This is a genomic window from Rothia sp. P100 (genome assembly GCF_023712425.1).
Taxonomy (GTDB): Bacteria; Actinomycetota; Actinomycetes; order Actinomycetales; family Micrococcaceae; genus Rothia; species Rothia endophytica.
In genome coordinates this window covers 747,777-804,718 of record NZ_JAMAYG010000001.1, presented here as the reverse complement: position 1 = coordinate 804,718, position 56,942 = coordinate 747,777, and the positions used below count along the sequence as shown (strand labels likewise).

Here is a 56,942-nt window from a genome sequence, read left to right as displayed (position 1 = left end):
TACGTGCAGGCTGATACGTAGCACCATCAGCACCGTCACCGTCTGCACACTCTGGCCGGTGGGCAGAGTCTTAGGCTCCCGCTTACTGCGCATTTATCTCCCCAAGGTAATAGTCAGCACCAGTCTACTCAGGGGGGCAAGCTACTTCCCGGCCGCGCACATCGTCCAAACGGTTGATAAAAAGCTCAACCCTTACCCCGATGTGCAACCTACCCCCTGCCCGGTTGAATGGTAATAGATTAGAAAACCGTGACGCGAAAGGCGGAACAATGTTCGTAGGCTGGCGAGACATCCTCTTTGCTAAAGGCAGGTTCACCCTCATCGGGGCTACCGTAGCCCTCATCACCCTGCTGCTGGTCATGCTGACCGGGCTGACCGGCGGGCTAGGTAACCAGAACACCGACGCTCTTGAAAAACTCCCTGCTGACACCCTGGTTTTTGCGCCCTCCAACGAGGGTGGCGACGCGTCCTTCACCGACTCACAAATCACCGCCGGGTTGCTGAATCAGTGGCAGAGCGCAGAGGGCATGACCTCTGCTGAGCCCTTGGGCGTGAGCATCGGCAGGCTTGAAGCCGGTTCAGCGGTGTCCATGACCCTTTTCTCGCTACCAGAAGGTTCACCAACCGTGGGCGAGGTTTCGCCCCTGCGCGAAGGCTCCCTGCCTGCTGACGGCGAAATCTTGCTCCCCGCCACCACCGCCCAGGACGCCGGGGCACAGGTGGGCGATACTGTCACTTTCAGCGGCACCGACCTGGTGGTCTCCGGTATCGCTGAAGACACCTTCTACTCCCACACCCTGACCGGCTGGGCAACCACCGCCACCTGGCAGAACCTCACCCACCAGCGCACCCTAGAGGGCGATGAAGCAGTTGTGGGCACCGTGATGCTGGCAGAAGGCAACGCCGACGTTGAAGCACTTGCCTCAGAAACCGGAACTCAGGCGATCACACCCCGCGAATCCTTTAACGCTCTGCCCGCTTACACCTCAGAACGAGGCTCCCTGGTCACCATGCAGGGCTTCCTCTATGGCATCTCAGCTCTGGTGATTATCTCCTTCCTGACCGTCTGGACGATCCAGCGCACCCGTGACATCGCCGTTATGCGCGCCCTCGGCGCTTCTCAAGGCTTCCTCACCAAAGACGCTTTGGCGCAGACCGCCGTCATCCTAGCAGTGGGTGTGGCTTTCGGCGCTCTCACCGGCTTCGGGCTAGGTGCCTTGGCAGCGAACGCCGTGCCCTTCCAGCTCACCGCCCTAACTGTCCTGGCACCCGCAGCAGGTATCTGGGCACTAGGCATGGCAGGCTCCCTCTTCGCCCTGCGAAAGGTAGCCAAGGTAGACCCCATGATCGCCCTGGGCGGCAACTAACCCCGCGCTCTGACCCGATGACCCCGCTTCACGAAAGGCCAACCACCATGACTGCGACCCTTATCGCTCCCACCCAGACTGTTACTCCCACCGACAGCGTGCTAGAACTGCGCGACATCGTCCTGGAATACCCAGACGGAGTGGACGCTGACGGCAACCCCACCGTCATGCGTGCTCTAGACAGAGTAAGCCTGACCGCCCACCGCGGCACGCTGACTGCCGTGACCGGAGCCTCCGGCTCCGGTAAATCCTCCCTGCTCTCGGTAGCAGCCGGGCTGATTACCCCCACCAGCGGCGCTCGCATTATTCAGGGCAACCGCACCGAAAATTACAGTGACCGCCAACTTGCCGAGCTTCGCCGCACCACCGTCGGCTTCATCTTCCAGCAACCCAATCTACTGGCCTCCCTCACCGCCGCTGAACAGCTCGAGCTGGTGGCGCGCATTAGCGGCGCTCGCGGTGCTGACCTCAAAGTAGCCCGCCAGCGAGCAACCGAGCTTCTTGACCTGGTGGGGCTCGGTGCTGAGAAGGGCCGTAAGATGCATCAGCTCTCAGGCGGTCAGCGTCAGCGCGTCAATATTGCCCGCGCCCTCATGAATACCCCCGCCCTGCTCCTTGCCGATGAACCCACCAGCGCCCTGGACGCCGAGCGCTCCGCATCTATCGTGGAACTGCTGGCACAGATCACCCGCGAATTCAACACCGCCACCCTGCTTATTACCCACGACGGGGACCAGTTGGCTCACGCTGACCGAACGGTATACATGACCGATGGGTGCCTCACAGACGCCTAGAGATAGCTCACGTGTCAGCCTCCCGATAGGGTGAGCAAGGTAGAATGAGTTGCAGTCAAAGAAACCATAACAAGGACTTTTTTGTGATTAACTTTCACCGCAACGAACGTGCCGCCTCCCTGCCCGCCCGCCTCTCTCGCTCTTGGCTTTTGGTCAGCGCAGCAGCAACCGAAGAGGTGATTGCTCAAGCCCTTGAATCTGAGGCTGACTCAGTGCTTATCGACCTCGAAGATGGCTGCCCTGAAGATCAAAAGGACGCGGCTCGCGAGCGCGTAGTCGCCGTGCTCAATGGGGGAGCTGCTAGCGCTTGGGTTCGTATTAACGGTATTGAGAGTGATCACTGGGCTAAGGACCTTGAAGCCTTGAACAATGCCGCCGGCCTCAAAGGTGTCATGCTGGCTATGACAGAGCACCCCGACCACGTGACACGCACTGCCATGATGCTACCTGCCGGTACCCCCGTTATTGCTCTCATTGAAACCGCCCTGGGTATGGTGAACGTCGTGCGCATCGCCAAGGCACCGGGCACCTTCCGCCTGGCTTTCGGTCAGGGTGACTACCGCCGTGATACCGGTGTTTCAGATGACCCCATCGCTCTGGCTTTTGCCCGCTCCCAGATGGTACTGGCATCCCGCGTGGGTGGCCTCGCTGGCCCCATTGATGGCCCTTCGGTCGGTAAGTACGGGTCAGCCCTCATCAAGGATTGTGCGGTAACCACCAGCCACGGCATGACCGGTAAGCTGACCCTTGACCCGGCCCAGACCGAAACCATCAACCTGGGCCTAGCACCCAGCGCCGATGAAATCGCTTGGGCACGGGAACTGCTGCAAAAGAGCGAGGGGGACTCCGTGCCTAAGGACGGCTCCTACCTGCCCCGCCTGGCACGTGCCCGCAAGGTATCCTCCCTGGCCAAGACCTACGGCCTGTGGCGTAGCTAAATTGTTGGTTAGACACTGAAAGGGGCATGGGTGAAAGATTATTTTCGATTCGAGAGCAGGAGGACACCTTCGGGTGGCTTTTCCCGCGGTTTTATAGCCCTCTTTGCTTTCCTGCTGATTCCCTCACTGGCCCTGTGGTTCTTCTACCGCTGGCTCTTTGCCTCAGACACTATGTTCCTGGTGCCCATTTTTCTAGCGGTGATGACCGCCTGGATCTGGGCCTACCTCATTGGCTACGGCTCCGAGGTTCACCTAGACGAGGACTAAGTGGGTTAAAGATAAGACCCGTTCCGCAGTAGCGGAACGGGTCTTATGTTCTGGAGCCCCCAGTCGGATTTGAACCGACGACCTTTTCTTTACGAGGGAAATGCTCTACCCCTGAGCTATGGAGGCCTGTTGGTGCTGAACGTCAGCGCGAACGAAAGAAAACTTTACCAGAGCCCACGCGGGTTCACCACCTGCTGACCCTGCACTGGTTACCAAGCTAACGGCGTCCACCACCTAGAGGGAAAAGTGAGGGGCACTACAATGGTGGGTATGACTACTTCACAGCGTTCCGGGCTTAACCCTCGCCCGGTCTTCTCTCAACTTCCCCAGTACGCAGCGGGTAAACCCCCGGTACCGGTGGAAGGGCTAACCCAGTTTAAGCTTTCGTCTAACGAGAACCCTTTTGGGCCGGTGGAGCCGGTGGCCCGGGTGCTCGCTGAATTTAACACCGTGCACCGCTACCCCGACCCGCTCTCTACTGCCCTGCGCACCCGCTTGGGCGAGCACCTGGGGGTGAACGCTGATGACATCGTAACCGGTGCCGGCAGCCTGGGTGCCCTGAACCAGATCCTGGCAACATTCGCCGGGAGCCACGAGGACGGCGTTCAGGACGAGGTCATCTACGCCTGGCGTTCCTTCGAGGCATACCCCATCTGTGTGGGTTTAGCAGGTGCCAAGAGCGTGCAGGTGCCTAATCTGCCCAACGGTGCCCACGACCTGGACGCCATGGCGGCGGCGGTTACCCATCAGACCCGCGTCATCCTGGTCTGCACCCCCAACAACCCTACGGGCCCGGCAGTGACTGAGAATCAAGTCCGGGATTTCCTGGCCAAAGTGCCCAGCGACGTGTTGGTCGTTATTGATGAGGCCTACTTTGAGTTCTGCGCAGCCAGCGAAATTCCCGAGGGGCAGGAGCCCCCGGTCAATGGCCTGGACGTTCTCCCTGACTATGAAAACGTCATTATTTTGCGCACCTTCTCTAAGGCGCAGGGACTCGCAGGGCTGCGGGTTGGCTACTCCATCTCTCACCCCGCTATCACCCAGTACCTGCGTGTGGGTGCCACTCCTTTTGCGGTGACCTCTATTGCTGAGCAGGCTGCCGTTGCTTCCATCAATCACAACGACTCCGTCATGCAGCGGGTAGCCCACCTGGTGGAGCAACGTGAAAAGGTGGTTACCCAACTAACTAACCTGGGCTACTGGGTGCCCGAGACCCGCGCTAACTTCGTCTGGTTGCCTCTGGGTGAACACTCGGCTGCCTTTGCTGAGCTGGCTGAACGCAACGCCCTGTCGGTGCGCGCGTTTGCCGGTGAGGGTGTGCGTGTCTCTATTGGCGAAGATGAGGCCAATGACCGTTTTCTAGCGCTTGCGGAGCAGTTCGAACACCGCACCAGCGCACCCTAACCTCCTTTACTTCGGGCCCGCGCCAGCTGAGACTTTGCCCATTATTTGCATATTTTCACTAAAAATTGCAAAAACTGGGCAGAATGACGGTGGCGCGGGCGTAGTCTTAATAGGTACACCACCCCGGTTATCACGCGGAGATTCCATGCCACAAGCAAACACCCCTGCCACCCCCTGGGGTATACCTGACCTCGTACAACTCATGGATGAGACCGGCACCGTCAGAACCCACCCCACGTTCAGCCCCTATGCTGATGAACTGACTAACACCGACCTCAAAGAGATGTACCGGACCATGGCGCTCACCCGCCGGTTCGACGACGACATGACGGCCTTACAGCGCCAAGGTCAGCTGGCGCTCTGGGTGCCTTCCCGTGGGCAGGAAGCCGCTCAGGTGGCGTCCGCCCGGGCTTTAGCACCTAACGACCACATCTTCCCCTCCTACCGCGATCATGGCGCTCTGCTGGAACGCGGCATCGAACCCTCCGAAATTACTCCGCTCTTCCGCGGGAGCGCAACGCTGGGCTGGGACCCAAAAAAGCACAACGTGCACCCCTACACTCTGGTGCTGGCAGCTCAGGTGCTGCACGCGACCGGTTACGCCATGGGTCTGAACATGGACGCTCAGATTGAGGCGGAGACAGGCGAAAAGCAGACCGGTCAGGGCCAGGCGACAGACCCCAACCAGGACGCCGTGAAGCCGGCCGTGGCGGTCTACTTCGGTGACGGTTCATCCACCGAGGGCGATGTGCATGAGGCTATGGTCTTTGCCGCCAGCTATAACGCCCCGGTTCTATTCTTTGTGCAAAACAATGGCTGGGCTATCTCGGTTCCCTTTGAAACCCAGTCCCGAGTGCCTCTGGCTACCCGTGCAGCTGGCTACGGTTTTGAAGGTCTGCGCGTGGACGGCAACGACGTTCTCTCGGTCTACGCTGCTACTCGTTACGCCATGGATAAGCTACGTGCGGGGGAGGGCCCAGTTATGATCGAGGCTCAAACCTATCGCTTGGGTCCCCACACTACCGCCGATGACCCCACCAAGTACCGCCCGCAAGACCATGAGGCGACCTACACCCCCCTTGACCCTCTTCCCAGGTTAGAAGCCTACCTGCGGTCACGCGGGGTCGAAGAGAGCTTCTTTGAAGAGATCGAAACAGAGGCCAAACAGGGTGGGCAAACTGTGCGCGACTACGTGCTGAACAGCAAACCCGAAGACTTTGAGACCTACCTTGACCGGGTTTACGCTGAACCCCACCAGCAAGTAGAGGACGACCGCGCCTTCTACCGTGCCTACACTGCAGGCTTTGAAGAGGAATAAGACCGTGACTGAACAGACTCAAGAAACCCTTACCCTCGCCAAGTCCATTACCCGTGCTATGCACGATGAAATGACCACCAACCGCAAGGTGCTCATCCTGGGTGAAGACATCGGCAAGTTGGGCGGGGTCTACCGCGTCACCGAGGGGCTCCAGGCAACCTTTGGCGAGAACCGTGTGCTGGATACCCCCCTGGGCGAAGCAGGCATCATCGGTACCTCTATCGGTATGGCCCTGCGCGGCTACCGACCGGTGGCAGAAATCCAGTTTGACGGCTTTGTCTTCCCCGGCTTCAACCAGATCACCAGTCAGCTGGCCAAAATGCACGGTCGCACCCTGGGTCATTACACCGTCCCTGTCACCGTGCGCATTCCCTATGGGGGCATGATTGGCTCTATCGAGCACCACTCCGAGTCACCCGAAGCCCTCTTCACCCACACCCCGGGCCTACGCGTGGTGACCCCCTCTAACCCGCACGATGCTTATTGGATGCTACGCAAGTCCATTGCCCACCCAGACCCGGTAATCTACTTCGAACCTAAGCGCCGCTACTGGTCCAAGGGAGAAGTAGACTTCACCGACACCGGCTTTGACCCTTTCAAAGCCCAGGTGGTGCGCGAAGGCACTGACCTCACCCTGGTTGCCTATGGGCCCCTAGTTCCGGTTGCGCTAGCCGCAGCTAAGGCAGCAGAAGAGGACGGCCGCAGCATCGAGGTCATTGACCTGCGCTCCCTATCACCCCTGGACTTCCCCACCATCATTGCCTCGGTAGAGAAAACCGGGCGCCTGGTGGTAACCCACGAAGCTCCGGTCTTTGGTGGCATCGGCTCCGATATCGCATCGACCATTTCAGAGCGTTGCTTCTTCCACCTGGAAGCACCCGTGCTACGAGTGGGTGGTTTCCACATGCCCTACCCGGTCTCCCGAGTCGAAGAAGAATACGTGCCCGGCATTGACCGTATGCTCGATGCCGTTGACCGCTCCTTTGCCTACTAGAAACGAAAGGTTAAACCGTGTCCCAGATTTTTAACCTCCCCGATGTAGGCGAAGGCCTCACGGAAGCAGAAATCCTCAGCTGGAAGGTCGCAGTCGGCGATACAGTGGCGGTCAATGATGTCCTCGTTGAGATTGAGACCGCCAAATCAGTGGTTGAGCTGCCCTCACCCTATGCCGGTAGGGTAGAGAAACTCATGGCAGAAGAAGGGCAGACCGTAGAGGTAGAGAGCCCCATTATCGCTATCTCGGCGGGGGGCGCAGCCCCTGAGCAGAACGCTAGCCCGGCTACCACTGAACCTGCTTCTTGCGACGCTAAGGACGCTGGCGCACAGCAGGCGGCACTGGTGGGCTCTGGCCCCAAGGCTGACTCGGTTAAGCGTCGTGCTCGCAAGCGCCCTGAGCCCGTCTCTGCTGAGCCCGCGGCGTCCTTCCCGCTACCGTCTAAACATGTTGCTTCCCATGCCCTGGCTAAACCGCCGGTTCGTAAGGCGGCCCAAGACATGGGCATCAATTTGCACGATGTTCCACCCACCGGTGCGCAAGGACAGGTCACCAAGAAAGACCTTCTCAGCTACGCCGCACATATGGCTCTGCCGCAGGCCACTCAGCCCGGGGAAAGCCCCAGCAGTTTCTGGCAGGCAACAGAGATCAGCGATGATCGAATTGAGCGTATCCCCGTCAAGGGTGTGCGTAAGGCGACCGCTGCTGCCATGGTGAAGTCTTCCTTCAGTGCACCGCACGTTTCTATTTTCGTAGATGTGGACGCTTCACGCACCATGGAGTTCGTCAAGAGACTCAAGAAGTCACCCCAGTTTGAAGGCATCAGGGTAACTCCGCTGCTCATCTTGGCCAAAGCCGTCATCTGGGCTGCTGCCCGCAACCCCCAGGTCAACGCGACCTGGACGGACAGCGAAATTCAGATCAAGCACTTCATGAACCTGGGCATCGCTGCAGCTACCCCTCGCGGTCTGATGGTGCCCAACATCAAAAATGCCCACGAACTTAACCTGCGGGAGTTGGCTATAGCACTCAACGATCTCACCGCACGCGCCCGCGAGGGCAAAACTCAGCCGGCAGAGATGTCTAACGGCACCATGACCATCACCAATATTGGTTCCCTGGGCATTGATACCGGAACACCGATTATTAACCCGGGTGAAGCTGCCATTATTGCCTTCGGCACCATTAAAGAGAAGCCCTGGGTAGTGAGCGGAGAGGTCATCCCGCGTTGGGTTACCACTCTGGGGGGGTCCTTCGACCACCGTATTCTGGACGGAGATCTCTCTGCCCGGTTCCTGGCCGATGTTGCTTCTATTCTGGAAGAACCGGCCCTGCTCCTAGACATGTAGGGAATGAAGCCTGAGGTTCGGGGCAAATCGGCCCAAAAAAGACCCAGTTTGCGTAAAGCAGACTGGGTCTTTCGGTGCCACCTATGAGCTCAAGTAAGGCGTTACAGGAACAAGCCTGTAAAGCCTTGCTCAAGGGCAAGAGGCGGTACCATGCCAAGGTGTGAAGAGTGTTAAGAATCCCGCATCATCTCCCTAGAAATGCGGGACGTAGGATCAAACCTTTCATCAATCCTCACAAGATACCTGGTTGGGTTCTTGGGTGGGTAACGCTCCGGGTCAGTCCCCCAACGTCGCCGGTGCTTTGAGTCCCCCGACTCAATACCACCCATGAACCACTTTCATCATATCCCACTTATTGAATCTCTATTTGTCCTCATATGTGCTGACAAAAGTTTCCTTTACAAGTTTAGACGCCCCGAAAACCCGCGGAAAATCAAGGTTATAGGAAAAACAGGTGCGTTGCTTTTAAGAATTTTCTGAGGGGTAAAGTGATGAAATTTTATTTATGCGGAAACCAAAAAGGTGTGTCTAGAACCGTTCGATGTCACCTGTTTGGGAAATCTCGATTGCGCTTGGTTCATCGTCCTCAGAGTTACCATCGTGCACTAGCATGACGGCGCACGGGTCATCACTGGGGAAGGCCCGAATGGTAATGGTCCCGCTTGAAGCATTCTCAAACAGATCAACGGCGCAGTGGGTTAGGGCAGAGGCCACTCTGCCAGGAAGGCTGGAGCCTCGTTCGTCCAAGATATCGACTTTGACTCCGCGCTGGCGTGCAAGCCACGCTGTATCCAAAATCTGTCGATTAACGATATATCGCCCGCGAATCGTATCGCGCAGCTGAGCTTCAGCGAACCTAAAACTGTCCAACTCGTCCTGTGTTACCGGGCTTTGGTTATAGGCGATGCGGTAGAGCATGTCTTCGGTGAGTGCTCGAACCTCTTGAACGCGCTGGGACGACACCACTCCTATGCCGGTCTTTTCAGCACGGTCAGCATCAGCGATAATTCGCATACCGCGTGCCTGCTGGGTCTTAGAATTTGCCTGCTCAATTTGCCGAGGGACTATCATGGCGATGAGCATCAGCAAGACGGGAATAATAAACTCGGTAGCCAGCATGAGCCGGGAATCGAAGTAGCGGGTATGCTTGCTCAGAACCAGGATGCTGAAACCGATGAAGAAAAGCCACCCATAGAAACTGCGGCGCCGTAAAATGAGCCCCAAAGCTAGTGCCGTGTAGGCCATCAGCGGCCAAGAAAGATGCAAGAACGTCAGGCAGTGACTGATAGCGGTTAGGGTCATCTCCACACTGGAAAGCCCCAGGACCACGGTGAGTGGGGGGAGATACTCAGGAAGCTCTAGTCGGTGGGTGGGAAGAAAAATAGGGCAGATCGCCAGGACGTAGACCCCTAGGACAGCCCCCCAGTGCGGGGCTGTAATGACTGTGTAAAAGTTATACCAGATAGCGAAGGCAGTGAGTATGAGTAAGCTACCCGCAACAAAGACCTTCAACAGCACACTGGGTTGGTAATACTTAGCCAGCATTGGATTCCTCATTGGGCCACTGCACCACAACCGTGGTTCCCTTATTTGGCGCTGAATTGATAGTGACCTTACCGCCGGCTTCTTCCATGCTGCGTAGCATTGATACCCTCACACCCAAGCGGTGAAAATCTAGGTCACTCATCGAAAAACCTTGACCCTTATCTGCGATGGTGCAGAGAATATAGGGGCGCACTTCATCGGATCGGGTGGACCTAAAAGGGCGCCTCATTTCGGTTCGAATACTGATAAAGGTGGTGCGAGTCCCTGAATGGCGGGCTGAATTAGACACTGCCTCGGTCACTGCATAGGTGAAGGATCTGGCGGTAGCGTAGGGCATTGTTGAGTCAGAGGACGCTTGGGGGTGCTTCCCAAGGACATCCGGCACGAATCTTAAGCGCTGGTTCCACGGTTCCACTCCTTCTGCTATTTGCTCGGTGAGTTGCTGGAAGGTGATGGGCTGCTGAGGTGGGAGCTTAAGAGTTTCTTCTTCAAGCACAGCGATTGCGCGGCGGGCTAAAAGGCGGGTGCGTTGAGGTAGTTCACCTAAGTTCCGGCTGGCATCGAGCAGAGCGGCCATAACGTTATCGTGAACCAGTTTGTCAAAATCCTGTAGGGCCTTGGCGTAATCCCTCGACCGATTGAGCAGAAGCTGGGCTGAGAGAGTTTCGTAGTAGGTTTTGTCTGATTCCCTCACAGCGTTGAGAGCAAAGCGAGCAAACCCGGCGAGCAGGGCACAAAAGAACCCTAGAAAGGCTACGCGGCTGGCGAGGCCTGCGTAATCTAGGGGGGCGCCGGTGACCCAGTGGGCGGCGAAGGAACTGGCAATGAGGGACGAGGGAATGGCGAAGCTGTGAAGATAACTGCCTCGAGAGGTCTCTTCAAAGGCAGGAACAAGCATGGCGTAGGTCCCAAAAAGCCAGGACCAGGGGATAGCCGATAGTTGGGCTCCTTCGCTAAAGGGCCAGGTTATATAGGCGCTGTAGGCAATAATCAGCATAAAACTCACCGCTTTAGCGCTAATTTCTTTGCGCACTCCGTTGAAAATCAGGAGGGCACCATGAGCTAGGGTGACAGGGATGAGGAAGAGATACCAATGAGAGTCTCGCCCGTACGCCCCTGAGATATTCGCTAAGGATTGGAAGACAAGGGCGGTAGCGATCAGAGCATAGATGATTTCCAGGGAGCAGTAGAGCCCGAAAGAACTAGGCCCCATGAGACTTTTGTGGTCAGAGGTTAGTGACAGGGGCTTGAGAAAGAAGGAACGTATGCGCTCGACTCGGGATGGCTGAAGAGCACGGGTTAAATCCCGAGAAGCACCACCGGTAGAGGTAGACAGGGCGTTTCCTTGCTGTAGGGAGGGCGGAAGTGGGTGGTGCCTTAAAGGTACCGCTGGGCGCTCTGAGTATCTTCCATAGAATCAACCAAACCATCTTCGATAGCGCGGATGCGCAAATCAATCTTGGTGGGGGCGGGCCGGCCCACACGGGCGTACTTTTCGCGGATACGGTCAATGTTGGTTTTCACAGCAGACTGCTTAATGCCCATGCGGCGGGCTACCTGAACCTGGGCAAAACCGGAAGCGTAGAGACGCAAGGTTTCCTGCTCGCGGGGGGAGAGGCTGGCCCGGGAGAACTCTGGATCACCATCGATAGCTGCTGCTAGTTCTTTGGTTACCACGGCTCTACCGTCGGCAATATTTTTTGCTTCAGCCAGAGCGTGCTCTAACGGCTCGGACTTTCGAACCAGTCCTAAAGCACCTGCTTTCAGCGCTTCACGAATCAAGCCGGGGTTCTCACCAATACTAAAAATAAGAACCTTGATGCCAGCGCGCTGAAGGATGTCTACGTTCTCGCTGGGACGTGAACGATCCTGTAGAGAAAGGTCAAGAAGCACGACATCGCAGTCCCTTTTGAGTTTACCCAAATCAGCCGACGACGGGTCATGAAGGTTTCTGCCCAGAGCTACCAGAAGGTCAGCGGCGGTGGGAGCTGCAGCCACTAGTTCAATTTCGCTGGCTCCGGAGGCGACCGCTCGCATGCCCTCACGGACAACCTCGTGGTCATCTACAATTCCTACCCGTACTACGCTCATACTTACCTACTTCGTTTGTGATGTGTCTCTGACAGCCTCACCCCTAGCTCCGCCGTGTATTGGTGTCACTGGGGCCATCTTCTCTATTCTTTACTCTTGAAATATTTTACAGGCAAAAATAGCGGCGACCCATTTTGGGAACTATAGTGTGAAGGGCTGGTGTCCCCTAGGGCACCATTTATGATTTATTCGCTCCAGCTATTCTCTAATTTGCGGTGGTAGGACGGGCCCATCAAGGCCCCCATCAAGGCTGCGAAGAAAGCGATAGCTAGCACACTGAGTAGGGTAAGTAGCCCAGGTGCAAAGTCTTGCTCCATGAAAAGATGGCCGGCGAAAGACGGCTGCACATCTACGTTTGCTAGGGATGCTAGCCAAGCGATGGCTGAGCCCAGTAGTATGCCCAACAAGGTCATCATGAGGACCCCTAGAGCTTGTTTTGCCGGAGCTACCCCGCTCATACGTGCAGCTGTATAGCCTGCTGCAAGGAAAGCAAATACGTAGCAAATCCCAAGGAAGATGGCCCAGGGAAGGGCTGCCGCTCTAGCATCGGCGTTGAAAAGGTCGAGAGCTACAAGGGTTGGGGTGTCATAGCTTTTCAGCCCAGCAGCCACTAAAAGAGGGGCTGCCAACTGAAAGAGCAGGGTGAGCATGCCGTGAGCAACAAGAGCACCCAGGAAAGCTGGGATGAACTGAACTCTTCGGTAGGGGGTCAATTTGCCTTTGCGACGAGCTGGTGCCTCGACCGTGCTGTAGGCTGCCCTCTGAGCTGAGCCCGAACTCCGCACCTCGGTAGGGGCAGCAGGTGCAGAGTACTCCGCAGCAGAAGGGGCAAGTTCGGGTTGATAACGCACCGCTGAGACCGATGAATCGGCAGCTTGCGGGCTGCTTGCGTTAGCACCGTGCTCTGATGAGTAGGGTGGGAGCACTCGGGTGGGATCAGCGTCGTTGAATACTGCCTCCCAGTCGCTGGAACTGTTAGGAGAGGGACGGTTAGAATCTTGGGACATCCTCGAGACTCTTTCTGCTAGATAGGTTGAGGATACAGGAAGGACTAAGCGAGGCGCAGAGCCTGCGGGCTATATTGATGGTTGGGGTCGGTAGGGCGCTCATCCTCAGCCACATACCGCACCACCTTGGCGGGGTTGCCCACCGCTACGGCGTTGGCTGGGATATCTTTAGACACCACGGCTCCAGCGCCAATCACAGCGTTCTCACCGATTGTGACTCCCGGGAGGATAATCGCGCCTCCACCGATCCAGACGTTGCGGCCTACAGTGATGGGTAAACCACCCTCCCACAGTGCCGCACGATCTACCGGGTTAAGAGGGTGGGTGGGTGTCAGAAATTGAACATTAGGCCCAACGAGCACACCATCATTAAAAGTAATGGGGGCTACGTCCAAAAAGATACAACCAAAATTGAAGAAGCAACCAGCTCCAATGTGGGTATTGACGCCGTAATCGAAAGAGACAGCGGGGCGGATCATTGATCCCTCGCCCAGGGACCCCACCATCTCATTGAGTGTTTCAGTCATCATGGGATCTGAGGCGTAGTATTGCTGAGCGTAGACCTGAGTTAGCTGAGTTACTCTCCTGTGAAGGTCAATGCACTCATCATCGGGCCGGTAGGCATAACCTGCCGTCATCTGTTCAAAGACGCTTTTGCCTTCTCGTTTTTGTTGCCAATTAACCATTGGGACCTCCCCAGAGAGCAAGAGCGCCGATGATGAGTAGACCAGCCGTAATCACAATGAGGCCGGCAATAATCATGCGCTTGTTAATTTCACGCATCAGCTCCCTAAACTCCTCGGGGCTGATGTCTTCTTTTCGTCTACGAGCCATACCCCCAGTATGTCAGTAATAAAGGTGCTGTGGCACAATCGTGTGTATGCAAACAGTCGAAAATTCATACCAGAGCAACGATTTTCCGCTCGCCCACCGTCCCTGGCAAAAGAACTACAGCCCCGGCACCCCCGGCAATGTAGAACTACCAGAGACATCCCTCAGCCACCTGATGGCAGATGCAGTGCGTGAGCACCCCCAGAAGATTGCCCTAGAATTTTTCGGCGCCACCACCACCTACGGTGAACTGGGAGAGAAGGTTTTGCGGGTAGCTGAGGGCCTACGCAAAGCCGGTATCCAACACGGCGACCGGGTGGCCGTCGTCCTCCCTAACTGTCCGCAACATATGGTCGCTTTTTACGCCATCATGCGTCTGGGCGCTGTGGTGGTCGAGCATAATCCTCTCTACACCGCTGCTGAGCTGCGCCACATGTTCGAAGACCACGGCGCTAAGGCAGCTATTGTCTGGGACAAAATCGCAGATAACGTCACCTCTCTGCCCAGCGATATTCGGCCCAAGCACATCTTCGCGGTCAACATGATTGAAGAGATGCCTCGTCTGATGCGTACCGCCCTGAAATTGCCGGTAGGTAAGCTCAAAGCCTCCCGCGAGAAGCTGGAGGGCGTAGCTAAGGGTACAACTTCCTGGCGTCAGTTGCTCAAAAACGAGCCTATTGCCGCTGACCATCACCGCCCCACCGCCCACGACTTGGCCCTGCTGCAATACACCTCAGGTACCACGGGCTTGCCCAAGGGGGTTATGCTCACCCACCGCAATCTGGAATCCAACGGACGCATGGGCGAAGCCTACATTCAGCCCCAAGGCGGCGACGTTATCTATGCGGTACTCCCGCTCTTCCACGCCTACGGTATGACTTTGGGCCAGACGGTAGCCGCTGTCTGCCACGCCCGTGTGGTGCTCTTTCCCACCGTCGACATGGATCTCATTTTCAGGGCAATGAAGAAGACCCCGCCCACCGTCCTGCCCGCGGTGCCGCCGGTCTACCGCCGTATTCTAGATGAAGCCAAGAAACGCGGCGTCTCTCTGCGCGGCATCCGCACGTCGGTTTCAGGGGCCATGCACCTGCCCACCGATTTGGTTGCTGAATGGGAAGAAGCTACCGGCGGCATGCTGGTGGAAGGCTACGGTCTGACTGAATGCGCCCCCTTAGTTTCCTGCAACCCGCTCAACGACAGCCGCCGTGCCGGTTCCATCGGCATACCCTTCCCTTCCACTGACATCCGGGTGGTAGACCCCGACACTCTTGAGGGCGTCCCCCACGGAGACGAAGGCGAACTTTGGGTGCGCGGTCCGCAGGTCTTCAAGGGCTACTGGAAGCGCGCCGAAGATACTAGTAATACCCTGGTTGAAGGTGGCTGGCTTCGCACCGGGGATATCGTGAAACTCGATGAGGATTACTTCATCCAAATCGTTGACCGTATCAAAGAAGTCATTATTACTGGCGGCTTCAATGTTTCACCGACCGAGGTTGAAAATGTACTCAAACAGCATGACTCGGTGGCTGACTGCGCTGTGGTGGGCCTGCCCGATGCCTCTGGCGGAGAAACCGTAACCGCGGTCATTATTCCTGCTGAGGGCTACGCTATTGAACCCGAAGAACTCAAAGAGCACTGCCGTGCCCGCCTCACCCGTTACAAAGTGCCCCGTAATTACTACGAGGTCGAGGATCTACCTCGCTCAATGCTGGGGAAAACCCTGCGCCGCAAGGTGCGCGAAAACATCGAAGCAAGACTGGATGGAAAACACTAGATATGACTTCAGGGCTACCGCGGCCGCCCATCGTGCAAAACCACTAAATGTTACCTCGTGTTACTAGGTAACTTTATGTTGCGCACTAAGGCGTGAAATAGACCGCAAAAGTAGGTCAGATAGGGGTGCGGTAGCTCTCTAATGGTCTAATGGAAAAGACGCCGCAGCAGCGGCGGACATTAGGGACCACCTCCGCACCTTAAAGACATTAGACGCTGAGCGTGGCCGCACCTCATATACTTCCCAGCAGAAAGATTCATAGCCGTGAAGAAATTTGTTGCCTCTTTGGCTCTCGTACCCCTAGCATTCGGTCTTGCAGCCTGCGGCTCATCTGACTCAGCATCATCTAGCGACGAAACGGTTCGCATCGGTGTAGTCGGTTCCAGTGATTCCAACAAGAAACTAGTCGAAGTTGCTGCTGAAGAAGGCATTAATGTAGAACTTGTTGAGTTCAGTGACTACAGCCAGCCCAACCCTGCCCTCAATGCCGGGGATATCGACATGAACTGGTTCCAGCACATTGCTTACCTCTCTGACTACAACGTCAAGAACGATGACAACCTGCAAATTGTTGGTCCCACCGTCATCTACCCCATGGCCATGTTCTCCACCACTCACACCTCAATTAGCGATTTGCCTGACGGCGCCGAAGTTGCAATCCCCAATGACACTGTCAATGAGGCCCGCGCACTGAAACTGCTGGAAGCTAACGGCCTGGTTAGCTTCACCAGCGAAGTTGATACCCCCACCATTGACGATGTAGATTCAGCTGCGTCCAAGGTCAAGGTCACCCCGGTTGACGCTACTCAGACCGTGATTTCAATGGAATCGGTCGATGCTTCAGTGATCAATAACGACTTCCTCATGGACGCGGGTCTTGACCCCAAGAACGCGCTGGCTCAGGATGACCCCGCCAACGAAAGCGCCCGCCCCTACGTCAACCTCTTCGTAGCTCAGGCTGATGACGCTGATAATGAGACCTACAAGAAGATTGTTGAAATCTTCCACACCGATGCTGTGCTGCAGGCTGTGCAAGAAGAGACTCAGGGTACCGCCGTTGAGGTAGATATCGACGTCGAAGAGCTGCGCTCAACTCTGGCAACTCTGGAAGACAAGCTGCGCGGCTAAAACGCCTCGAGACTGTCGCTTTGAGTTAGCTCGCCACGCAGCCGCAGCGGTAGCCCAACTAGGCTACCGCTGCGTTTGCTTGACCGGCATCCAAGGCTTTAGTACCAAGATGCTCCTACCTACTGAAGAGAAACCATGACCGAAGACCACATTGTATCGTCACGTTCGGCAGCTGAACCCATGGTCGTCCTGTCGAACGTCACCAAAGAATTCCGCGTAGGCAAGAAAACTGTTACCGCCGTTGATCACGTCGATTTGACCATCAACCGCGGCGAAATCTTTGCCATCATCGGCTATTCCGGTGCCGGTAAATCCACGCTGGTGCGCCTCATCAATGGGCTTGAATCCATTACTAGTGGCTCCCTCACCGTCAACGGGTTTGAGGTTGCCGGTAAACGCGAATCCCAGCTGCGTGAAGCCCGTACCAACATTGGCATGATTTTTCAGCAGTTCAACCTGATGAACTCACGCACTGTAGCCGGTAACGTTGAGTTCCCGCTCAAGGTAGCTGGCTGGGATAAGAACAAACGCGCTGCGCGCGTCACCGAGCTACTGGAGTTCGTCGGTCTTGCTGATAAGGCAAAGAACTACCCCGATCAGTTATCAGGCGGTCAGAAACAGCGCGTGGGGATTGCCCGTGCCTTGGCCACCTCACCTTCCCTGCTCTTAGCAGACGAATCCACCAGTGCCCTCGACCCAGAAACCACCGCTGAGGTGCTGGATTTACTCAAAAAGGTCAATCACGAGCTGGGTATCACCGTCATCGTGATTACCCACGAAATGGACGTCGTCTCAAACATTGCAGACCGCGTGGCAGTTATGGAGCTGGGCAAGGTCGTAGAGAGCGGCAATGTTTACGATGTTTTCTCTAACCCCCAGACTGCCACTGCTAAGCGCTTTGTGGGTACGGCCGTCAAAACTACTCCCGTTGGTGGCGAAGCTGCTGAACTTAAAGAACGCCACCGCGGCTATCTGGTCAACATCGAGATCACCGAGGGGAACACCAGCATCGGCAAAGTGCTCTCTTACCTGGGATCCCGCAATGTTTCCTTCAACATTGTGCAAGGTGGTCTAGAAACCCTACAGGGTAAGAGCTACGGTAATCTCACCCTGGAACTAATCGGCGATGTCATCAGCATTGATGCCGCGGTTGCTGAACTCAAAACCGTAACCCGCGTGCAGGAGGTACGCTAATGTACACGAGCGAAGGTAAACTGCTGGCGGCTAATTCGGTCGACTGGGCCTCTTTTATGCCCGATAAACTGGTCCCCGCCCTGGGTGAAACCCTCTACATGGTGTCCTTCACCATGCTCATTGCCGGTTTCCTGGGCCTGGTGGTGGGGCTTTTGCTCTACACCACCCGCCAGGGCAACATCCTGGCCAATCGCTTCGTTAACATCGTGCTTAATGTCGTGGTGAACATCGTTCGCCCTATCCCCTTTATCATTTTGTTGGCTGCTCTGGGCCCGCTGACCTCCATGGTCGTTGGTACTAGGCTGGGTGCTAATGCGGCTATCTTTGCCATGGTCTTCGGCGCGACCTTTGCTATTGCCCGCATCGTTGAGCAGAACATGGTCTCTATTGACCCCGGCGTGATTGAAGCAGCCCGCGCTATGGGCGCATCCAAAATGCGCATCCTCTTCACCGTTATGATCCCCGAAGCACTCGGGCCGCTGATTCTGGGCTACACTTTCTTGGTCATTGGCGTGGTCGATATGTCTGCTATGGCAGGCTACATCGGCGGCGGTGGCCTGGGCAAGGTGGCTCTGGTGGACGGCTACCAGCGCTTCAACGAGATCATCACCTGGAGCGTCGTTGCCGTCATTATCATTCTGGTGCAGCTCATCCAGCTGGTGGGCAACATGCTGGCCCGCAAGGTCATGCGCCGCTAGTCAGAGCAGGTGGGCTTGCCCCGCACGTCTAAGGCCGGTCTCTCTTCTGAGGAGACCGGCCTTTTGTTGGTGGTTAGTCTTTCTTACCGCTGACCCAGGATGAGTCGTAGAAACCGGAGTCGGGTAAGTTCTTCTGCGTCCGGGCTATGTCTTTTTCGTAGAGACGCTCGGCATAGTCGGTGGGGCGTACCAGCCGGTCGTCGTCCTCATCATCGTGGTCGGTGAAGCGGGCCAGTGTGAAGATACCGTAGAGCAGAGCTGCGAAGAGTAGGAAGAAGAAGGCAAGCTCAGCCCACATAATTACATAGTTGCGGCGAAGCTCCGGCGACACGTCAGAGTAAACAGCGGGCACCACCGTAAAACTGGCTAGAGCCGTGATGAGGGCAAGCCCGGTCAGAGTATGCGGAAACCAGAACCAGCGGCTCAGCGGCTTCCTGGGTTTCCGAGCAGAGCGCTGCCCGACCGGATCATCAGCGGTACTGGTGGTAGGAGTAGGAGAGGGCGGCAGGAAGTCCCTGTAATAGGCGCGCTCGTCCTCACTGAGATCCTCAAGGCGCTTACCAAAACGCGATTGATCGCGCTCAGATTCTTCAGGCATCGTTGCCCTCCCTGTCTTTGGCTAGTCTATATAACCTGCTAGCTATGCTTTGCTGGCGAGCCAGCGGTCTACCTGGGCGAGAAGTTCTGCGTCCTTGAAAGAGTCAAAGCGCCCGATTCCCGCCGCTAGGAGTTCTTTTTGTTCCGGTGTCTCGGGAGTAAAAATCAGACAGCGAGTGCCTGCGCCGGTTGCTGCCATCATGCCCGTGACGGAATCTTCTACCGTCAGAGCTTGTTCGGGGCTAAATCCTAAACGGCGTACTGCTTCAAGGTAGATATCGGGTGATGGTTTGGGTGAGGGCACATCGCTGGAAGATACCCAGGTGGTTACGATATCTGCATAGCCAAATTTCTGCATTTTCACGGCCAGTAATTCCCCAGATGAATTAGAAGCAACCGCTACGGGAATATGAGCCGCTAGTTTCTTGATGAAGTCAAGAGCGCCCGGGATGGGTACAACCCCGCGGTCCAGAATCTCTAACTCAGTGGATTTCACATGGGCGAGCACCTGATCATAGAAGTTTTCTTTGCCTTGTGCCTGGGGTGAAAGGTGGGCAATGACCTTAGCCAAGTCTTCTGCTGCCGAACCGATCAGTGATGTTTCGAGCTCTTTGGTCACGGTCACGTCGTAATGGTCAAAGAGCTCAATTTGGACGTCGTTCCAAAGAGTTTCTGAGTCAAGCAGCACGCCATCGCAGTCAAAGACAGCGCAGTGGGGTGCCCAGGTATCAGTGGTATCAAGAGAAAACATATCTTAATGCTCTCATAAGAGCCCTTACCCCGGGCACGATATTACGCAGCAGGCATAGACTGCCTAGAGTAAGCTAACAGTGGCTCTACTCAGCAGGGTAGAGAGAGTGCTGGAATAATGGAGCCTATGCCTATCGTACTTATCAGACACGGCCAGACTGACTGGAACATCGACCGCCGCCTGCAGGGTGCCACCGATATCCCGCTCAACGACACTGGGCGGGGCCAGGCTCTGGAAGCAGCTCATAACCTGCGCACCTTTGCTGAGGACCGCGGTGAGAGCTTCACCTGGGACGCGGTGGTCACCTCCCCGCTGAGCCGAGCGGTAGAAACCGGGCAGATTATTGCCAATGCTCTGAGCCTAGAGATCGGTGGAGTCTATGCCGGACTGGCTGAGCGGTCCTTCAGAAGCCTCGAGGGCACCAAATCTAACCCTGCGATTTGGGCGGCCGTAGTGGCGGAAACCCTGGATATAGAACCCATGGCAGACTTTCTGGCACGCACCGATGACGCCCTAAGGCAGGTCGAAGCTGACTACCCGCAACAGAACATCATTGTGGTTGCTCACGGCATGCTGATTGGCGCCACCTTGCAGGCCCGCACTGGCGGTGAACTGCTCATTCCGGTGAATGGTGCAGTCATTGAATTGCCTGTACACCTCTCTGCCTAAACTGCTTTGTCGCTGATCAACCGCCCAGAAAGAACTCTATGACTACGCATAACACCGGCTCCCTTACCCTTATCCGTCACGGCCAGACTGACTGGAACAAGCAGTGTCTGATGCAGGGCTCCTCCGATATCCCCCTCAATGATGTGGGGCGTCAGCAGGCGCACGATACCGCCGCTGCCCTCAAAGCGCGTGGTCTCAGCTATGACGTGGTCGTTGCCTCCCCGCTAAGCCGGGCTTTAGAGACAGCTCAGATTATTGCCGCAGATTTCGGTCTCACGGTCAGCGCTACCTACGATGGGTTGGTAGAGCGCAGCTATGGTGAAGCGGAAGGGCTAGATATCTCAGAAGAAGCCCGCCGCACCCCCGATGCCTTTTATGCGGGAGTCGAATCGGAGCGATCTGTCTACCTGCGCGGCATTGAGACTCTGCGCAAAATTGTTAGTGATTACCCGAATCAACGGGTCATCGCTGTTTCTCACGGTTCCCTCATTCGGCGGGCTCTTTCAGCTACGCAGGGTGAGGAATTTGGCACGGTCGCCAACGCAGAACCTTTCCAGGTACATCTGCCGGGGCTGGCGTCCTGGTCAGTTGATCATGAACCACTGTTGAGGGGCAAACCCTAGGTGCGATCACCTTTCACACTGCTGGGGTGGGCGGCTCTAGCCTGCTACCTGCTCACCATTGCTGTGATTGTATTCTGGCCAGTGCACGTTGACGCGGGGGAGCCCAGCCGCGTTCTGCAAGAACTTCTACATACCGGTTACGGTTCAGGGCTCTTACCCCGCTGGTTCGGCTACGCCCAGGTGGAATGGCTCTCCAACGTGCTGATATTTGTGCCCGGCGGCTTGCTCTTTACCTTACTTCTGCGCCCTACTCGCTCCTGGTTGGTGCCTCTGGGCGGTCTGGGCGCTACCCTTTTCATTGAAACTACCCAGCACTTTATGCCCGGGCGAACCAGTTCACTGCTGGACGTGCTAGCTAACTCCCTGGGTTGTGCTATCGGTTGGGTTGTGGGTTTAGTGGTTTTACATGTTGTCTTGAAACCCACGCAAACCCTCAAGGAATGCGTGTAATACAACGCTTCCAGGTCTTTGAACATTGACGTACCCAACCAAACCCACATAAAATCAACTGTGCATAGGGTTTACCCCCAAACCAAATTTTTAAGGTGATGAACACATGTTCGCTGAAGAACGACGTGCCGAGATTGCGAAGCTCGTAGCCTCTGCCCGCCGTGTCAATGGCGCTGACCTGGCTCGCCGCTACGAAGTCACGATGGAAACTGTCCGCCGTGACCTAGCAGCGCTTGAAGCCGATGGTAAGTTGCGCCGAGTACACGGCGGCGCGGTGACGGTTGAGCAGTCGACCTCGGTAGAATCCTCCATCGCCCTGCGCCAAAATATGAATACCCCCGAAAAGCAAAAAATCGCTATGCGAGCCTACGAGCTCTTGCGCGATTCGGATGCCGGGGCCGTGGTGCTGGACGCAGGTACGACCATCGAAATCTTGGCAGACCGTATTGCTGCTAGCGACTTCTCCCTCAAATCTGGTGCTGACCGTCTGATTATCACTCACGCCCTTCACATCGCGGTGAAGCTGGCTGAGGCTGATGGTATCGTGCTCGATATGGTGGGTGGGCAGTTGCGCAAGATGACCTGGGCCGCTGTAGGCACTCGGGCGGCTGACCACTTTGCGACCATCCGCCCCGATATCGCTTTCATTGGTGTCAATGGCCTGGACCCCGAGTTCGGCCTCAGCACCCCAGGTCTTAACGAGGCAATCGTTAAAACTGCCATCGTTAAGTCTGCCCGCCGTGTAGTGCTTCTCTGTGACTCTGCCAAGTTTGGCCAGGAATCCCTGGTGCGCTTCGCCGGGCTTGAAGATGTAGACACGCTTATCACCGACAGCGCGCCCGAGGGCAAGCTTGCTGAGGCGCTTGAAGAATCTAACGTAGAGGTACTGATCGCATGATCGTCACACTAACCGCTAACCCCAGTATGGACCGCACCGTTGAACTTGAACACGAGATCAAGCGCGGTGCCGTGCAGCGCGCCGTGGCCGCGGCGTCCGATCCCGGCGGCAAGGGCGTCAATATCGCTCGTGCGCTCACTATCTCTGGCTTTGAGACTATAGCTGTGTTGCCCGGAGATAACGAAGACCCCGTGCTGGCCAGCCTCAAAGAGGCCGAGGTTCCCTTCGTAAACATGCCCATCGGCAGCCCTATCCGTTCAAACATCACCGTGGTTGAGCCTGATGGCACCACCACCAAGATCAACGCTCCGGGTGAACCTCTGAACGATGTTGCCCAGCAGCAGCTGACCCGTCTGATGATTAAAGAAACCATTGATGCCAGCTGGCTGGTGCTGGCAGGCTCCCTGCCCGCTGGCGTCCCCGGTGACTACTACGCCGTGGTGGGGCGCTCCATCCGTGAATCCCTGGGTGAAAAAGCTCCCCGTATCGCTGTGGACACCTCAGGTGTAGCCCTGCGCGATGCGCTGGTTGGCCTAGACGGCATGCCTAATCTCATCAAGCCCAACTCAGAAGAACTGGCTGAACTGGTAGGCAAACTTGAGATGGCAGATGAGCTAGAAGATAGCCCCGAACTGACCGCCCGCACCGCCAAGGAACTGGTAGACCGCGGTGTCGAGATGGTGCTGGCAACCCTGGGTGGTAACGGCGCGGTTCTGGTGACCAAGGACGGTGCATGGCACGCAGTGCACGCCCCAGTGAAGGTTCGTTCAACCGTAGGTGCGGGCGACTGCTCTCTGGCCGGCTTCCTGATTGCCCACGAGCAGGGCAAGACCCTGCCCGACTGCCTGGTGCAAGCGGTTGCACATGGTTCCGCCGCGGCGTCCCTGCCGGGAACTCAGGTGCCCACTCTAGAATCCACCACTCCCGACGCGGTTACCCTGCGTCAGTTGGATTTCTAAACTATAAGTTTTAACCTATCAACCACACACCTGCCCTCAACCCGTGATAGGTGCCCGCATAGGTGGGAAACGGGCGGTTGGCGCTTTGAGTATCTTTAGACTCCCAAGGAGGAGCACATGTCTGCTCTTATCACCGCGAATCTCATCACCCTGGATGAGAACCTAGGCGATTCCCGCTTTGATGTTATTAAGCATCTGACGCAGGCGGTTGTCAACGCTGGTCGGGCCACCGACTTTGAAACCCTCTACGCCGCGGCCCGTGCGCGCGAAGAAAAGACCGACACCGGTATTCCCGGCGGCATTGCGATTCCGCACTGCCGCAGCGAGGCCGTTACCGAACCGACCCTGGCGATGGCTCGCCCTGCACCCGGTGTTGACTTCGGTGCTAAGGACGGCGCGGCCGACCTGATTTTCTTCATTGCAGCTCCCGCTGATGGTGATGAGGCGCATCTGAAGATTCTTTCAAAGATGGCTCGCTCTCTCATGAAGAAGAGCTTTACGACCGCTTTGCGCGAAGCTAAGACTCGCGATGAGGTAGTTGTGTTGGTTGAAGAAGCACTGGGTTTGCGCGAGAAGGCTGAGCCTGCTGCTGCAGCTCCTGCCGCCTCAGTGGCAGCTCCTGCTGCCGGAGAGCCCGCCCGCAAGAAGATTGTGGCTGTGACCAACTGCCCCACCGGCATCGCTCACACTTACATGGCAGCTGACGGCCTTAAGTACGCCGCTGAAGAAATGGGCTACGACTTCAAGGTTGAGCCCCAGGGCTCATCCGGTGGAGAGAAGCTCACTCAGGCTGAAATTGATGAAGCCGATGCTGTGGTCTTCGCCGTTGCCCTGCCCGTGCGTGGACGCGAGCGTTTTGCCGGCAAGCCTTACATCGAGTCGTCCGTGAAGCGCGGTATTGATGAGCCCAAGGTCATGATTGAAGAAGCCCTGCGCGAGGCCGATAACCCCTCAGGTAAGCGAGTGGTTGCCGGTGCTACCGATTCAGAGGAGACCGCTTCAACGGACGGTTCTTGGGGTTCACGCATCTACAAGGCACTGATGACCGGTGTCTCTTACATGATTCCCTTCGTGGCAGCTGGCGGTATTATTCTTGCCATTGGCTTCATGCTTGAAGCAATCACTATGCCTAACCTGGGTGACGTCGATCCCGCCGCCATCCTTGAAGGTGCCTCACTGACCAACCTGGGCGATACCCCGCTCAGCCTCTACCTGGGTGCGGCCCTGCACACCATCGGTGGTTTTGGTCTGGGTGCTATGGTTCCCATCCTTGCTGCCTTCATCGCTTACGGTCTGGCGTCCCGCCCCGGTATTGCTCCCGGCTTTATCGCCGGTTCAGTCGCTGTTCTGGTGGGTGGGGGCTTCTTAGGCGGTATCGTTGCCGGTCTGCTCGCCGGTCTGTGTGCCTACTGGCTCTCACTGCTGAAGCTGCCCCGCTGGTTGGCATCCATGATGCCTGTGGTGGTTACTCCTTTGGTGGCTACCCTCTTTGCCGGTGGCCTCATGTTCTTCCTGCTCGGCGGCCCCCTGGCCTGGGTTACCTCCTCACTGGAGAACTGGCTCAACGGCATGACCGGCACCTCAGCTATCGTTTTGGGCCTCATTCTAGGTGCCATGATGGGCTTTGACCTTGGCGGCCCCGTCAATAAGGCAGCCTACCTCTTTGCGACTGCAGGCCTTGCATCCGGTACTCAGGCAAGCCAGGAAGTCATGGCAACAGTCATCATCTCAGGTATGGTACCCCCGCTCGCTATGGCGCTGGCAACCGCCCTGCGCCCCAAGCTCTTCACCGCCCCCGAACGCGAAAACGGTAAGGCAGCCTGGCTGCTGGGTGCATCCTTCATCTCAGAAGGCGCTATCCCCTTTGCTACCGCTGACCCGCTGCGTGTAATCCCCTCTTCTATGGTGGGTGCCGCGGTTGCCGGTGCTATCGCTATGGGCAGTGGCGTGGCTTCGCCCGCGCCGCACGGTGGCGTCTGGATTATCGCCCTGGTGGACAACCCCGTAATGTTCCTTGTGGCAGCGCTTGCAGGTACGGTAGTGTCAGCTTTCATATACATCATTCTGAAGTCTCTTTCATCAAAGAAGACCGAAGAACCCGTCGCCGCATAAACACATAATCACTCTCTTTTGAGGTCTAACAAAGGAAATCGTATGACCACCTATAACGGTGTTGGCGTCTACGCTGGACGCGTCATCGGCAAAGTACTCCAGATGCCTGATCCCATCAAGGCACCTTCAACCTCTTTGAAGCTCTCACCCGATGAGACACCTGAGGCAGCTGCTGAACGTATCAAGGCAGCAGCAGAAGCCGTTAAGAACGGTCTGCTGGAGCGTGCTGAGCATGCTGGCCGCGACGGCAAGGCAGTGCTCAAGTCAACCTCTCAGATGGCAACCGACCGCGCCCTGCTCAAGAGCGCTATCAAGCTCGTTGAGACCCAGGACAAGGCACCTGAGCTGGCCGTGTGGGAAGCTGCCTCCTCATTTGCAGATCAGATGGCAGCCCTGGGTGGCTACATGGCAGAGCGCGTCACCGATATTCACGACGTCCGCGCCCGCATCGTTGCTGAGCTGACCGGCCAGCAGGCACCCGGCATTCCGGTTTCTGCTGAGCCCTTCATCCTGGCAGCTATTGACCTGGCACCGGCCGATACCGCTACCCTGGACCCCAAGCAGGTTATCGCTCTGATTACCTCCGACGGCGGCCCCCAGGCACACACCGCTATTCTGGCGCGCGGTCTTGGTCTGCCCGCTATCGTTGCGGCTAAGGGTGTAACCGAGATTCCAGTGGGTACCGAGGTCTACGTTGACTCCAACGCGGGTCTTGTTGAAACCGAGGTCACCGAAGCTCACCGCGAGTTGGCAGAGAAGTATGCCAATCGTAAAGAACTGCCCGACTTCGACGGTCACGGTGTGATGGCTGACGGCAGCGCCGTTCCCCTCTACGCTAACGTCGGCGACGGCAAGAGCGCTGAGAAGGCAGCCGGCCTTAAGGCAGAGGGCGTTGGCCTGCTACGCACCGAGTTCGGCTTCCTGGGTCACGACAGAGAACCTTCCGTCGAAACTCAGACCGCCAGCTACAAGGCAGTCTTTGACGCTTTCCCCGGCCAGCACATCGTAGTCCGCACCCTGGACGCCGGCGCAGATAAGCCCCTGCCCTTCCTCAACACCAAAGAAGAAGAGAACCCCGCTCTGGGTGTACGCGGTTTCCGCACCGACTGGACCGTTCCCGGCGTCCTCACCCGCCAGCTTGAAGCCATTAAGGCAGCATCTGACGATTCAGACGCTGACATCTGGGTCATGGCACCCATGATCTCAACCACCAGTGAAGCGCGTAACTTCAAGAACATGCTGGATGAGGTAGGCCTCAAGCCCCGCGGTGTCATGGTTGAGACCCCCGCAGCAGCCGTTAACGCTGAAGCGATTCTGGGTGAAGTTGACTTCGTGTCTATCGGTACCAACGACCTGACCCAGTACACCATGGCAGCAGACCGTCTCCTGGGCGATCTGGCGCACCTCAACAACCCCTGGCAGCCCGCCGTCCTTAAGATGATCAAGCTGACCGTTGAAGGCGCTCAGCGCGCATCAACCACCGCTGGCACCAAGAAGTACGTCTCGGTCTGTGGTGAAGCTGCAGCTGATCCTGCCCTGGCGGTTGTTCTGGTCGGTCTGGGTGTTGACACCCTTTCCATGAATGCTGGCGCGATGGCTGCTGTATCAGCAGTTCTCAAGTCAGTAACACGCGAGAAGGCCCAGCAGATTGCTGTCAAGGCACTGTCAGAGATTTCCTCTGCAGAAGCTAAGGCTGCAGCCCGCTCCGAACTGCCCATCCTTGATGAGCTAGGTCTCTAAGAGCTACTGTTTGCTCTTCGATAAATCACACTGAAACAAGCGGTAAACACGCAAAAACGTGTTTACCCTGTTCTAGACTCAATAGTGGAGAACAATCCACCTTCTTTCCCGTCTAAGGAGAACACCATGGCAGAACGTATTGCCACCATTGCAAGCCGCGTAGGCTTGCACGCACGTCCCGCAGCGATCTTCGCTGAAGCAGCAGGCGACCTCCCCGTTGAGGTCACCATCGCAGCTGAGGGTGAACCCGCAGACGAGGCAATGGACGCAGCGTCAATCCTCTCACTAATGTCACTGGGCGCCAAGCACGGCGACAAGGTCGTTCTGCGTGCAGAGGGCGAAGGCGCTGATGAAGCACTCGAAACCCTGGTCAAGATTCTTGAGACTGACCACGACGCCGAATAAGTAGAGATTTAGCCGTGCGTTGTGGTGGTCAGTAGCGGCAGTTCGCTCCGCTCACCTCACCACATTCGTCAGCTCTTAGGTCACCGCGCGGTGACTCTCTGACTCATCACGACGCCGATTAATCGACGCCAGGTAGATAAGACTTGGGAGTCTTACATGGCTCTCACCGTCTAGTGCGGTGGGAGCCATTTTTATGCCCTTTATGGTCAGGCAGAGCACTGGACTACCCCAGGACGCCGGGTGTGCCGGCGTATCTCACGTAGAGATAGGGTGCATAGGTGGGGGCTAAGTCGATAGACTGTAAAGCTGAAACCCAATTCATGCGCCACCGCGCACCACAGAAAAAGAGGGACCTTGCGAGAATTCACAGCACGCTTCGCCACCGAAGCAGAAATCGCAGCCTGGGACGAGCACGTTACCGCTAGCCCCGGTGGCGGTAACCTGTTGCAGTCTGCCTCCTTTGCCTCCGTCAAAGCCAAGCACGGCTGGAAGCCGCTCTACCTCGTCCACGAAGGCACCACCATCATCAACGGTGAGCCTGCCCCCTTCGCCAGCTACAACCTGGTCCTGGAGAAAGCCGTGCCCGCCCTGGGCAAGATCTGGTACATGATCAAGGGCCCCGGTGTGAACAGTGTTGAAGAAATCCCCGCAATCCTTGAAGCTAACGAGGAATTCATCCAGCGCGAAAAGCTAGGCGTTTTTGCCGTCAAAATCGAGCCAGACATCATCGCTAACGATGAAATCAACGCCTACATGGCAAAGAGTGGCCTGGTGAAGTCTTGGAACATTCAGCCCAACGATTCGACCGCCATCCTCGCCACCGACAAGAGCGAAGAAGACGTTCTGAAATCTCTCTCATCCCGCGGCCGTAACGCGGTGCGCCGTTCCCTGCGCGAAGGCTGCAAAGTCGAGCGAGTAGAGCTGACCGATGAGAACATGAAGAAGATGTACGCTCTCATGGACACCGTGGGGCAGGGTAACGCCAAGGTCCACCTGCGTTCCTACGACTACTACCGTGACTTCTGGACCAGCTTCGCCAACGCCGGCCAGGGCCGCCTCTACTTCACCTATGAGGACGGCGAACCCTCCGTGGGCGCATACGTCATTAACTACGGCGATAAGGGCACCTACAAGGACGGCGGCTCCAAACCCCGCCGCAAGCAGTACGGCGACTCCCACCAGGTACAGTGGACCGCTCTGACCGACCTCATGAAGGAACACGGCATCGTCAGCTACGACTTCTGTGGCACCCCGCCCAAGGATCAGCTGAAGAACAAGGACCATCACCACTACGGTCTGGGCCTCTTCAAGACCTCCTTCACCAAGGACGTCATCGACTATGTGGGTGTCTGGGACCAGGTGATCTCACCGGTCAAGTACAAAGCCTGGAACACCTCGGTTGAGAAGGTCATGCGTCAGCTCTGGGTACGCAAGACCGGCCAGCCCTTCTACTAAAGAGAGGTTTAGTAGGGTTTGGGCTGAGACAAGCTCGTAGCTCGCCTGCTGGCTCGGAGCTGGCGTGAATTGCCGGTGCGAGCTCGCGAGTCTGAGCAAGAAGGTCAGCAGCGAGTGCGAGCGTGGCCTCAGCCCACTGGGACCCTCTACGCGCCTCTTTACCCCCCCCTGCCACTGCGGCGAATCTGTAATCAGCGAATCAGCGAATCAGCGCAGAGAAGGAAGGAGTAACCTCACGGTGAACCCCACTAACACTGTTTTGCAGCAAAAGGCCTACCCTTCTACCTCTGCCTTTGATGTTAAAGCTGAGCCGGCTGCTCCCGAGGAGAGTGCTTTTGGTGCTACCGGGCTGCTACCTCGCGTCCCGCAGCAAGAGAAGCCCGCTGATACTAGCCCCCAGGTGGCAGGCGTTGGCAACTGGGGCGGGGGAATCCCCGTGGTTTCCCTTTCTCAGGTGCGTGATCCTAAACTGCGCGATGCACTCACCCACCTGGTTCCACCGACCACTGAGGCAACGAATCCTAGCGGGAGCCCTTTTTCCCCGTCCCAGGCAGTAGCCCAGCAGTCAGAAGCACCTGCCGCTGAGGTGGTGAAGAAGGCCCCCTCAGCTTTCGAAGTAGCCACTCCAGCCGAGCACCAGGCCCATGATTCGGCCTTTGGCCCGGCTACGACTCTCATCCCCGCTCAAAAACCGGCTGCTCAACCTAATTCTTCTGATACAGAGGCACAGGCTTTTACCACCGGGTTACAGCAGGCGAGCTACCCATCGGTTGCGGGCACCGGCACCGGTCAGCTTCCCCTTACCGGCACCACGCCTAAGCGTCCTAGCCGGATGCGTTCTACGCTGAGATCTTTTGTCAGCACCGATCAGTCGCTCACTAAGCCCATGCGTGGGGTGGCTCGTCTTGCGCAACGTCCCTTCGCTCTGGCTACCGCTGCTTCTCGTCGGGCTGAGTTTGTCCGCGAAAAAGAAGAAGCCCGTGAGGTGCTGAACTTTTCGCTGCGGCTGGCGGAAACCATGTTCCACTACGGCGCTGACACCATAGACGTTGATTCGGCCATTGTTGCTGTCTGTGCCGCCTACGGGCTAGATGATGTTGAAATCGATATCACCAACCAGTCGGTAATCATCAATTACGTCTCAGACATTGATGAAATTGATGATCAGACGCGAGCTCTGAACCTGAATGATCTTGCCAAAGAGCGCTCCTCTCCGAGCAAGGAGCGCTTCAGCCACACCGTGATGCGCGTGGTTCGCTCCTGGTCAGAGAACTACGCCTCCCTTGACGATATTTACAAGCTGATTCACGATATTACTGCTGGCGGTCTGCCCCGTCACAAGGCTGAACGCCGCCTGCACTCGATCAATACAGCCAAAAAACCCTATTCGCCACTGGTTATTATGCTGGCAAATATGGCGGCAGCTTTCAGCCTCGTCCTCGCTCTAGGTGGTTCCTGGGAAGCGGGGGCTGTAGGGGGGCTGGTCTTTTTGGTGATTCACCTGGTGAGCCGCCTCATCTCTAAGCTCAAGATGCCCAGCTTCTTCAACATGGCGGTGGGCGCTGGTACGGTGACTTTTGCGTCCATCTATATTTCTGATGACACTTCGGTTTTCTCTCATCTGGGTTTTCACCTTAATGCCCCCCACATTGTGGCGGCAGGGCTCATCATGTTGCTGCCCACGGCACGTTTGGTCTCTACGGTGCAGGACGCACTGAACGGCTTTCCTCTCACAGCTGCCGGCAAATTCGTGTCTACCGGTATGAGTTTTCTGGGTATTGTGGTGGGGCTTGCTTCGGCGGTGGCGGTGCTCTCTGCTTTGGGTGTTGAGGAGCTGGATATTTCCCAAACTCGGTTTGAACCGGCGCCGGTCGTGATTAGTTATGCCTTCTTTATGGTGGCTTCCCTGGCTTTTGCCGTGACCACTCATGCTCGGTGGGATAACCTGTTGTGGGTTTTGGCTATAGCTACTGCCGGGTTCTGGGTCTATCAGGGCTATAGTTATACTTTTGGTGCCGGAACAGGGCGGGCTAATACCGCTATTGCCGCCTTGGTGATTGGTTTGCTGAGCACCTATCTAGCCTATCGCTTACATGCCCCGGCAGCTATATTCTATGTGCCTGCTCTTACTTTCCTTTTGCCCGGTCTTTCGGTCTTCCGTGGGCTCTATCTCTTCACCGTTGAGGCTAACTCCGATACCGGGTTGCCTGGCATGGTGGCAGCTATCGCAATCATCTTGTCCATGGCATCGGGCGTGGTTTTGGGTAGCTACCTGATGCAATACTTCATTCAGCAGCGTCTTTCTGACGCCGCCCTTGACGCCAACGAGACACGTGATCGCTAGTTGGTCTGCGAGAGAGTGCACCACAGGCCGTGACTGAGAATTCCCAGGCTCCGCGCTCCGAGTTGCCACAGGCGTCCTACCCTTCCACCTCCGCGCCGAGCGGTCCGGTACTCCCAACACGCTCCACTCCCGCCAGCAAGGCACGCGCTGGCCTCAAAATCCTGGTGAGCTCCCAGCAGGCTATGACCGTGCCTATGCGCGGCGTTGCGCGCGTTGCGCAGCGGCAGTTCGCTCAAGCCGCCTTCAACCGTCAGCGGCAACGAGTGCAGCTTCAAGAAGAAACCCGCAGTGTGCTCAACTTTTCCCTGCGTCTGGCAGAAACCATGTTCCGTTTCGGAGCAGATTCAGCCGATGTGGACGCCGCGGTGGTAGCGGTCTGCGGCACCTACGGCATCCACGATGTAGAAGTTGATATCTCTTATCAGTCCATCAGAATCAACTATGTTTCTGAGTTTGATGAGGCTGCTAGCCGCGGCGACTACTTGGCTCCCGCCGGGTCGGGTGCCGAGAAGTTCAGCCATAACCTAGTGCGCGTCATTCGTTCTAGCGCCGAAAACTATGCTGCCCTGGAAGCCACCTATCGGCTGATTCACCGTATCACTGATGCTCAAATAACCCGCACCCGCGCTGAACGCCAGCTCGCTGAGATTAGCACGGTAAAAAAACCTTATTCGCCCGCTGTGCTACTGGTGTGGAACCTCCTGATGGCCGTTGCATTCACCCTGGGTGTGGGTGGCTCATGGCGGGCTGCTCTTGTCTCTTTTTTCGTTTTTATTGCGGTAAATTTCTCTATGGTCTGGGCGGGAAAGTTTGGTCTACCCAGCTTTTTCACCATGGCCCTGGGATCAGGGGTGGTGACCTTTTTTGCTCTGTGGGTGGGCAGCACGGATTCCTGGTTCTTCCAGCAGGGGTTTGTTGTGTCACCGCCCCACATTGTGGCTGCCGGGCTCATGATGCTGTTGCCCACCTTCCGCCTGGTATCGGCCATGCAGGACGCCCTGCACGGCTTTCCTTTGACGGCTGCCGGTAAGTTCGTGGTCACGGGTGCTAACTTCACCGGGATTATTGCTGGCATTAGTACTGCACTGACCCTGATTAATCTGTTTGACTATGCTTCCCTTGATGTTGACCGAACGGTCTTCAACCCGCCGCCGCTCTGGCTGAATGTGGTTGGCATGGTGGTCGGTTCGGTGATGGTAGCAGCTGCTTGGCAGGGCAGGGGCGCCAACCTAATGCTGAGCGCTCTGGTCTCGTTGGCGGGGCAGGGCGCCTACTATGGCCTGGTTTTTACTACCGGTGCGGAGGCAGGGCGCGTTAATGTACTGTTAGGAGCTCTTACGGTGGGTGCTGCAGGCGCTTTTCTAGGGCACCGGTTACATACCCCAGCGGCTATATACTATATTCCCGGCATGATGTTCATGTTGCCAGGCCTTACCATTTTCCGTTCCGCTTACGCGCTCCTGGAGGGTGAAGACATCACCGCTGGCCTTCACGGTCTAGCTAACGCCAGCACCACGGTGCTGATGCTGGCCACAGGAATTGTGTTCGGCACCTATCTGGTGGACTATCTCGTCAGCCGTTTCGGGGGCTCTGCATCGAAGGAGAGTCCTGAGCAGGCACGTCAGGCAGAGCCCAGTCCACAGGTGCAGCGCCCTGGGCAATGAGAAGATTGTTGACCTTGCTAAAAGGCTTGGAGCCAAAGAACCCTCTGGATGCGGATAGAGGGGATGGGTGCGGGGACTCAACGCAGGGGTAGCCGCCCAATAGGGGGGCGCACCGGCGGGCGTCAGCGCCCCAAAGCAAACCAACCAGGGGAGTGCCCCGCTGGGCAAGCACTTCAATGGCGCGTGTGGTGATGGTTTCCCACCCCAGATTGCGATGGGAGCCAGCATTTCCCGCTTCCACAGAGAGCACTCGGTTGAGTAACATGACTCCCTGGGCGCTCCAGGCTGAAAGGTCCCCATGCGCAGGCGGCGTTACGCCTAGGTCGCTGCTTAGCTCCTTGTAAATGTTCTGCAGGGAACGGGGGATGGGGCGCACATCTGGGTGTACCGAAAAGCTCAGGCCCATAGCGTGACCGGGGGTGGGGTAGGGGTCCTGCCCAATGATAAGGACCTTTACGTCAGCTAGGGGGTAGGTAAAAGCCCTAAAAATATCGTCACCGGCTGGCAGAGTCTTTCTGCCCGCTGCGTGCTCTTCGCGCAGAAAGTTACCCATAGCCCTGACGTTGCTCTCCACCGGGGCTAGCGCCTCGGCCCAATCAGCGGCCATGATTTCTGTCAGTGGTTTGGCAGGCATAGAAGTCCCCTTAGTCCAGTGGCGCAGGTTTACGTGCCTTAAGATTAGTACAGTTACCTATCAGTCCCGAGAGAAGGACGCCGCTTGGCTGCTGCACAGAATACCTCCGCCGGTCACGATGAACCCCTTGAAGAGTGTGCTGCCGGCCAGAAAGTAGCCGCTGACTCGCTCACACCGCTAGAACGAGCTGTGATAGATCTGGAGAAACGGCGTTTCCGTTACCAGGGCAGCAAGGAACAGGCCATCGAAAAACAGCTGGGCCTTAGTCCTGTGGCCTACTACCAGCAACTCAACTCCATGCTTGATAACCCCAGAGTGGTGGCTGCAGAACCCCTGTTAATGAACCGTCTGCGCCGCCACCGAGATGCCCTGAGCTGACCTGCTGTACCCTAGAAATATCAGGCCTAACCGCTGCTGCCCCGAAAGAGATGCCGTGTCCCCCTACCCTCGCGATGAATTCGATGACATTGATGAAGCAACAGCACGCCGAGGTGCCTACCGGGCGCGTCCCAAAGCCAACACCACCTCAGCTCGAGGGCTAGTGCTTATGGTACTCAGCGGTGTTTTGGCGCTCCTCGTAGGTGGGTTCATGTACGTCATCTCTCCCCGCACCGATTCCCCGGAGGCTGCAGCGGAAGCCAGCGCCTCTTCCAGTGCCTCACCCAGCGAAGAGGCGCCGGCTGCTCTTAACATCGAGGGCACCACCGTTGAAATCTATAATTCAAGTGCCCCCGCCGGGTCCGCTGCCGTAGCTGCACGTCTCATCGAGAGCAAGGGATATACCGTGCGTACCACCGGCAACTGGGCTGGCACGTACACCACCGAGTCGACGGTCAATTTTGCTACGGGCACGTCCAGTGAAGCCAACGACATAGCAGACACCCTCTCACTACCTTTCATCGCGCAGGACTACGAGGCCGAGAGCGGTCTGGTCTATGTGGTGCTGGGCGCTGATTTTGACGCTGCATCTTTTGAAGATGCTGCCGAGCCCGCTGAGACTGCCGATTCCACCGAACCTGCAGAAGAGCAGGGCGGGGGTGAAGCTAGCCAAGCCCCCGAGAGCACGCCGGCTGCTTCCAGCCAGACAGGTGCGCAGGGCCTCTATGTCCTCGACCCGGCCACAGGTACTTTCGTAGAAGCGACTGAATCGACCGCTAGCGGCTTAACCCGTTACAGCTATGACCCAACGACCGGCACCTACCAGGAATACAACCCCCAGCAGGGGGATACCCCTAACAATGCACCGGTGGTCACCTACTCTTACCAGCCCGATACGGGAACCTTCGTTCTAGACCCCGCAGGAACCTACATTTTCGACGCGGCTAGCGGCACCTACGTCCTCCGCTAAAGTTTGTGCGCTGTCGGCGATTAAATAGGGGCCACTCGCAACAAGGGTTTGCACACCTTTCGCACTAGTGCCAAGATTGTATTTAGCACTCGATGGCTCTGACTGCTAAATCATGTGCTAGATCTAGATACAGTCAGCTGTTCTTCGGGTAAAACTCTGAAGCGTACCTTCGGTGAGGTGCACCGGCCGGTCCAGACCGTGCCGCACCGTCCGTCGCGGGCACCAAAGAGTACGCGCTCAAACTAATGTTCCAGGAGGAGCGAAGCTACATGGCAAAGCTGATTGCTTTTGATGAAGAAGCACGCCGCGGTCTTGAAAAGGGTCTGAACACCCTGGCAGACGCAGTGAAGGTAACTCTCGGCCCCCGCGGCCGCAATGTCGTGCTTGAAAAGGCATGGGGTGCCCCCACGATCACCAACGACGGTGTATCCATCGCCAAGGAAATCGAACTCGAGGACCCCTACGAGAAGATTGGTGCTGAGCTGGTCAAGGAGGTCGCAAAGAAGACCGACGACATCGCAGGCGATGGCACCACCACCGCAACCGTTCTGGCCCAGGCTCTCGTGCGCGAAGGTCTGCGCAACGTTGCAGCTGGCGCTGACCCCCTCTCCCTCAAACGCGGTATCGAAAAGGCTGTAGAAGCTGTTACTGCCGAGTTGCTGGAGTCAGCTAAGGAAGTTGAAACCGAAGAAGAGATCGCTGCAACTGCGTCTATCTCAGCCGGTGACCCCGAAATCGGCAAGCTCATTGCGCAGGCGATGGAGAAGGTCGGCAAGGAAGGTGTTATCACCGTTGAAGAGTCCAACACCTTTGGTCTCTCCCTCGAACTGACCGAAGGTATGCGCTTTGACAAGGGCTTCCTCTCCGGTTACTTCGTCACTGACGCTGACCGCCAGGAAGCTGTCCTAGAGGACCCTTACATCCTGATTGTCAGCTCTAAGATTTCAAACGTCAAGGACCTCGTTCCCGTTCTCGAGAAGGTCATGCAAGCTGGCAAGCCCCTGCTGATTGTTGCTGAGGACGTCGAGGGCGAAGCTCTGGCCCTGCTGGTGCTCAACAAGATGCGCGGCTCCATCAAGTCCGTTGCTGTTAAGGCGCCTGGCTTCGGTGACCGCCGTAAGGCACAGCTGGCTGATATCGCTATCCTGACTGGTGGCCAGGTTATCACCGAAGAGGTCGGTCTCTCCCTGGATCAGGCAACCATCGACCTGCTGGGCACCGCCCGCAAGGTCGTTGTCACCAAGGACGAAACCACCATCATCGAGGGTGCCGGCGACGCTGAGGCCATCGAAGGCCGCGTAGCCCAGATCCGTGGCGAAATCGCTAACTCAGATTCAGACTACGACCGCGAGAAGCTGCAGGAGCGCCTGGCTAAGCTGGCTGGTGGCGTTGCAGTGCTCAAGGCAGGTGCAGCAACCGAGGTTGAACTCAAGGAGCGCAAGCACCGCATTGAGGACGCTGTGCGTAACGCTAAGGCAGCAGTTGAAGAAGGCATTGTTGCCGGTGGCGGCGTTGCCCTCATCCAGGCTGGCGCCAAGGCTTTCGAGAAGCTGGAACTGACGGGCGACGAAGCAACCGGTGCAAACATCGTCCGCGTAGCTATCGACGCGCCGCTGAAGCAGATTGCTTTCAACGCTGGCATGGAGCCCGGCGTCGTTGTTGATAAGGTCCGTAACCTGCCCGCAGGTACCGGTCTGAACGCTGCAACCGGCCAGTACGAAGACCTCATGGCAGCTGGCATCAACGACCCTGTCAAGGTCACCCGGTCAGCCCTGCAGAACGCAGCGTCCATCGCTGGTCTCTTCTTGACCACCGAAGCCGTTGTTGCTAATAAGCCTGAGCCTGCTGGTGCAGCTCCCGCCCCTGACATGGGTGGCATGGGCGGCATGATGTAAGACCGGTTCACCGGTTTTTCAGCCCTAGGCTCTAACCCCGCCCCGGCGCCTTCTCGGCGCCGGGGCGGGGTTTTTGACGTATGTAGCTTGCTGGCACTACATCGCCATAAACCCTTGCACACCGAACGAGTATAGGGGTATGCTTTAAATCACTTAAAAGATTTTTTTAGGTGCTCAGTATCAATGGCGACAACTGAAAGCTGTGAGGCATATGTTCACTATCGTAGACCTAGTTCTGTATACCGTTATCGTTGCTATGCTGGCTATGTTGCTCGTGTGCCACGCAGCGGATGGCTGGTCAAAGCTTGAGAAGAAGAGCGCTGAGGCTCTTCAGCGAGATATCGCTTTTGGCTCGGGTAGCTAAAAGACTTTTTGGCGATTATGTTTTTCTAAGGTTGGCGCCCCAAGCGTGGGGTGCCAACCTTTTTTCTACCCGTTGGTTTAGCGACAGGTAGACTGGTGGGGCTATGAATTGCGATTACTTTGACGCCGGCATCTGCCGCTCCTGCACCCTCCTTGAAACCCCTTACGCTGTGCAGCTTGCTCAGAAACAGGAAGAAGCGCGCAGTCTGCTCGCACCTTTTGGTGAAGTGCAGTGGCTCCAGCCGCTGGCTAGCAGCGAAGAGAGTTTCCGCAACAAAGCAAAAATCGTGGTGGGAGGTAGCGCTGATCAGCCTACCCTAGGCATCATTGACCGGGCGGGCCGTGGCGTTGATTTGCGACGCTGTAACCTTTATGATCATGCCATCACAGCCGCCTTACCGGTTCTGGATGAGCTCATTCGCGCGGCGTCTCTCACCCCCTACGACGTGCCCAAGCGCAAGGGGGAGCTCAAGAATATTTTGGTGACAGTATCAGCTAACGGTGAGCTGATGATTAGGTTTGTGCTGCGCTCTAAGAAGTTGATTGTGCCCATCCGATCACGCCTGCACTGGTTGTACGAGCGTTTACCCAACCTTGCTGTGGTAAGTGTCAACCTTCTCCGCGAGCATGTTGCTCTGGTGGAGGGCCCCGAAGAAATTATTCTCTCTGAACGTACTACCTTGCCCATGCAGGTTAATGACCTCACCTTGCACCTGCGGCCCCAAAGCTTCTTTCAAACTAACACCGAGATAGCCGCTGGGCTCTACCGGCAGGGGCAGGAGTGGGTGCGCCAGGCGTCCCCGGCTAGCCTCTGGGATCTCTACTGCGGGGTGGGGGGTTTCGCCCTGCACGCAGCGCAGGTGCTGCCTGCATCGTCAGAAGTTACGGGTATTGAGTTGAGTGGCGAGGCGATTGAGTCTGCCCGCCGCACCGTTGCAGAGTACGGGCTGGCCAATCTGGAATTTTTTGCTGGGGACGCCACCGAGTTCGCCCTGCAGCAGGGCACTGTGCCCGAAATGGTAGTGGTTAATCCACCGCGCCGCGGCATTGGGCATGAGCTAGCTACCTGGATTGAAGAATCAGGTATTGAGACGTTTATATACTCCAGTTGTAATGCTAAATCGTTGGCCAAAGACCTGGAATCTATGCCCTCGCTTAAGCCTGTGAAAGCGCGTCTGGTGGATATGTTCCCGCATACCACCCACTATGAGACCATCGTGTTGCTTCAGCGAAGCTAATTGGGGGATGACACTCTCTCACGGAAAATAGTAGAGAGTATTCCGGTAGGAATTTCCAGAGTGGCTAGGCTGTTTTTATTTAGTCTTTTATCCCCAGTTTGCCCTTCCCCAGTTTTGGAGTACCGTAAATAGGTGTTGCTCCCGACCCTAGCGAAAGAACAGACTATGACCGCACCCGCCTTGCTCGCGCCCTTCATCCTGGCGCGCGGCCACAGTGCGCTGAGTGCATCAGGAGCAATGACCCCGGTCAGCGAAAGTTCAGCGCTAGAGACGGCAGCACAGAAGAACTCATGCGTAGTGGGCCTGATACCCTTCTCCCCAGAAGAACCCGCCTACCTCGCCGTCCCCGACTCCCTGGTGCCGACAGAGACTCCAAACCTCGCAATCCGTCAGCAGCCTGAACCGGTGCGGCTCAGCGGGCTGGATAACCCAGGCTACCGGCAAGCGGTTGCCCAGGCCGTTGAATCAATGAACCGCGGGGAGTATGACAAGGTAGTGCTGGCTCGCCTACTCACCGCTGACTACGACAACGACCTGAACCTACCTGCCTTGCTAGAAACCCTGCGCGCCCAGCAACAGCGCGCCACCGTCTTTAGCGTGAAACTCCCCAACGGGGAATACCTGATGGGAGCTTCACCCGAGCTCGTCTTCAAATCGGGTGCAGACGGCTTCAGCACCGGCCCACTGGCCGGATCAGCCACCCGCACCGCACCTATTGGCAGTACCGAGGACGCCCAGATCGGTGAGGCTCTCCTGCGATCCGCCAAGGATCGCGCAGAACACGCCACCGTGGTCCAAGACATCAAACAGCGCCTTTCTCCGCTGACTTTGGATATGAAAATCCCCGCCACTCCCAGCCTTAAAATGACCCCTCAGCTGTGGCACCTAGGCACCGATATCGCCGGAACCCTCAAACCCGGGCTAAGTTCGCTGGACGGCGCTCGCGCTATCCACCCCACACCGGCAATTTGCGGTACCCCCACAGAGCTAGCGCGCCGTGTCATCGAAGAACTAGAACCTTTCGAACGCGGTTTCTTTGGCGGGCTAGTTGGCTATATGGACGCTGAGGGCAACGGGGAATGGCATCTGGTATTAAGGTGTGCCCGGGTGAGCGCTCGCCGCGCTACCTTATTCGCCGGTGCAGGCATCGTTAAGGACTCTGCCCCGGTGAACGAACATGCAGAAACTGCCAGCAAATTCGATACCTTTGCCCGAGCTCTGGGCTGGGACACCGCCAGCTGGGCTGAAAAAACATCCCTGCTAGCAGGGGGAGGTGCCCTCAATGACGCATGAAATAGTAGCCGCAGCCGATGGGTCAGCGCTGGGTAACCCAGGCCCAGCAGGCTGGGCTTGGTATATCGATGCTGACACGTGGGCAGCCGGTGGCTGGGAGCACGGTACCAACAATATGGGTGAGCTCAAAGCGGTGCTGGACCTCTTTGAAGCAACAGCTCATGTACCCGAGCGCCCTCTCAAAGTACTGTGCGATAGTCAGTACGTCATCAACTCCCTGACCAAGTGGATGCCCGGCTGGAAGAAGAAGGGCTGGAAGAAGTCTGACGGTAAGCCGGTGCTTAACGTCGATCTCATGAAAGAGCTGGACGCTGCCCTAGAAGGGCGCACGTATACCTTTGAGTGGGTCAAGGGACATTCCGGGCATCCCCTCAACGAGGCTGCCGACTCCCTGGCTAACGCAGCAGCTCAGGCTTTTTCAAAGGGGCAAGCCCCCAAGACTGGTCCTGGATTTGGCAAGACTAAGAACCTGACCGCCCCACATGCTTCTATCGGCGAAAGCGCAGCAACAGCAAAGCTAGAAAAACCTGTAACAGATGGCGTAGAGCTGGACGCCGACCTGCAACTGGCTGCGGTCCGGCAACTCGAACATCAGCTAACATCGCCCTCAACGTACGGTTCGCGCAGTTTACTCAGCGGTTTGCTGAGTGAAGACCTTACCTGGGTGACCCCTGCCGGTCGTGTTCTAGACCGAACAACTGTCCTAGAGCACCGCGAACGTGCCTTTGCCTTGACAGGGCAGGGAACACCTGTTGAAGCTACGCTGCTGGGTGAGGGGGCGGTACTGCTGGTCAGTCGGGTTGAAACTGCCCGCGGTGCGGTGCTGCGTTCCAGTGTCTGGTATGCGAACAAAGCTGGCCACTGGAAGCTGCGCTATCGACAGGAAACCGCCGCCTCACCAGCTACTAGCCCACAAACATAGAGGCATTAGCCATTTCTGTTTCTGAGTAGTTAACCCCGGCGCGTGCAAGGGCTTCGTTAATTTGGGCGATAGAATCTTCTACCTGTCGCTGGGTATGGCGCCAGTTGGTCAGCACACCCTGAAAGTTGGCGGAGGCTGAACCGGTCCAAGAGCCTTGCAAATCTTGCAAGGAGGCGGTCAGGCCGTTGACCTCAGAAATAATGGTGTCCACCTGTGCGCGCGCCTGAGCTGATTTGGTTGAGATGAGATCTGCATCGACGTTGAACTGTGCCATGGGAATCTCCCTAAGAATAGTAGTAACTCATCAGAGCTGCTTGCTCTGTGCTTCCAACCTTAGGGCGGCAGGGATCTACAGTGCGTGGCGCTGGCAGGCTGTGGATACAGCAACGCCCCCGGACTAGTGTGAATACGGGGGCGATGATGGTTTAAAGGGAATTTTGGTGAACAGGTGAGCAATATGAAGATGCCTCATGCCCCTATCCACAGGGCTGGTTCCCGATTAAACCGTGGGCATCCCTGCTGTTGTAGGCCTGCTCTGCCCCTGGTCTCTATAGACGGGTAACTGAATGACGAAAGTAGCTCCGCCACCTTCGGTCCGCTGAACCTCTACCGTGCCGTCATGCTGCCCCACGATGGCAGCAACAATAGCGAGCCCCAAACCGGTGCCACCGGTCTCCCTGGTGCGGGAGGTATCGGCCCGGTAGAACCGCTCGAACACCCGCTGGGCGTCCTCACCCTTAATTCCGGGCCCGTGGTCACGCACTTCAATAATAGATAGCGGCGTCCCATCCGGAGCGGTTTCTGTACCCACAGCAAGTTCTATGGGAGTTCCCTCAGGGGTATAGCGCAGGGCATTGGTCATGAGGTTAGCCAGGACCTGGCGCAGGCGCTGCTCATCGCCCCATACAGGGGCAGAAACAGCCTCAGCACCCTCAAGACCGATGACATCGATATCGCGGTCAGGTGCGGTGGCGAAGGCATCATTGGCGGCGTCCTGGGCTAGGCTCAGCAGATCAATACGAGCATTTTCACCGACCCTCCGCTCGTCCAACCGTGCCAGGGTGAGCAGATCCTCAACCAGCTGCCCCATGCGTTTGGACTCAGATTCGATACGGCTCATCGCCATACCGATAGCCTCAGCATTGGGTAAACCCCCCATGCGGTAGAGCTCTGAATAGCCGCGAATAGAGACCAGTGGGGTGCGAAGCTCATGGGAAGCATCGCCCACAAAACGTCGCATCTTGACCTCGGACCGCTTCTGCGCATCAAAGGCCTCTTCAATGTGAGAAAGCATGGTGTTTAGTGAAGTGGTGAGATGCCCCAGCTCGTTATAGGGGCTGTAGTTCTCGATACGCTGTGAGAGGTCGCCGGCGGCAATTTGAGCGGCGGTTTGTTCCACCCGGGCTAGGGGCTCAAAGGCTCGGGTAACAATCACCCAGGTGAGCGCTATGGACGCCAGCAGCAGGGCTCCACCAAAGAAAACTGTCAGTAGCCCTACAATGGCTACTGTTTCATTGATTTGGGTGAGCGGGGCAGCAATCACCAGAGTTTGGTCGGTCGCCTCTACCGGAAAGGCAATGAGACGCCATTCGCTGGGACCGTTGGACGAGCGAACCGTCATGGCGGTCTGGTTGTAGCGTTGCACAACATCTGCGGTGAGCCCTGAAATCACCGGCGAGGATGAACCGTCGGAGAGCGTCGCCACCGGACGTATGGTGTTACCCTGCTTATCAAGCAGATAGGCCTCGTAGGGAATGAAAGTGCCCTGGGTGCGTGAAATCTGCTGGTCCGAGTACACGGCGGTCACTAGATAGCTGTAGCTAGCGGTAATTTCATCATCCAGCTGATCCAACATCTGGGCGCGGATGGATGAGATTGCCACCAGAGACATGACCGAAATAGCTAAAGCAATCAGCATGGATGTTAAAAGAACCAACTGGGTGCGCAAGGACAGCGAACCCAGCTGGGACAGTGAGAGACGAGACTTCAACCCGCTATCACCCTTCGTTTAGTTTTTGCTGGTGCGCAAAAGGTAGCCTACGCCGCGCTTGGTATGAATCAGTGGGGGCAGGTCATGATCGTTATCAATCTTGCGGCGGAGGTAGGAGATGTAGGACTCCACAATCGAAGCGTCACCATTGAAGTCATATTCCCATACGTGATCAAGAATCTGAGCTTTAGAAAGGACCCTGTTGGGGTTAAGCATCAGGTAGCGCAGCAGCTTGAACTCGGTGGGGGAGAGGTCGATCTCGCGGTCACCGCGGAAAACTTCGTGGGCATCGTCATCGAGCACCAGGTCATCCACGCGCAAACGGGAATCTTCTTCAACATGGGGCTGCGTGCGGCGCAACACGGCGCGGATACGAGCCACCACTTCATCAAGGCTAAAGGGTTTGGTGACGTAGTCGTCACCACCTACGGTAAGACCGGTGACTTTGTCCTCGGTGTCGTCTTTAGCCGTCAGGAAAAGAACCGGGAAGAGCCGCCCTGAGCTGCGCAACTTACGGGTGACGGTGAAGCCGTCCATATCGGGCAACATGACGTCGAGTACGGCTAGGTCGGGGGCTTCAGTCTCGGCTTTATCGAGGGCTTCGCGGCCGTTCGTTGCGGTGACAACCTCGAAGCCTGCAAAGCGCAGGGAGGTAGCGAGGAGCTCAAGGATATTGGGCTCATCGTCAACAACAAGGAGTTTAGCTTCAGGTTCTTTAGTGTTCACCCTTCCATTGTGCCCCTCTTCTCTGGGTGTTAGCTGGGCGCTATCTGGTGCATCCCTGATGTGAGCTGCGGGAGTGAGTTGAGCCCATATTTCTCATAGCTAAGAGGCCCGGCGGCGTAAAACGGCGAGGAAGAGGACCGCCACGAGGCAAATAAAAGCGGCGGGGAGTAGGAGCATGGGTAGCACACTGAGAATCTGCGGGGCGCTGTTGTGGTCCCATTTCATAAGGAGCATGGTGACACCGCTGATGGTACCTACCACGGTGAACACCCCGGCTACGATGCTCAGGGTACGAATAAGGGAGCTGTAGGGTAGCTCGGAAATTTCAGATGACATAGCTCTAAGGTATCAAAACAGGGCAAGGGCGCAGGTGTGGGAGCAAAAATCTGTGCTAGCTCTCCTGCCGGGTAGGTAATCGGCGGCCAAAGCCTGTTTAATAGGGGTATGACTGAACAGGTAAAAGAAGAACTCTCCGCCCCCGGTGCCACCGCGCCAGTGACCGAGGTTTTAGATACCACGGCACCCGCCACCTCGGTGGAGCAGCGTAGCGAGCCTCGACTCGGTGAGCGCACGCGCCGCCGTCGTACCGCCAAAGTCGATACCATCTTGGCTGAAGCCAAGGACGTGGCGCTGGCAGCTCTTGCGGATATCGCACCTGAGAGCGCAATGGGGCCGGTGCATCACCTACGCGGTGAAGAAGAGCGCCTAACCACCCACCTGTTTGAGTGCACCCTGCCCGGTTATCGCGGCTGGTTCTGGTTTGCTACTCTCTCTCGCGCGCCCCGTTCTAAGGTGGCTACGGTATGCGAAATTGGCTTGCTGCCCGGTGACGACGCTCTGCTAGCTCCTGCGTGGGTGCCCTGGGCGGATCGCGTTTTGCCTGAAGATCACAAGAGCTCTGAGGATTACGATGGTGACGGCGAGGGCGCCGATGAGTTTGAGGGTGGAGAGCATGAACAAACTCAGGAAGCTTGACGCTTAAGGCAGGGTGGCCTCTGGTGCAGTACTGCACATCGTTCTAGGATGGATAGAAGATGAACTAGAGCTGAATGAGCTACGCAACCTGAAAGAGAACACGTTACGTGAGAGTAGAACGCGGCGGCCCGCGCGCCGTCACCGGTAAACCCAGGACCTTTCGGTCACTGTGGATCCTAAATTATCGCATCTGGTTTATCGGTGCTCTGGTTTCAAATATTGGCACCTGGATGCAGCGCACCGCCCAGGACTGGTTGGTTTTCAATGATCTTTCTGATCACGATTCCACCCAAATGGGTATCGTCATTGCTCTGCAGTTCGCCCCGCCCCTCTTTCTTGCCCCTTACGCAGGTGTGCTGGCCGACCGAGGGGACCGGCGCAAAATTCTTCTCTGGACGCAGAGCATCATGGCCCTGCTGGCTGTGGGGCTCGGTGCCCTGGTGCTTTCTGGGTACGTAGAAATCTGGCACGTTTACCTCTTTGCCTTGGCTCTGGGTGTGGTGGGTGCCCTTGATTCGCCGGTACGCTCCACTTTTGTTTCTGAGCTAGTCTCTGATCGCGATCTGCCCAACGCGGTGGCGCTGAACTCTATGTCCTTTAACACCGCCCGCATGATAGGCCCAGCAGTGGCTGGCCTACTGGTGGTTCTGGTGGGCACCGGCCCGGTCTTCCTACTCAACACTCTCACCTTTGTCGCTATGATTGCAGCTATCTGCACTATTCGCGAGAAGGAGCTACGCCAGCTGCCCCGCTCGTCCAAAGCCAATAGCCGTATGCGCGATGGGCTGAGTTACCTCAAACAGCGGCCAGATATCATGATCGTGATGGTCTCTGCCTTCCTTATCGGCACCTTCGGGCTGAACACCGCGCTCAATATTGCTGCTATGGCCACCACCGAATTTGGGCAGGGAGCCGGGGAATTCGGCGTCCTGAACTCAGTGGTCGCGATCGGCTCAGTCGCAGGTACCCTGCTGGCAGCCCGGCGGGACGTCCCGCGCATGCGCTTCATGTTCGCCTCCTGCTTCGGTTTCGGCATCACCACTGCGCTCGCCGCCCTAGCACCCAATATCTGGTTCTTTGCACTTGCTCTGGTTCCTCTGGGGCTCATGGCGCTGACCATTATCACCTCGGCTAATGCCTATGTGCAGGTCACGACAGAGCCCGAGATGCGAGGCCGTGTTATGAGCATTTATATGGCCGTTTTCATCGGTGGTACGCCTATTGGCTCGCCTCTGGTGGGCATGGTCAACGATGTCTTCGGCGCCCGTTGGGGGTTGGGTGTGGCCTCTGCTGCAGGTTTTGCTGCCACACTGCTGGGGCTCATTTGGATTATGAAGTACAAGCACCTGCACGTTGCCTATGACCGCGATTCACGCACCCGGCTGGTGCTCCGCCCTCGCCAGCCTGAGCCCGAAGAGCTAGAGGCTGTGGATGAAGCTCCGCCGGTTACCGCTGCTATCGAGATCCAGCAGCCTCGCTAGGGCCCTCTCCAATCTATACATCTAGAAAGGGCGCCTCACCGAACTTAAAAGTTCGGTGAGGCGCCCTTTCTAGATGTTGGCTGTTGAGTGTTACATATTTTCAACGATGTAGTCGATGCAGCCCAGCAGAGCGGTGACATCTTCGGGGTCAATGGCGGTGAAGGTGGCGATTCGCAGCTGGTTACGGCCCAGCTTGCGGTAGGGCTCGGTGTCCACTATGCCGTTGGCGCGCAGTGCCTTGGCGACGGCTGCGGCGTCCACTGAGTCAGCAAAGTCGATAGTAGCAATAACATTGGAGCGCTCATCGGCGTTAGCCACAAAGGGGGTGGCGTAGTCGGAGGCCTCAGCCCAGCTGTAGATACGGCCTGCTGAGTCAGCGGTACGGGCAGCGGCAAAGTCAAGGCCGCCCTGCTCGTTCATCCATTTGATTTGCTCGTTGAGCATAATCATAGTGGCTAAAGCCGGGGTGTTGTAGGTCTGGTTGAGGCGGGAATTATCAATCGCTGTGACCAGGTTGAGGGAGTCAGGCACCCAGCGGTCCGAAGCTGCGATGCGCTGGGCACGTTCGATAGCGGCCGGCGACCAGAGGCCCAGCCAGAGCCCGCCATCCGAGGCAAAATTCTTCTGCGGTGAGAAGTAGTAGACATCAGATTCGGTAACATTCACCTCTAGGCCGCCGGCGGCACTAGTGGCGTCAATCAGCACCAGGGCATCATCGGCAATGCCAGTAGGGCGCGTAACGGGGGCAAAGACACCGGTGGAGGTTTCATTGTGAGGCCAGGCGTAGACATCTACGCCGTCCTCGGCGGACGCTACCGGGCGGGTGCCGGGTTCAGAGGAGATGACAGTCGATGTCTCGAGGAAGGGAGCAGCCTTGGTGGCTGAAGCGAACTTGGAGCCGAATTCACCGAAGGTGAGGTGCTGTGCCTTTTTCTCTACTAACCCGAAGGTAGCGGCGTCCCAGAAGGAGGTTGCTCCGCCGTTGCCGAGAATGACCTCGTAACCCTCGGGGGCGCTGTAGAACTGAGCTAGCCCCTCACGAATCTCACCCACCAGGTTCTTGACCGGCGCCTGACGGTGAGAAGTGCCCATAAGGTGGGTGGCAGCGTCCATGACTGCCTGCACCTGCTGCGGGCGCACCTTGGAGGGCCCAGCGCCAAACCTGCCGTCAGCGGGCAGAAGGTCGGTGGGGATGGTGAGGAAATCGGTCACAATAACTCCTAGTATCAGGCAGGCTCAGCAAGCGGCGGGCGTGTAAGGGATGAGGGAATGCCGCTAGCGCCCACAGTGTCTATTGTGGCAGGTAGACCGGCTCTAGGGGTGCTACTGAGGCTCGGTTGCCGATACATGACACTAAGCAGGTTACATAGTGAGACAGTTTCGTTGGCGGGCCAAAAAGCTGACGGAAGCAAAATTTCAGCTCCTAAAGAGCTGAACGCCTTTTTAAGCGGAAAAAGAATAGAATGAGAGCAGAATTAAAGAAAGTACCTAACGGTCGTAGCTAGGCCCCCAGCAGAGAAGAGACGCGAGAAGTCAATGACAGACTTGATTGATACTACTGAAATGTACCTTCGTACCGTACTTGAGCTCGAAGAAGAGGGTATCACTCCTATGCGAGCTCGTATCGCCGAGCGTCTGGATCATTCTGGTCCCACCGTTTCGCAGACTGTGGCCCGCATGGAGCGCCACGGCTTGCTCACCGTTGAAGTAGACCGCTCCCTCCGCCTCACCTACGACGGGCGCCAGAAGGCGGTTGAGGTGATGCGCAAGCACCGCCTGGCTGAGCGCCTGCTCTCCGACATCATCGGTCTTGATCTCGAATACATCCATGAAGAAGCTTGCCGCTGGGAGCACGTGATGAGCGAGCGGGTCGAGCGCCGCTTGTTAGAACTGCTCAACAACCCCAAGTTCTCCCCGTATGGCAATGCCATTCCCGGTCTGGAGCAGTTGGGAGCTGAAAGCGACCAGAATGATGGACGCACCGTAACCATGTCCATCGCGGGCAAGGACTCTAGTGAGGACGACAGATTCACCATCTCTCGACTGCCCGAGTTCTTACAGACCGATATCGACCTATTGAAGATGCTGGGGGACGCTGGCATCATCTACGGGGCAACCGTGTCAATTCTGGGCAACCGCGACGGCTCAGTGGTGGTACACGCTGACGGGGAGGAACAGGCACTTACTCTCAACGCCGAGGTGGCTGAGTCGATTGTCGTGAAGCGATAACAAACTGATCACACTGCAAGGGCACCGGTCATCGCCGGTGCCCTTCTTTGTTACCTCTTCGTTATCAGTACACCTCGCGCTGTGCCGCAAGGGGGTCAAGTGACAGGCTTCTCAGCACGTGCGTTAAGCTGGGTGATAGCGCGTAAGGTCAGGGAAGGTGCCCTTTTAAGTGGTGCAGCAAACCAATAAACCCTCTTGTCAGAGGCATTTTTTTAAACTCTCGCAATGTTTGCTGGGAGCCTGCTTGGCATCTCCCAAAAGATAACCCTGCTTACTTAAAAGCCACGCCCACCCATTTTTCGTGACCAAAACGTGACAATTGGAGTTGCGGTGTGTAATGTTCTATTCCGTGCCAACTACTGGTCGTACGGCACCCATCGACGCAGCATCCGCCTAGTCCTGCCACCGCGTCGGAGGAAATGCAAATAAATCATATGGCAGGAGCGGGGGACCCACCTTACCGGGCTCACTCAAAGAGAGAGTCCTTGGGGTTAAGTCACCTATAAGAAGTGACCGAGCGACCTTCATGCTCGAACCCGACAGCTTACCTCGTGAGGCAATGGAGAAAGAACATCATGACTAAGTCAAACATCGTACGTAACGCAGGTATCGTAGCAGCCTCAGGTGCCCTTCTGGCAGCTTCCGTTGCTCCTGCTAACGCTTTTGCTGCAGCTGAAGTTTCAGCTCCCTCCTACTCAGCTCCTTCACTGACTGACTACTCAGCAACCACCACCTCATGGGACTACTCAGCAACCACCTCATGGGACTACACCCAGAGCTCAGCCGTTGTTGAAACCACTTCAACCGTCAGCACCCAGTCAACCGACTCCGCAGAGCTCCCCGCTGACCTCTCTAGCGCTCGTGCAACCGTTCTCGCAGCAGCTCAGGACGGCATCGGCGGCGCTTACGTTTGGGGCGGCAAGGGCTACAAGGCTTGGGACTGCTCAGGCTTCGTTTCCTACGTCTTCGCTCAGGCCGGTATCTCACTGACCCCCTACACCTTCACCATGGCAACCGAACTGGTCCCCACCTCAAACCCCCAGCCCGGTGACATCGTCTTCACCAACGGTTACAACCACGTAGGCATCTACGTTGGTAACGGCCAGATGATCAGCGCGCTGAACCCCTCACAAGGCACCCAGCTGACCTCAGTCGATGGTGGCGGCATGATGCCCGTTGACGGTTACTACACCGTTGCAGGTCTCTAGACCTTACCTGTTTAGGGTTGTGCTAGCTCGCTAGTACTCCACGGGTGTTGCCTGGTCGGCTCGCAACGCTCAAGAACTAACCCGCAGACTTCCTCACCACACACAAGGTAGAGGCACCGCAAACTTTCGTTTGCAGATGCGCACCAGACGACCAGCTGGGGCGCATTTTTATACCCTCTAAGGAACCGTGGGCGATGTTTAGCTCAGCGGTGAAGTAGTTTATGGCGCTACGCGGACGCCGGTAGGATAGAGGGCATGGCACCACAGTTTGAATCACCCACCAGCTCATCAGATCAAGAGTTCACCTACATGGCGGTTGGCATGGTTGCCGGGGCGGTTCCCGGCATTATTGCCGGGCTACTGGTGGCGCTTTTTGTGGGTCACGCGGCTATGTGGGTTTCTATCACTGGCGGTATCGGCATCATTCTGGGTCTTGTTGTCTCTCGGGTGCTTTACTCTCGCCGGAAAGCTCGCAAGGGCGTCCAGAGTAAGTAAGCTCTTTCAGCTCTGCCGCTATATTCTCCCGTGCTCTCGCCTCCCAGGAACTACGTCCTAGCCGGGTTGTAAAAATGCTGGGACGTTCTAGTAGCTCTTGCAAGACCTGTGCGCGGCCCTGCCTGAAGTCATCATCACTCACGCGTGAATATTCCTGCCGCACGCCTGTAGTGTAACGCCGGTAACGAGCGGTCTTTGCTGCCAGAATCGCAAGGTCTGCATCAAAGAAAATCTTCCAGTGCTCCTGACTGATACCTGCCCTCTGCAAGACCTCCTGAGCCTGCGGGGGCTGGTGCGCCGCAGTTGCTTCAATGAGGCAGGCTACTGCTTCTATCTCTCCTTCGCCTGCTACGCGGTGGCGGGCTAGTTGGTGGCGTGCGTAGGTCGCCGATGCCTCTTCGTCTGCCCCCGGTTTCCCTTCATAGATCACATCGTGCAGCCATATCGCCAGAAGGGCGGCGCGGGGTAGCTTATCGTTGCCTGCCAGGTAAGTTGCATGACCCAGCATTTCTAACAGGTGAGCGCTGTTATGGTAGGCCCGGTGGGGCTCTTGCCAACGGTCTAGTATGTCTTCGCCCAGCTGTTCAGCACCCGGTGCAAGTGTTCCCCAGCGAACCAGTAGCCCCTTTCTAATTTTTTCGGGGCGTTCCTTGAGTGGCACTCTCAGGCCACTGGCGTGCAATCTACGAGTTAGCTCGCTGCCGCTGACCGGTTGCGCACCAGCGTCGATGAGTTGCGGGCAAAGGTGGGCTGGCACATCGTAGTGGTCCCGGTCGAAGGTGCGTTCGCTGATTCCCTGAGCGCGGGCAAAGGAATGGAGTTCCTGCAGACTACTATCAGAAATAAGGTGGGAGAAAACAGTGCCGTGGGCTGGCCAGCGGGCAGGGTCAATGAGAAGGGCCATGGTTTTAGTGTAAACTTGGGGAGGTTCTGGCACTAAAAGTTCTAGAGCTAACCTTCAAATACTTGCCCTCGTAGCTCAGGGGATAGAGCACCGCTCTCCTAAAGCGGGTGTCGTACGTTCGAATCGTATCGGGGGCACATAAGAGAAGGCCCGGTGGTCGCTAGCACGACTACCGGGTCTTTTTGTAATCTCCATATTTCAAGTGGACTATGGGTGGTTACTGACCGGGTAGTTCCCCGCGGGAGAAAGCGTCCACCTTGCTGCGCACCAGCCGCACCGCCATGATAGCTAGCTGGGCTAAGCATAGAACCAATAGCACCCAGCGCGCCGCCACCAACACGGCGGCAAGCCCTGCTGTGCCGCCTAAGGGGTCAGCTAGGGCCGTGTCTATAGCGAAACCACCGGCAATGAAGACTACAGCGTAAGCCACTGGAAGGGTGAGCATGAGCCTGCCTACCAGCAGTTCAAACTGTGATGCCCGCACCATATTCCACCAGGTAAACGCAAAAATCAGAGGAAAGATGAGGCCGGTGGAACGGTGTAGAACCTGGTACTCTCGCAGGCCATCAGCTCCCAGGCCGGTGGCAACGCGCTGAAGATGATCAGTGCTAAACCACGTCATAAGTTCAGGGGCGGTGGCGCCTGCCACGTTGCTCACCCCTGGCAATAACATCAGATGATAGTAGAGACCAAAGAGCAGGGTAATTACAAAAGCGACCCCCAAAAAGATGTAGGAGCTACCGGCCTCTGGAGTCGCAACAAGTTCACCGCGTGAATAATCGCTGATGACGCGCAGACCCGGCTGCGCCTGAGCTTCCTGGTGGGGTGCGGGGGCTATCTGTGCTGCTGCTTGCTCGCCGTAGAGGCGTTTCTTCTGACCTTTTGAGAGACCCATAGACTCCATTATGGTGCATGCCGCCCTTACCTCTGAGCAGAATGAGCTAACCTTAGAAAGTTTGTTCGCATAAAATGAGTGGTTGACGGTTTATTCGAGGAGGCACCATGTTTAACGATGATTTTATGCCTAAGCTACCTAAGAAAACAGGTTCAGGGCAGGACGCCGGGCAACAGGAACCTCCTTTTGACCCTTTCTTTGATGACTTCCCAGACCACCCGGCTCATGAGGAACCGGCTTACGAGCCGAACCAGGAATCAGCGCTGAACGGGCAGGTGCCTGTTGACCCTGCCGAATTAGACTTTTTGCCGCCCTCCTATCAGATGGGTGGCTTTATGCCTGACTATGCCCAGCCTGAACCCGATCGTACTGACCCGTCTGCCCTGGTTCAGGGGCTCAATGAGAACCAGGCAGAAGCTGTAGCGCATGCCGGGAGCCCCCTGCTGATTGTCGCCGGCGCTGGCTCGGGTAAAACCCGGGTGCTCACTCACCGTATTGCCTACCTGCTCGCAACAGGCCGAGCCCTCCAGGGTCAGATTCTTGCTATCACCTTCACCAATAAGGCGGCTGCTGAGATGCGCGAACGCATCACCGCCCTGGTGGGGCCACGAGCTCAAAGCATGTGGATTTCAACCTTCCACAGCTTCTGTGTGCGCGTGCTTCGCCGCGAAGCTAAAGTGCTGGGACTTAAATCGACCTTCTCAATTTACGACTCTGCTGATTCTCAGCGTCTGCTGACCCTCATCATCAAGCAGATGAACCTTGACACCAAGAAATTCACCGCTAAGGCGGTGGGCAACCGTATCTCCAACCTCAAAAATGAACTGGTAGATGCCAAAACCTTCGTAGCAGAAACCAGTGCCACCGACCCCTGGGAAGGCACTATCTCCACAATCTACACGGCCTACACCGAGCGTCTGCGGGCAGCCAACTCCCTAGACTTCGATGATCTCATCTTTGAAACCGTCAACCTGTTGCGCCAGCACCCCCAGGTGGCTGACTACTATCGCCGCCGTTTCCGCCACATCCTGGTCGACGAATACCAGGACACCAACCACGCCCAGTACGCTCTGGTGCGTGCCCTGGTAGGTGGGTCCTCTGCCCCACAGGCAGAGCAGGGCCCCTACCCGGACGCCTACCCACCGGCTGAACTGACCGTGGTGGGCGACTCCGACCAGTCCATCTATGCTTTCCGCGGCGCTGATATTCGCAATATCACCGACTTCGAAGAGGACTACCCGGCTGCCCGCACTATCCTACTGGAGCAAAACTACCGTTCCACCCAGAACATCCTCTCAGCAGCTAACGCCGTAATTGAACGCAACAGGGGGCGCCGCCCTAAGAAGCTGTGGACAGCGAGCGGTGACGGCGCCAAAATTACCGGTTACGTGGCTGAGTCTGAACATGCCGAAGCTCGCTACATTGCTCAAGAAATTGACCGCCTGCGCGATGACCATGACATCGCGCCCGGCGACGTCGCCGTCTTCTACCGCACCAACGCCCAGTCGCGCACCCTGGAAGAAATGCTCATGCGCGTGGGCTTGCCCTACCGCGTGGTCGGCGGCACCCGCTTCTATGAACGCAAGGAAATCAAGGACGCCCTGGCTTACCTGCGTGTGCTGGTCAACCCGGATGATGACATCAACGTCCGCCGTATTCTCAACGAACCCAAGCGCGGTATTGGCGCTAAGTCTGAGAGCGTAGTCGCTGATTTTGCGCGCATTGAACGTATCTCCTTCATGGCAGCCCTGCGCCGCGCTGCCGATGCTCCTGGCTTGGGGGCCGCGGCCGTCAAAAAGATGGCAGAGTTCGCCCGTCTCATTGATGACCTCGCCCAAATTGCAGCCACCGAACCGGCAGCCACCTGCCTTGAGGCAGTCCTGGAACAGACCGGCTACCTGGCAGCCCTGCGCGAATCAAAGGACATCCAGGACGAATCGCGTGTAGAGAACCTCTCAGAGCTGGTAGATGCCGTACGTGAGTTCGAAATCGACCACCCCGGTGCCACCTTAGAAGAGTTCCTAGAACACGTTGCTCTGGTGGCTGATGCCGACCAGATCCCCAACAAACCCAAGCATGATCAGGAGGGCGGCCCGTCCGCAGCTCAAATCGCTGCTGAAGTGGCTGAAGCGCGCTCGCAGGGAGTGGTGACCCTCATGACTCTGCACACCGCCAAGGGGTTGGAATTCCCGGTGGTTTTCTTGACCGGTATGGAACACGGCCTCTTCCCGCACCAGCGTGCTCTCATCGATGAGGGCGAGATGAGCGAGGAACGCCGCCTTGCCTACGTTGGGCTCACTCGCGCTATGGAACGGCTCTACCTGACCCGCGCCGAGAACCGCTCCATGTGGGGCAAGGGGCAGTACAACCCGCCCTCCCCCTTCTTAGAAGAAATCCCCGAAGAACTCATCGATTGGAAACGTAAGGGTAATAGCTTTACCGGGGGGGTGGGTAGCTACGGCGGCTACGGCTCTTACGGGGGGTCTACCTACACCTCCCGCTTTGATGCACCGGGCTACCAAAGCCGCCCCGCCTCGTCCCCGTCTGTTGCTGAGATTAATGGGTCAGCTAGCTACGGCTACGCTGCGGCAACTAAAAATGTCTCCCGCGTGCAACAGAACAAGGAAATCCCTGCCCTTTCGGTAGGAGACCGGGTTGAGCACAAAACGTTCGGTGAAGGCAGGGTTCTAGCCGTGGAAGGGGCTGGCGATAAGACGGTGGCGAAGGTGCGCTTCGCTCAGGAAGAAAAACGACTTCTCCTGCGCTATGCACCCCTGACAAAAATTTCAGACTAAGATAAAACTGTCTTGCTCACAATGAGCTCTCAGTAGTTCTTGCATCTACAAAGGAATACCGCGAATGGACCATGACAGTACAGTCCCCTCAATTGCCGATGAATTTGTAGAAGCTATGGATGGGGTTACCGACACCCGCGTGCAGCTCCAGGAAATCTCGGATCTCTCGCTCTTCCGCATCGAAATCAGCCCTGATTCGGACGCTGCCCAGCGCATCCAAGCAGTCTTGGGGGTTAAGCTACCCCGCCAACGAGGGCAGGTTACTGGTGACTCTCAGGCACTGCAACTGCTGTACGGCACCCGCCAGGTGGTCGCCTGCATGTACGTCAAAGAGGGCGTTTTCCTGGTCGTCACCCGCGTGGACCCGGTCAAACTGGGGAGGGCTCTGAATGCTGCTCTCGGCAGGGACGAGGGGCTGATCTTAGATGTTTCAGTTAACAGAACCGTCATTAACCTCAGCGGCGTTGCAGCAGCCGACGTGATTGACGAGGTAGTGCACTTTGACTTCCCGCCGGACAACTTTGTTCCCGGTCGTGCTCTAAGCTGTTCAGTAGCTGAGGCCTGGGTGATGCTGTGGAGAATTGACGAGTTAGAATACCTGCTGGTGCCTCGCGTCTCTGATACTGCCCCCTTCCTTGTTACCCTCATTGACGCCTGTGAGTCGGTAAAGTAAGTCTCCTGCCTTCGTGGCGGGATGAGGCGTCATAAGTTGATATCTAGTTCGCACCGCTTTACAGGATGCGCTAAAGTGACTGTTGAGAAGCCGTAGTGTGCCCTAGCTCTCGCTCAGGCAGATGCTGTACCACTATGCTTCACACCCGTAAAAGCGGGGTAGCCCACGCGCTGCCCAGCATGACTTCGACGAAGAAGGAATACCTGTGGACCTGTTTGAATACCAGGCACGCGATCTCTTTGAGAAGCACGGCGTGCCCGTACTTCAAGGCATCGTAGCGACCACCCCCGAAGAAGCAAAAGCAGCAGCTGAAAAAATTGGCGGCGTCACCGTTGTCAAGGCCCAGGTTAAGGTGGGCGGCCGCGGTAAGGCTGGCGGCGTAAAGGTTGCCAAGACTGCCGATGAGGCGTACGAATATGCACAGCAGATTCTAGGCATGGACATCAAGGGTCACACCGTTCACCGTGTGATGATTGCCCAGGGTGCAGACATTGCCGAGGAATACTACTTCTCCCTGCTACTAGACCGCGCTAACCGTAGCTACCTTGCCATGTGCTCCGTAGAAGGCGGTATGGACATTGAAACCCTGGCTGTAGAGCGCCCCGATGCTCTGGCCAAGGTTGAGGTTAACCCCATCAACGGCATCGATGCTAAGAAGGCAGCAGAAATTGTTGAGGCAGCCGGCTTCGCTGAAGACATCCGCGAGGAAGTTGCAGCGGTTCTCATCAAGCTGGGTGAAGTCTACAAGAAGGAAGACGCAACCCTTGTTGAGGTCAACCCGCTGGTTAAGACCGGCGACGGCAAGATTCTCGCACTGGACGGCAAGGTCTCTCTGGACGACAACGCTGAGTTCCGTCACGCTGACCACGAAGCTCTGGTTGATAAGAGCGCAGAGAACCCCCTTGAAGCTAAGGCTAAGGAAAACGACCTCAACTACGTCAAGCTCGATGGCCAGGTAGGCATCATCGGTAACGGCGCTGGCCTGGTGATGTCCACCCTGGACGTCGTTGCCTACGCCGGTGAAAACCACGGCAACGTCAAGCCCGCTAACTTCCTGGATATCGGCGGCGGCGCCTCGGCTGAGGTGATGGCAGCTGGATTGGACATCATCCTCAACGATGAGCAGGTTAAGTCTGTATTCGTGAACGTCTTTGGCGGCATCACCTCTTGTGACGCTGTAGCTAACGGCATCGTCAAGGCACTAGAGATCCTGGGCGATAAGGCAACCAAGCCCCTGGTTGTACGTCTGGACGGCAACAACGTAGATGAGGGTCGCGCTATTCTGCGCGAGGCTGCTCACCCGCTGGTCCACCTGGCTGAGACCATGGACTCGGGTGCTGATAAGGCCGCCGAACTCGCTAACGCTTAAATTCTCCGCTTAGATTTTTTTAGAAGGTTTATAGATATGTCTATCTTTTTGAACAAGGACTCCAAGGTCATCGTTCAGGGCATCACCGGCGGCGAAGGCACCAAGCATACCGCTCGCATGCTCGCAGCTGGCACCCAGATTGT

The 56,942-nt window shown here is 56.9% G+C and carries 56 protein-coding genes, 2 tRNA genes and 1 riboswitch (2 of these 59 cut by a window edge); of the genes, 40 read left to right on the top strand and 18 right to left on the bottom strand.

The genetic code is table 11. The annotated features are described in order from the left end of the window. A protein-coding gene (locus M3668_RS03700; RefSeq protein ID WP_251379439.1) for a sensor histidine kinase crosses the window boundary here: on the bottom strand, positions 1-93 show its 5' portion. Its footprint begins 1,296 nt before the window's first position; only the first 93 of its 1,389 coding nucleotides appear in the window; it begins with the start codon at positions 91-93; its stop codon lies beyond the left edge, outside the window. 176 nt (positions 94-269) lie between these two features. Here M3668_RS03700 and M3668_RS03695 point away from each other — a divergent pair, with 176 nt between their 5' ends. From M3668_RS03695 to M3668_RS03680, 4 genes are all read left to right on the top strand, one after another. Next, on the top strand, positions 270-1,367 hold the full coding sequence (locus M3668_RS03695) for an ABC transporter permease (protein WP_251379438.1): 1,098 nt from the start codon (positions 270-272) through the stop codon (positions 1,365-1,367). Positions 1,368-1,414: 47 nt separating this feature from the next. Continuing rightward, on the top strand, positions 1,415-2,161 hold the full coding sequence (locus M3668_RS03690) for an ABC transporter ATP-binding protein (protein WP_251379437.1): 747 nt from the start codon (positions 1,415-1,417) through the stop codon (positions 2,159-2,161). Positions 2,162-2,244: 83 nt separating this feature from the next. Continuing rightward, positions 2,245-3,099 (top strand): HpcH/HpaI aldolase/citrate lyase family protein, encoded by an 855-nt coding sequence (locus M3668_RS03685; protein ID WP_251379436.1) that lies wholly within the window; start codon positions 2,245-2,247, stop codon positions 3,097-3,099. Between the two features lie 30 nt (positions 3,100-3,129). Beyond that, entirely contained in the window at positions 3,130-3,366 is a 237-nt protein-coding gene (locus tag M3668_RS03680; RefSeq protein WP_251379435.1) for a hypothetical protein, read from the top strand. A 51-nt stretch (positions 3,367-3,417) separates the two neighbouring features. Here the strand turns inward: M3668_RS03680 and M3668_RS03675 are convergent. Beyond that, positions 3,418-3,492 (bottom strand) — tRNA-Thr (locus M3668_RS03675). A gap of 144 nt (positions 3,493-3,636) precedes the next feature. On the opposite strand from M3668_RS03675, the gene M3668_RS03670 reads away from it, so the two are divergent. From M3668_RS03670 to M3668_RS03655, 4 genes are all read left to right on the top strand, one after another. Beyond that, positions 3,637-4,770 carry a histidinol-phosphate transaminase gene (locus tag M3668_RS03670; RefSeq protein ID WP_251379434.1) on the top strand — a complete coding sequence of 378 codons (1,134 nt, stop codon included), beginning with the start codon at positions 3,637-3,639 and terminating at the stop codon, positions 4,768-4,770. A 145-nt stretch (positions 4,771-4,915) separates the two neighbouring features. Then, positions 4,916-6,088, top strand: coding sequence for a thiamine pyrophosphate-dependent enzyme (locus tag M3668_RS03665; protein WP_251379433.1), 1,173 nt, complete (start codon positions 4,916-4,918; stop codon positions 6,086-6,088). Positions 6,089-6,092: 4 nt separating this feature from the next. Next, entirely contained in the window at positions 6,093-7,082 is a 990-nt protein-coding gene (locus tag M3668_RS03660; protein ID WP_345443752.1) for an alpha-ketoacid dehydrogenase subunit beta, read from the top strand. A gap of 17 nt (positions 7,083-7,099) precedes the next feature. Beyond that, a complete protein-coding gene (locus M3668_RS03655; protein WP_251379432.1) occupies positions 7,100-8,431 on the top strand; it encodes a dihydrolipoamide acetyltransferase family protein in 1,332 nt (443 codons plus the stop codon). A gap of 528 nt (positions 8,432-8,959) precedes the next feature. Here M3668_RS03655 and M3668_RS03650 read toward each other — a convergent pair. The 6 genes from M3668_RS03650 to M3668_RS03625 all read right to left on the bottom strand — a co-directional run bounded on the left by M3668_RS03650 (position 8,960) and on the right by M3668_RS03625 (position 13,908). Beyond that, positions 8,960-9,976 (bottom strand): hypothetical protein, encoded by a 1,017-nt coding sequence (locus M3668_RS03650; protein WP_251379431.1) that lies wholly within the window; start codon positions 9,974-9,976, stop codon positions 8,960-8,962. Continuing rightward, entirely contained in the window at positions 9,966-11,189 is a 1,224-nt protein-coding gene (locus tag M3668_RS03645; protein ID WP_251379430.1) for an ATP-binding protein, read from the bottom strand. The genes M3668_RS03650 and M3668_RS03645 overlap by 11 nt, the downstream gene beginning before the upstream one ends. A gap of 164 nt (positions 11,190-11,353) precedes the next feature. Beyond that, positions 11,354-12,067 (bottom strand): response regulator transcription factor, encoded by a 714-nt coding sequence (locus tag M3668_RS03640; protein WP_251379429.1) that lies wholly within the window; start codon positions 12,065-12,067, stop codon positions 11,354-11,356. Between the two features lie 185 nt (positions 12,068-12,252). Next, a complete protein-coding gene (locus M3668_RS03635; RefSeq protein WP_251379428.1) occupies positions 12,253-13,074 on the bottom strand; it encodes a hypothetical protein in 822 nt (273 codons plus the stop codon). 44 nt (positions 13,075-13,118) lie between these two features. Then, positions 13,119-13,760 (bottom strand): sugar O-acetyltransferase, encoded by a 642-nt coding sequence (locus M3668_RS03630; protein ID WP_251379427.1) that lies wholly within the window; start codon positions 13,758-13,760, stop codon positions 13,119-13,121. Next, complete coding sequence (locus M3668_RS03625) at positions 13,753-13,908, bottom strand: hypothetical protein (RefSeq protein ID WP_251379426.1); 156 nt, start codon at positions 13,906-13,908, stop codon at positions 13,753-13,755. Before M3668_RS03625 ends, M3668_RS03630 begins: the two co-directional genes overlap by 8 nt. A 46-nt stretch (positions 13,909-13,954) precedes the next feature. Between M3668_RS03625 and M3668_RS03620 the strand changes: the two genes are divergently transcribed. From M3668_RS03620 to M3668_RS03605, 4 genes are all read left to right on the top strand, one after another. Further along, positions 13,955-15,679: a long-chain-fatty-acid--CoA ligase gene (locus M3668_RS03620; RefSeq protein WP_251379425.1), complete on the top strand. Its 1,725-nt coding sequence runs from the start codon at positions 13,955-13,957 to the stop codon at positions 15,677-15,679. A 264-nt stretch (positions 15,680-15,943) separates the two neighbouring features. Next, positions 15,944-16,807: a MetQ/NlpA family ABC transporter substrate-binding protein gene (locus M3668_RS03615; RefSeq protein ID WP_251379424.1), complete on the top strand. Its 864-nt coding sequence runs from the start codon at positions 15,944-15,946 to the stop codon at positions 16,805-16,807. A gap of 135 nt (positions 16,808-16,942) precedes the next feature. Further along, on the top strand, positions 16,943-18,001 hold the full coding sequence (locus M3668_RS03610; RefSeq protein ID WP_251379423.1) for a methionine ABC transporter ATP-binding protein: 1,059 nt from the start codon (positions 16,943-16,945) through the stop codon (positions 17,999-18,001). Continuing rightward, complete coding sequence (locus M3668_RS03605; protein WP_251379422.1) at positions 18,001-18,699, top strand: methionine ABC transporter permease; 699 nt, start codon at positions 18,001-18,003, stop codon at positions 18,697-18,699. The genes M3668_RS03610 and M3668_RS03605 overlap by 1 nt, the downstream gene beginning before the upstream one ends. Before the next feature lie 73 nt (positions 18,700-18,772). On the opposite strand, the gene M3668_RS03600 is transcribed toward M3668_RS03605, so the two are convergent. Together M3668_RS03600 and M3668_RS03595 are read right to left on the bottom strand one after the other, a co-directional pair. Further along, on the bottom strand, positions 18,773-19,297 hold the full coding sequence (locus M3668_RS03600) for a hypothetical protein (RefSeq protein WP_251379421.1): 525 nt from the start codon (positions 19,295-19,297) through the stop codon (positions 18,773-18,775). Between the two features lie 42 nt (positions 19,298-19,339). Continuing rightward, complete coding sequence (locus M3668_RS03595; RefSeq protein ID WP_251379420.1) at positions 19,340-20,047, bottom strand: HAD family hydrolase; 708 nt, start codon at positions 20,045-20,047, stop codon at positions 19,340-19,342. Positions 20,048-20,173: 126 nt separating this feature from the next. On the opposite strand from M3668_RS03595, the gene M3668_RS03590 reads away from it, so the two are divergent. From M3668_RS03590 to M3668_RS03540, 11 genes are all read left to right on the top strand, one after another. Continuing rightward, complete coding sequence (locus M3668_RS03590; protein ID WP_251379419.1) at positions 20,174-20,716, top strand: histidine phosphatase family protein; 543 nt, start codon at positions 20,174-20,176, stop codon at positions 20,714-20,716. A gap of 38 nt (positions 20,717-20,754) precedes the next feature. Continuing rightward, the gene (locus M3668_RS03585) at positions 20,755-21,339 is read left to right on the top strand and encodes a histidine phosphatase family protein (protein ID WP_251379418.1); all 585 of its coding nucleotides are present in this window, start codon (positions 20,755-20,757) and stop codon (positions 21,337-21,339) included. Further along, positions 21,340-21,789 (top strand): VanZ family protein, encoded by a 450-nt coding sequence (locus M3668_RS03580; RefSeq protein ID WP_251379417.1) that lies wholly within the window; start codon positions 21,340-21,342, stop codon positions 21,787-21,789. Positions 21,790-21,895: 106 nt separating this feature from the next. Continuing rightward, the gene (locus tag M3668_RS03575; protein ID WP_237202815.1) at positions 21,896-22,687 is read left to right on the top strand and encodes a DeoR/GlpR family DNA-binding transcription regulator; all 792 of its coding nucleotides are present in this window, start codon (positions 21,896-21,898) and stop codon (positions 22,685-22,687) included. Then, on the top strand, positions 22,684-23,646 hold the full coding sequence (locus tag M3668_RS03570; RefSeq protein WP_237202814.1) for a 1-phosphofructokinase family hexose kinase: 963 nt from the start codon (positions 22,684-22,686) through the stop codon (positions 23,644-23,646). Before M3668_RS03575 ends, M3668_RS03570 begins: the two co-directional genes overlap by 4 nt. Before the next feature lie 117 nt (positions 23,647-23,763). Beyond that, positions 23,764-25,758, top strand: a complete 1,995-nt coding sequence (locus M3668_RS03565) for a PTS fructose transporter subunit IIABC (protein ID WP_251379416.1) — start codon at positions 23,764-23,766, stop codon at positions 25,756-25,758. A gap of 42 nt (positions 25,759-25,800) precedes the next feature. Further along, positions 25,801-27,498 (top strand): phosphoenolpyruvate--protein phosphotransferase, encoded by a 1,698-nt coding sequence (gene ptsP / locus M3668_RS03560; RefSeq protein WP_251379415.1) that lies wholly within the window; start codon positions 25,801-25,803, stop codon positions 27,496-27,498. Between the two features lie 126 nt (positions 27,499-27,624). Next, a complete protein-coding gene (locus tag M3668_RS03555; protein ID WP_204878018.1) occupies positions 27,625-27,903 on the top strand; it encodes an HPr family phosphocarrier protein in 279 nt (92 codons plus the stop codon). A 354-nt stretch (positions 27,904-28,257) separates the two neighbouring features. Continuing rightward, the gene (locus M3668_RS03550) at positions 28,258-29,358 is read left to right on the top strand and encodes a lipid II:glycine glycyltransferase FemX (protein WP_251379414.1); all 1,101 of its coding nucleotides are present in this window, start codon (positions 28,258-28,260) and stop codon (positions 29,356-29,358) included. Positions 29,359-29,596: 238 nt separating this feature from the next. After that, on the top strand, positions 29,597-31,702 hold the full coding sequence (locus tag M3668_RS03545) for a threonine/serine exporter family protein (protein ID WP_251379413.1): 2,106 nt from the start codon (positions 29,597-29,599) through the stop codon (positions 31,700-31,702). 29 nt (positions 31,703-31,731) lie between these two features. Continuing rightward, positions 31,732-33,366 (top strand): threonine/serine exporter family protein, encoded by a 1,635-nt coding sequence (locus M3668_RS03540; protein ID WP_251379412.1) that lies wholly within the window; start codon positions 31,732-31,734, stop codon positions 33,364-33,366. Here the strand turns inward: M3668_RS03540 and M3668_RS03535 are convergent. Next, positions 33,275-34,000 (bottom strand): uracil-DNA glycosylase, encoded by a 726-nt coding sequence (locus M3668_RS03535; RefSeq protein WP_251379411.1) that lies wholly within the window; start codon positions 33,998-34,000, stop codon positions 33,275-33,277. The genes M3668_RS03540 and M3668_RS03535 overlap by 92 nt on opposite strands. A gap of 84 nt (positions 34,001-34,084) precedes the next feature. Here M3668_RS03535 and M3668_RS03530 point away from each other — a divergent pair, with 84 nt between their 5' ends. From M3668_RS03530 to M3668_RS03500, 7 genes are all read left to right on the top strand, one after another. Continuing rightward, entirely contained in the window at positions 34,085-34,378 is a 294-nt protein-coding gene (locus tag M3668_RS03530) for a DUF3263 domain-containing protein (protein WP_251379410.1), read from the top strand. Positions 34,379-34,433: 55 nt separating this feature from the next. Beyond that, entirely contained in the window at positions 34,434-35,348 is a 915-nt protein-coding gene (locus M3668_RS03525; RefSeq protein WP_251379409.1) for a LytR C-terminal domain-containing protein, read from the top strand. A 269-nt stretch (positions 35,349-35,617) separates the two neighbouring features. Next, positions 35,618-37,243 (top strand): chaperonin GroEL, encoded by a 1,626-nt coding sequence (gene groL, locus M3668_RS03520; RefSeq protein WP_251379408.1) that lies wholly within the window; start codon positions 35,618-35,620, stop codon positions 37,241-37,243. A 211-nt stretch (positions 37,244-37,454) separates the two neighbouring features. Further along, positions 37,455-37,607, top strand: coding sequence for a hypothetical protein (locus tag M3668_RS03515; RefSeq protein ID WP_251379407.1), 153 nt, complete (start codon positions 37,455-37,457; stop codon positions 37,605-37,607). A 103-nt stretch (positions 37,608-37,710) separates the two neighbouring features. After that, complete coding sequence (gene rlmC / locus M3668_RS03510; protein WP_251379406.1) at positions 37,711-38,844, top strand: 23S rRNA (uracil(747)-C(5))-methyltransferase RlmC; 1,134 nt, start codon at positions 37,711-37,713, stop codon at positions 38,842-38,844. A gap of 165 nt (positions 38,845-39,009) precedes the next feature. After that, a complete protein-coding gene (locus tag M3668_RS03505) occupies positions 39,010-40,137 on the top strand; it encodes an isochorismate synthase (protein ID WP_251379405.1) in 1,128 nt (375 codons plus the stop codon). Next, on the top strand, positions 40,127-41,059 hold the full coding sequence (locus M3668_RS03500; protein ID WP_251379404.1) for an RNase H family protein: 933 nt from the start codon (positions 40,127-40,129) through the stop codon (positions 41,057-41,059). The genes M3668_RS03505 and M3668_RS03500 overlap by 11 nt, the downstream gene beginning before the upstream one ends. Here the strand turns inward: M3668_RS03500 and M3668_RS03495 are convergent. The 4 genes from M3668_RS03495 to M3668_RS03480 form a co-directional block, all read right to left on the bottom strand. Further along, positions 41,043-41,333, bottom strand: coding sequence for a WXG100 family type VII secretion target (locus M3668_RS03495; RefSeq protein WP_251379403.1), 291 nt, complete (start codon positions 41,331-41,333; stop codon positions 41,043-41,045). The two genes, M3668_RS03500 and M3668_RS03495, sit on opposite strands and share 17 nt — an antisense overlap. A 225-nt stretch (positions 41,334-41,558) precedes the next feature. After that, positions 41,559-43,049 carry a sensor histidine kinase gene (locus tag M3668_RS03490; RefSeq protein ID WP_502948949.1) on the bottom strand — a complete coding sequence of 497 codons (1,491 nt, stop codon included), beginning with the start codon at positions 43,047-43,049 and terminating at the stop codon, positions 41,559-41,561. A gap of 18 nt (positions 43,050-43,067) precedes the next feature. Then, positions 43,068-43,775: a response regulator transcription factor gene (locus tag M3668_RS03485; RefSeq protein ID WP_237202798.1), complete on the bottom strand. Its 708-nt coding sequence runs from the start codon at positions 43,773-43,775 to the stop codon at positions 43,068-43,070. Between the two features lie 99 nt (positions 43,776-43,874). Then, positions 43,875-44,111, bottom strand: coding sequence for a hypothetical protein (locus M3668_RS03480; protein WP_251379402.1), 237 nt, complete (start codon positions 44,109-44,111; stop codon positions 43,875-43,877). A 108-nt stretch (positions 44,112-44,219) separates the two neighbouring features. Here M3668_RS03480 and M3668_RS03475 point away from each other — a divergent pair, with 108 nt between their 5' ends. Then, positions 44,220-44,750, top strand: coding sequence for a DUF3027 domain-containing protein (locus M3668_RS03475; RefSeq protein WP_251379401.1), 531 nt, complete (start codon positions 44,220-44,222; stop codon positions 44,748-44,750). A 107-nt stretch (positions 44,751-44,857) separates the two neighbouring features. Continuing rightward, positions 44,858-46,231, top strand: coding sequence for an MFS transporter (locus M3668_RS03470; protein WP_251379400.1), 1,374 nt, complete (start codon positions 44,858-44,860; stop codon positions 46,229-46,231). A 90-nt stretch (positions 46,232-46,321) separates the two neighbouring features. On the opposite strand, the gene serC is transcribed toward M3668_RS03470, so the two are convergent. Continuing rightward, positions 46,322-47,443 carry a phosphoserine transaminase gene (gene serC / locus M3668_RS03465; protein WP_251379399.1) on the bottom strand — a complete coding sequence of 374 codons (1,122 nt, stop codon included), beginning with the start codon at positions 47,441-47,443 and terminating at the stop codon, positions 46,322-46,324. A 324-nt stretch (positions 47,444-47,767) separates the two neighbouring features. Here serC and M3668_RS03460 point away from each other — a divergent pair, with 324 nt between their 5' ends. The 3 genes from M3668_RS03460 to M3668_RS03450 all read left to right on the top strand — a co-directional run bounded on the left by M3668_RS03460 (position 47,768) and on the right by M3668_RS03450 (position 50,163). Continuing rightward, a complete protein-coding gene (locus tag M3668_RS03460) occupies positions 47,768-48,460 on the top strand; it encodes a metal-dependent transcriptional regulator (protein WP_251379398.1) in 693 nt (230 codons plus the stop codon). A gap of 410 nt (positions 48,461-48,870) precedes the next feature. After that, a riboswitch (cyclic di-AMP (ydaO/yuaA leader) is annotated at positions 48,871-49,034 on the top strand. A gap of 1 nt (position 49,035) precedes the next feature. Next, positions 49,036-49,668, top strand: coding sequence for a C40 family peptidase (locus M3668_RS03455; RefSeq protein WP_251379397.1), 633 nt, complete (start codon positions 49,036-49,038; stop codon positions 49,666-49,668). A 255-nt stretch (positions 49,669-49,923) separates the two neighbouring features. Beyond that, positions 49,924-50,163: a hypothetical protein gene (locus M3668_RS03450; RefSeq protein WP_237202791.1), complete on the top strand. Its 240-nt coding sequence runs from the start codon at positions 49,924-49,926 to the stop codon at positions 50,161-50,163. Here M3668_RS03450 and M3668_RS03445 read toward each other — a convergent pair. After that, positions 50,090-51,067, bottom strand: coding sequence for a DUF4031 domain-containing protein (locus M3668_RS03445; RefSeq protein ID WP_251379396.1), 978 nt, complete (start codon positions 51,065-51,067; stop codon positions 50,090-50,092). The genes M3668_RS03450 and M3668_RS03445 overlap by 74 nt on opposite strands. A gap of 64 nt (positions 51,068-51,131) precedes the next feature. On the opposite strand from M3668_RS03445, the gene M3668_RS03440 reads away from it, so the two are divergent. Continuing rightward, positions 51,132-51,204, top strand: a tRNA-Arg gene (locus tag M3668_RS03440). 80 nt (positions 51,205-51,284) lie between these two features. Here M3668_RS03440 and M3668_RS03435 read toward each other — a convergent pair. Beyond that, positions 51,285-51,962, bottom strand: a complete 678-nt coding sequence (locus tag M3668_RS03435) for a hypothetical protein (protein WP_251379395.1) — start codon at positions 51,960-51,962, stop codon at positions 51,285-51,287. A gap of 107 nt (positions 51,963-52,069) precedes the next feature. Between M3668_RS03435 and pcrA the strand changes: the two genes are divergently transcribed. The 4 genes from pcrA to sucD all read left to right on the top strand — a co-directional run. Then, positions 52,070-54,757, top strand: coding sequence for a DNA helicase PcrA (pcrA, locus tag M3668_RS03430; RefSeq protein WP_502948948.1), 2,688 nt, complete (start codon positions 52,070-52,072; stop codon positions 54,755-54,757). Between the two features lie 64 nt (positions 54,758-54,821). Then, complete coding sequence (locus M3668_RS03425; RefSeq protein ID WP_251379394.1) at positions 54,822-55,430, top strand: sarcosine oxidase subunit gamma family protein; 609 nt, start codon at positions 54,822-54,824, stop codon at positions 55,428-55,430. 205 nt (positions 55,431-55,635) lie between these two features. Further along, positions 55,636-56,799, top strand: coding sequence for an ADP-forming succinate--CoA ligase subunit beta (sucC, locus tag M3668_RS03420; RefSeq protein ID WP_251379393.1), 1,164 nt, complete (start codon positions 55,636-55,638; stop codon positions 56,797-56,799). A 36-nt stretch (positions 56,800-56,835) separates the two neighbouring features. Then, positions 56,836-56,942, top strand: the start of a protein-coding gene (gene sucD, locus M3668_RS03415; RefSeq protein ID WP_251379392.1) for a succinate--CoA ligase subunit alpha. It continues 811 nt past the right edge of the window; 107 of the gene's 918 nt are visible here — the first part of the coding sequence; its start codon is at positions 56,836-56,838; the stop codon falls past the right edge of the window.

Excerpts from the sequence above, each read along its gene's own strand:
- M3668_RS03695 (WP_251379438.1), top strand. The coding sequence starts at position 270 with ATGTTCGTAGGCTGGCGAGACATCCTCTTTGCTAAAGGCAGGTTCACC.
- M3668_RS03690 (WP_251379437.1), top strand. The coding sequence starts at position 1,415 with ATGACTGCGACCCTTATCGCTCCCACCCAGACTGTTACTCCCACCGAC.
- M3668_RS03670 (WP_251379434.1), top strand. The coding sequence starts at position 3,637 with ATGACTACTTCACAGCGTTCCGGGCTTAACCCTCGCCCGGTCTTCTCT.
- M3668_RS03665 (WP_251379433.1), top strand. The coding sequence starts at position 4,916 with ATGCCACAAGCAAACACCCCTGCCACCCCCTGGGGTATACCTGACCTC.
- M3668_RS03650 (WP_251379431.1), bottom strand. The coding sequence starts at position 9,976 with ATGCTGGCTAAGTATTACCAACCCAGTGTGCTGTTGAAGGTCTTTGTT.
- M3668_RS03645 (WP_251379430.1), bottom strand. The coding sequence starts at position 11,189 with ATGGGGCCTAGTTCTTTCGGGCTCTACTGCTCCCTGGAAATCATCTAT.
- M3668_RS03640 (WP_251379429.1), bottom strand. The coding sequence starts at position 12,067 with ATGAGCGTAGTACGGGTAGGAATTGTAGATGACCACGAGGTTGTCCGT.
- M3668_RS03635 (WP_251379428.1), bottom strand. The coding sequence starts at position 13,074 with ATGTCCCAAGATTCTAACCGTCCCTCTCCTAACAGTTCCAGCGACTGG.
- M3668_RS03630 (WP_251379427.1), bottom strand. The coding sequence starts at position 13,760 with ATGGTTAATTGGCAACAAAAACGAGAAGGCAAAAGCGTCTTTGAACAG.
- M3668_RS03625 (WP_251379426.1), bottom strand. The coding sequence starts at position 13,908 with ATGGCTCGTAGACGAAAAGAAGACATCAGCCCCGAGGAGTTTAGGGAG.
- M3668_RS03620 (WP_251379425.1), top strand. The coding sequence starts at position 13,955 with ATGCAAACAGTCGAAAATTCATACCAGAGCAACGATTTTCCGCTCGCC.
- M3668_RS03610 (WP_251379423.1), top strand. The coding sequence starts at position 16,943 with ATGACCGAAGACCACATTGTATCGTCACGTTCGGCAGCTGAACCCATG.
- M3668_RS03605 (WP_251379422.1), top strand. The coding sequence starts at position 18,001 with ATGTACACGAGCGAAGGTAAACTGCTGGCGGCTAATTCGGTCGACTGG.
- M3668_RS03600 (WP_251379421.1), bottom strand. The coding sequence starts at position 19,297 with ATGCCTGAAGAATCTGAGCGCGATCAATCGCGTTTTGGTAAGCGCCTT.
- M3668_RS03595 (WP_251379420.1), bottom strand. The coding sequence starts at position 20,047 with ATGTTTTCTCTTGATACCACTGATACCTGGGCACCCCACTGCGCTGTC.
- M3668_RS03590 (WP_251379419.1), top strand. The coding sequence starts at position 20,174 with ATGCCTATCGTACTTATCAGACACGGCCAGACTGACTGGAACATCGAC.
- M3668_RS03585 (WP_251379418.1), top strand. The coding sequence starts at position 20,755 with ATGACTACGCATAACACCGGCTCCCTTACCCTTATCCGTCACGGCCAG.
- M3668_RS03575 (WP_237202815.1), top strand. The coding sequence starts at position 21,896 with ATGTTCGCTGAAGAACGACGTGCCGAGATTGCGAAGCTCGTAGCCTCT.
- M3668_RS03570 (WP_237202814.1), top strand. The coding sequence starts at position 22,684 with ATGATCGTCACACTAACCGCTAACCCCAGTATGGACCGCACCGTTGAA.
- M3668_RS03565 (WP_251379416.1), top strand. The coding sequence starts at position 23,764 with ATGTCTGCTCTTATCACCGCGAATCTCATCACCCTGGATGAGAACCTA.
- ptsP (WP_251379415.1), top strand. The coding sequence starts at position 25,801 with ATGACCACCTATAACGGTGTTGGCGTCTACGCTGGACGCGTCATCGGC.
- M3668_RS03555 (WP_204878018.1), top strand. The coding sequence starts at position 27,625 with ATGGCAGAACGTATTGCCACCATTGCAAGCCGCGTAGGCTTGCACGCA.
- M3668_RS03535 (WP_251379411.1), bottom strand. The coding sequence starts at position 34,000 with ATGCCTGCCAAACCACTGACAGAAATCATGGCCGCTGATTGGGCCGAG.
- groL (WP_251379408.1), top strand. The coding sequence starts at position 35,618 with ATGGCAAAGCTGATTGCTTTTGATGAAGAAGCACGCCGCGGTCTTGAA.
- M3668_RS03515 (WP_251379407.1), top strand. The coding sequence starts at position 37,455 with ATGTTCACTATCGTAGACCTAGTTCTGTATACCGTTATCGTTGCTATG.
- rlmC (WP_251379406.1), top strand. The coding sequence starts at position 37,711 with ATGAATTGCGATTACTTTGACGCCGGCATCTGCCGCTCCTGCACCCTC.
- M3668_RS03505 (WP_251379405.1), top strand. The coding sequence starts at position 39,010 with ATGACCGCACCCGCCTTGCTCGCGCCCTTCATCCTGGCGCGCGGCCAC.
- M3668_RS03500 (WP_251379404.1), top strand. The coding sequence starts at position 40,127 with ATGACGCATGAAATAGTAGCCGCAGCCGATGGGTCAGCGCTGGGTAAC.
- M3668_RS03495 (WP_251379403.1), bottom strand. The coding sequence starts at position 41,333 with ATGGCACAGTTCAACGTCGATGCAGATCTCATCTCAACCAAATCAGCT.
- M3668_RS03480 (WP_251379402.1), bottom strand. The coding sequence starts at position 44,111 with ATGTCATCTGAAATTTCCGAGCTACCCTACAGCTCCCTTATTCGTACC.
- M3668_RS03475 (WP_251379401.1), top strand. The coding sequence starts at position 44,220 with ATGACTGAACAGGTAAAAGAAGAACTCTCCGCCCCCGGTGCCACCGCG.
- M3668_RS03460 (WP_251379398.1), top strand. The coding sequence starts at position 47,768 with ATGACAGACTTGATTGATACTACTGAAATGTACCTTCGTACCGTACTT.
- M3668_RS03455 (WP_251379397.1), top strand. The coding sequence starts at position 49,036 with ATGACTAAGTCAAACATCGTACGTAACGCAGGTATCGTAGCAGCCTCA.
- M3668_RS03450 (WP_237202791.1), top strand. The coding sequence starts at position 49,924 with ATGGCACCACAGTTTGAATCACCCACCAGCTCATCAGATCAAGAGTTC.
- M3668_RS03445 (WP_251379396.1), bottom strand. The coding sequence starts at position 51,067 with ATGGCCCTTCTCATTGACCCTGCCCGCTGGCCAGCCCACGGCACTGTT.
- M3668_RS03435 (WP_251379395.1), bottom strand. The coding sequence starts at position 51,962 with ATGGGTCTCTCAAAAGGTCAGAAGAAACGCCTCTACGGCGAGCAAGCA.
- pcrA (WP_502948948.1), top strand. The coding sequence starts at position 52,070 with ATGTTTAACGATGATTTTATGCCTAAGCTACCTAAGAAAACAGGTTCA.
- M3668_RS03425 (WP_251379394.1), top strand. The coding sequence starts at position 54,822 with ATGGACCATGACAGTACAGTCCCCTCAATTGCCGATGAATTTGTAGAA.